Below are 57671 nucleotides of genomic sequence, written 5' to 3'. Positions count from 1 at the left end.
TGATGAGCATTATACCGCCACAGCAACAGTATTATACCACGGTTACATTGCCGGCGGAAGGCTCCGGAAAGATTCGTATAGGCCAGCAGGTTATCATTGACCTGGCCAATTATCCCAGCGCTGAATTTGGAAGCCTGACCGGTACCGTATTCTCCAATCCGCTGCCTGACGGGAAGAATAGCGCTACAGTAGCTGTACGCCTGGACAGGGATGGAGCCACTACGTATAACAAAAAGCCGGAGATCTATAAGGGTCTGTCCGGTGAAGCAAAGATCGTAACAGCCAACAGGCGGCTTATACACCGTCTTTTCAGTTTCATACAGTAAAAATACCCCGGAGACGCTGCAGTGCAGGGCCCCGGGACTGAAAGTCCCTGCAGTCCCGTTTCGGTAATCTTTGGCGCCCTGTACTGCAACGTTTCCGGTTTTGTACTTCAAAAAGGAGGTTTGGTGTAGACAATACTGCACCAGACCTTCTGTTGTTCCGTTTTCGTACTTCAAAAATGGGGTTTGGTGTATTGTTTTTTACCCTGGATGGTGGAGAGATTAGTTTTACATCATCAAGGTTGCTGATACCGACGGCAACACAGGGACAAAAAACTCTAAAGCATTTTTCAACCACAAAACTCTATTTTATGAAAAAGATTACCACAAAACCCAGCAACAAATTAAATCTCCAGAAAACTGCTATTGTACTGTTAACCGCTGCAGATATGCACCATATTGTTGGTGGCGGTCTCGCAACTCCCCGCGGAGATCAATCTACAAGGCCCCAGTGCGACACTTTTCCTACAGGCGTATTTGCCAACCCCAGCCCGGCGGCCTGAACCTTTTACCCCGGAATAACTGTTATATTCGATGAGCAATAACCCGATCACGATCGATTAAACCTGTAAAGCAAATAAACGAGAAGCATTTCACTAAACACATTGTCAACCACATTAACCTTGTAACGTATGAAAAAGACTATTGTAAAATCCAACGAACCCAAACTGAAACTGCAAAAGATTGTTATTGCGATGCTGACCCCTGAGGATATGCGCAAAATTGTAGGTGGAAATCAGCGAATGGAGCCGAATAGCGGTAGTCCTTCCACCCGGCCGGAATGCGATACGGTGACATCAAATCAACATAATGATGCAGTTGCCATGCCCTGAGCACTTTTCATCTTAATATATTTACTATATTTTGTTTGAAATCCATATGTTTTACCTGTTACCGAAGAAGGCGACAAAACCAATTAAATTCAAAAGCAGAGATATGAAATACCTGATGTTACTTTTCTTATGTGGCTTGTGGCTTACCGGAAATTGCCAACACTGTGCCTGTGCAGACAATTTTCAGTCGATGGTGGCTAAGGTAGAGCAGAACTACGTAGGTTATGGAGACAAAGTAACTCCCTCAAATAAGGTCGCCTTTACACACTTTACTGATAGCCTGCGACAGGTGGCTGCCCGCGCCGAATGGCAGGATTGCTTTTTCGTGCTCAGAGCGTGGCTGCGGTTTTTCAAAGACCTGCACATGTCTCTGAGCATAGACAAAAGCAACGACTATAGCCACGATAGTATCAGAACTATTTTCTCCCGTGTGGAAAGATCCCCTATTAATAAGATGCAGGGCTTCCTGGAATACCTGGAGAAGAACCGGGAGAAACTGGATTCTGTAGAAGGATTGTGGGAAGATGAATCACAGAGTACTACCCTTGGGGTAATGAGAGACCCCCGTAAAAGGGACGAGTTCACCGGCATTGTGCTGAAGGCGGATAGTGTGCTGTGGATGCCGGGCCAGATAAAACTGCGTATCAAAAAGAACGGTGGCAAATACGAGCTGATGTACTTTTTCAATAACCGCGACCACGACCGGAGCGAATATGCTACGCTGGCACTTAACAAGCGTATGCTGAACCTGGGTATTGGCGGAATATGGAATAAAATGCAGATGAATGGCCAGGTATGGGAAGAGATGACACCGCATTTTATCCCCACTTTCAGAGTGCTTGATAACAATACGTGTGTGCTTGCTATTCCAAGTTTCAGGTTGCAGGCCAAGCCTATTATCGACAGTCTTGTGGAAACCAATATGGATGTTATCAAAAAATCCCGCAACTTCATCATTGATCTTCGTAACAACCTGGGAGGGTCTGTTCTTAGCTTTGAAGCGCTGCTCCCTATCATCTATACAGGGCCTGTCATCACCAAGGGCGCATCCGTGTTGGCTACGGAAGCGAATATACGGGAATACTATTCCATTACTGATTATCCCAATATTTCGGACAGTATGAAAGCCGTGTTCAGGAATGAACTGAAAGAGCTGAAAGCCCATCAGGGTGGTATGTACAACCTCTGGCGCGATGATACCCTGGTGATGAAGGAGGTGATGCCTTCTCCTGCACGCGTATCTGTTATCGTCAATGAGAACTGTGCCAGCAGTGCAGAATTGTTCCTGCTGAAAGCCAGACAGAGCAGTAAGGTAAAGATATATGGCAGCCACAGTATGGGTGCAGTGGACTATGCAGATGTAACAACCACTTCCATGGATTGTGATTTTTACAAGCTGAGGTATCCTACTTCACGAACTAACCGGTTGCCGGAGGAACCTATTGACAACATCGGCATACAACCGAATATTAAAATACCCGGCAATATTGTAGATTGGGTGGAATTTGTAAGAACTGCCGCTGTTACAGATTATAACAACAACCAGAAGCGCTCCCTCAGCAAATAAAAGCAGGAGAAGCTATGCAATTATTCGTAAAATGGCTTTGATCAGTTTTTTTAAAAAGTATAAGGTTGTCCTGCTGCACATTGGTGCATGGATGATTTACATGGGCATTAGTGCGTTGAACAGGTTCCTGGTAAACGGTGAACCCATTAACCCGCTGGACAGACTGCTGACGCAATTGCCCGGCATATTTGTGTTTTATGCCAGTAGTTTTGTCTTCTTTAAATTCATCTCTCCCAAAAAATACCTGCAGTTTTTCTTTGCGGAAATCGGTCTTTATATTGTGCTGTTGCTGTTGTATCACCTTTCCGGCGATATACTGGCACCGTGGCTGATACCGCATGTGACGGTTCCGCATTTCAGGTTGTATCCTTTTCTGGTGGGGGCGTTGTATACTTTCCTGGTATACACCTTCTTTGCCTTTGGGTATTACTTCGCGCGCCGTTCACTACTCAATGAAAAGGAGCTGAACCACATGGCCATCGACAAGCTGGCAGCAGAGCAGGGGAAGCTCGCTGCGGAGTATGCGTTTCTTCGCGCGCAGATCAATCCGCATTTCCTGCACAATACCCTCAATTTCTTTTATGCTAAGTCGCTGGGTTGTTCCAAAGAGTTGTCTGACGGCATCCTTACGCTTTGCGATATTATGCGTTACTCGCTGGAAGGCGGAGAAGACAGCAGCGGTACTGTTTTATTGGGCCGGGAAGTAGAGCATTTGCAGAATGTAATCCGGATCAACCAACTGCGGTTCAGTCACAGGCTGAATGTGCATTTTGATATACGCGGCGATGTGGAAGCTGTACGTATCTTACCACTGGTGTTGATCACGCTGGCGGAGAATGCCTTCAAGCATGGAGAACTTACCAAAAAAGAGCACCCGCTGGTGTTTGAGCTGGAAGTAGGGGAAGATAAAAGTTATATTTATTTTTCCACCCGGAATAAGAAGAAAACGGGTCCTAAGGAATTGTCGCACGGTATCGGTATCAACAATATCATTCAGCGGCTTTCGTCCACTTATAAGGAACATTACAGCCTGGAAATAAAGGATGAAGAAGAGTTTTATTCCATTGCACTCAGGATCGACTGTAAATCGTATTCTTACAGACATTTAAACTGATTACCCGTAATATTTAAAGCTACCACTTATGATCAATTGCCTTGTAGTAGACGACGAGCAGCATGCAATAGATGTATTGACCCACTATATTGCCCAGATCCCCTTCCTGAACCTGGTGAAAACCACTACCAACCCTGTAGAAGCATTACAGATCGTGAACATGCAGAAGATTGACCTGGTATTCCTGGATATACAGATGCCGGAGATGTCAGGCATGGATGTAGCCAAAACCATCAATGGGAAATGCAAGGTGATTATGACCACCGCCTACAGCGAGTTTGCAGCTGAAGGTTTTGAAATGGAAGTAGTGGATTACCTGCTGAAACCTATTCCCATGCCTCGTTTCTTCAAAGCCATACAGCGCGTGATGAACCTGACTGCACAGGCGGTACCTGCTGCGCCTACGGCACAGCAGGATTCTATCGATGATGATTACATTTTCGTAAAAACAGAGTCTAAAGGGAAAATGCTGAAGATCAACCTGAAGGAAATTGACTACATCGAAGGCATGAAGAACTATGTGGCTATCAATCATGCCGGGCAGCGAACAATGGCTTTGCTGAACATGAAAGACCTGGAGGAAAGGTTACCTAAGAAACATTTTTTCCGTGTACATAAATCTTTTATTGTGGCAGTGAACAAGATTATAGCCGTAGAGGGCAATGTGATTACGCTTAAGAACATAAAGGCGGATATTATGTTGGGAGAAACCTACAAGAGCGGGTTTATGGACCTGATGAAGAATAAGCTGATGGGCTGATAAAAATAGTGACGGCGCAGGGAACTGCGCCGTTGATGGTTGGTTGCGTTGTAATACGCAAAAGTGTTGAGGTTGGTTTTTGCTTATGATTATTATTCTAATACCAGCAGGTTTACATCTTTATTTTTCAACCAACCGGCTTCTTTGAGTTTTTCCAGGTTAATAGTTCCTACCACATAGCGCCATACAGCCGATTCATATTTTTCAGTGATGCTGAAGAACTCTGTAAGATCTACCTGGTCGGGCGTTCTATAGCGGAGATATACTTTCAGTTTAACATCATTGGTGAATGATGGTTGATTATTCTGCTTGATCTTTTTGTACTCATAGCGGTAGTTATAGAGCAGCGCAGAGATGTCTGACAATACGGCGCTGCCGGTAGCGGTGCCACCTGCACCTTTGCCCACAAAGAATTGTTTGTCTGTGAAGGCACTTTCCAGCAGGATGCCATTGTATTCATTGTATACATCGTAGAGCAGGTTATGCTCTTTAATCAGGTGTGGTAATACGTAGGAGAAGACGTTTCCGTTCTGCCTGCGGCATTGTGCAATGAGTTTGATAGTAGAGTTACGTTGTTTGGCGAACTGTATATCGAAATCATTGAGGTGATGGATACCGAAGTTAAAGATCTCTTCGGGTTTCACGAAGGTGCCGAATGCGTGGAGCAGCAGGATTACGATCTTGAATTTGGGATCATATCCTTCGATGTCGAGCGTAGGGTCGGTTTCTGCGAAGCCCAGTTCCTGTGCCTGTTCGAGGGCAGTTTCGAAGCTGAGATTCTCTTCAAATATTTTGGTGAGGATATAGTTGGTGGAACCATTGCAGATGCCTTCTACGGCATTGAGCAGGTCATTGTCGTAGTATTCCTCGAGGTTGCGGATGATGGGAATGCTGGCGCAGCTGGATGCTTCGTAGAGGAACGGCACTTTATTGGCTGCCTGCAGCTGGTAGAGGGCGGGCAGGTTTTCTGCGATCATGCGTTTGCTGGCGCTCACTACGGCTTTTCCATTGCGGAGCGCGGTGCTTACAATTTCAAAAGCTGCCTCTGTATCGTTGATCAGCTCCACAACCACATCAATTGTAGGATCTTCGAGGATCTCATTTTTATCAGTAGTGAAGTAGCTGCTGTCAATGGGTCTTGTCTTGTTGGGGTCTTTAATACATATCTTTTTGATACGTGCATTAATACCTTTTGTTCTGTTCAAAACTTCGTACAGTCCTTGTCCAACGACGCCGAATCCGAAGATGCCTAAATTGATGATCTTATTTTCCATATTGCTTTAATAGATGTCAGCTATCGGCTGACCGCTTTTATTGTAATACTGTAATCTGTTTCCCTGCGGGATGATTGAGTTTATCCAGCGCCTGTTTCAGATCGTTGATGAGGTCGTCTGCATCTTCGATACCTACAGAGAGGCGGATGCAGGAGTCCTGCAGGCCTGTTTTTCGCCGGAAGTCTTCTGGTATGGTGCGGTGTGTCATAGTGGCCGGGTGGGCCAGCATGCTTTTCACGCCGCCGAAGCTTTCCGCGAGCTTAAATAACTTGGTGGCATTTACGATGCGGATAGCGTTTTTGATATTATCGCTTTTGAGGGAAAAGCTTACGAGTGCGCCGTAATTCTTTTGTTGTTTACGGGCGATGTGATGATTTTTATGTGTAGCCAGACCAGGATAGAAGACCTTGTCCACCGCTGGATGCGCGGCGAGCCAGGTAGCGATGGCGCCGGCATTGCTGCATTGCTTTTCCAGCCGTAGATACAGTGTTTCTATACCGCGGATGGTGAGCCATGCGTCAAACGGGCTGAGGATGCTGCCAGAGATGTTCTGGTTATAGCGTATCTGATCTGCGAGTGGCTTGGAATTCACTACTACCAGGCCGGCGATCACATCACAATGGCCGGAGAGATATTTGGATGCGCTGTGGATCACAATATCTGCGCCTAGTGTGAGTGGCTGTTGCAGCAGGGGGGTGCTGAAAGTATTGTCTACTGCCAGCAGGATATTATGTTGTTTGGCGATCTTGCTGATAGATTTGATATCAGAGATGCGCAATGTAGGATTGGTGGGAGATTCCAGCCAGATGATCTTTGTGTTGGGCGTGATGGCAGCCAGCACTTTATCGGTGTTACTGGTATCAACAAAATTCACTTTGATGCCGAAACGCTCAAACATGTGGTTGAAGATCTGGAAGATGCCGCCATAGGTATCTTCCACGGCCATGATTTCGTCGCCGCTTTTCAACAGCTTCAATACCGCATCAATAGCAGACATGCCACTGGCAAAGGCGAACCCTGCGTAACCCTCTTCCAGGCTGCAGATCAGCTCTTCCAGCACTTTCCGCGTGGGATTGTTGGCCCGCGAAAATTCAAATCCTTTATTGATGCCCGGCGATTCCTGCACGAAGGTGGATGTCTGATAGATAGGTACGGAAATGGCGCCTGTCAGTTCATCTACCGGAATGCTGTGAATCAGTTGTGTAGCTGTCTTCATGTTATTAAATTATTTTTTAATGATATGGAAAGTGCGGTTTATCCCTGCAACTTTATCATTAAAAATTTACTTAAACAACCAAAAATCCAGGAAGTAGAATGGGAGCGGGCATAAAAAAAGCTCCTCCTTGTTGGAAGAGCTCTCTCAAATATTGTACAGGTAAGAATTATCTCTGCCAACTTATCTTTCCCACGCTAAGCGTGGGCAGGAATTAGCACCTTTTTCCTGATCTGCTGATCTGGAAAGGTTGCTAAGGCATCGCAGGGCCAAGTCCCTCCGCCTTTCTGGATAAGTGATGTGTAAGAACTGGGTGCAAAGGTAACGGAGGTTCAGGCAAATTTCCAAATCGGAAGGAAATTTTTTTTGGTTTTGGTTCTTTTGAGATGAAATATTCTGAGGAAGACGCTGGCGGGGGATGTTTTTATTGCGATGAAATTTTTAAATTACAGATTACGCAATTCAGCAATCCCAAAATCCCAACATATCATATGTTTGTTAACCCACAGCTCTCAGAAGAGCTATTCCAGCAAATCTGGAAATGTCGCCTGTTCCGGCAGGATCATCTCTTTACAACCACCGGTGAGCCGGTACAGATCATTTATCCGGGAATACTTAATCATCATGGCGGGCCGGATTTCGGCGGTGCGAAGATCAGGATCGGCGCCACGTTGTGGGCCGGGCAGGTGGAGTTGCACCTCCGTACGTCTGATTGGTTCCGGCATGGGCATCACAGCAATGCCCAATATGACCGGATCATTCTGCATGTAGTGTTTGTTCATGACATGCCAGGACGGGACGTGGCGGGCGTGCCGTGTCTTGAGTTGCAGTCGCATATCCCGAAGATATTGTTGCATCGCTATGAGGCGTTGCGTCAGTCGGCTGATTTTGTGCCTTGTTCCGGCAGTGCGGCAGCAGTTCCGCATCTTACCTGGCTTGCCTGGAAGGAAAGGCTGCTGGCGGAACGCTGGGAGCGCAAGATGGGCGGGCTGCAGGCCTGGCTTATCTGTAACCGCTACAACTGGGAAGAGGTGTGTTACTGGGCGGTAGCACAGAGCTACGGCATGCCCGTGAATGGATCGCCGATGTTGCAGCTGGCGCAGGTATTGCCTTACCATGTGCTGCTGCGGTACCGGCACGAGCCACTGGTGCTGGAGGCGTTGTTGTTTGGCCAGGCGGGCTTTCTGGAGGATCCTGGAAGCGACGTATATGCGTTACAGTTACAGCAGGAATATGTTTACCTGAAACGCAAATACCAGCTGCTACCTTTAGCGCCGCATGCCTGGAACTGGCTGCGGGTACGTCCCTCCGCATTCCCTTCTATGCGGATTGCTGCCTTTGCCGCCCTGATGGGACAACCATCGCGGTTGTTTTCCTGTATCCTTGAAGCGAAAGACCTGGTGGCCCTGGAGCAACTGTTTTTCATACAACCATCACCGTATTGGCGCACTCATTACCGTTTCGGGCAGCCGGTACAGCGGACCAGCCGCCCTGGCAAACAGGCCGTACACAGCATACTGATCAACACGGTATTGCCATTACTCTTCCTCTACGGACGGGAAAAGCAGTCGCGGTATTATCAGCAACAGGCGCTTCACTTCCTGGAGCAATTACCTCCGGAAAACAATACCATCATAAAAGCATGGGAAAACGCCGGGATAAAACAGGAAAACGCTTTGGAGTCGCAGGCGATGCTGCAATTAAAACAATACTACTGTGATGCCAGAAGATGCCTGCATTGCGCGGTGGGATTGAAGATATTGAGCATGTAGTTATTTATTTATGTGGTTATGTAGTTATTTAAAATGCAGCGGAGATTATGTTTGTTTTGTTTTATCCAGGATAGATAATAAATGATGATCCCGGCTGCATTTTAAATAACTACATAACCACATAAATAAATACATAAGCTCACCAGTTAAACGTCACATCCTGTACGATATCCGGGTGAATGCTTTTTGCAACGGGGCAGGCATGTGCGGCTCTTTCGAGAATAGTTTTTGCTTTTTCATCCAGGTTGTGGCCTGCAGGAAAATCGAATACCACGTTTATTCCGGTGATACGGCGGGGTTCTGTGCCCATGATCTTCAGGATGCTTACTTTGGTACCATCGATGTTCCAGTTGTTGTCTCTTGCCTTGATGCCCATGATAGTGAGCATGCAGCTGCCAAGAGCGGAAGCTACGAGGTCGGTGGGAGAGAAGCGTTCGCCTTTACCGTTGTTATCAACAGGCGCATCGGTTTCTATCACGGTGCCGGATTTAACGTGTGTGGCTGTAGTTCTGAGTTCGCCGTTGTAAATGATTTCTGCTGTTTGCATGATATATTATTTTTAATGTCTTTGTAATTGTTAAGCGGGACTAACAAACCGTAAAATAAATGTATTTTTAGTATAAGTTGACATGTGCGGTGAAAGCGCTGGCAAACTCAAAAAAAATTAGGTACGTTTGTAATATTAACATAACAATACCTTTATTCAAGCGTTTATTTATTATAATAATAGCCCATCACTGTGAAAAAAATATACTTAGTCCTGTTTCTGGTTACCATCTCCAGCGGTTTGTACGCGCAAACGGCCAATACTTCCACTACTTCCACTAAGCAATCTAAAAGAGCAGAGAAAGAGCAGCGTAAGCTGAAAAAGATCGCTATCCTGCGTGAACAGGAAGAGGGTGAGAATGTGTTTGAGCGTGAATTTTCTGCCGGCGCCCGCCTGAATACAGACGGCTGGACAGGCTTTGCGGAACTGGGCTACCGCAAGAACAGGAAGATAGTGAACTATTTCCAGCTGGAAGTTTCTGAGAAAAGGAACCATAAGGAAGACAAACGCCCTGGTGGCGGTACTGGCTACTCTTTTACTGAGCGCCCGTACATCTTTGGGAAACAGAATAACTTTTACCCGGTGAAACTAGGTATCGGCCAGCGTTACCTGATCGGGGGCAAGGCCAATAAGAATGGGGTGGAGGTGTCTGCTATCTATTACGGAGGTGTGTCTATCGGGCTGTTAAAGCCTTATTACCTTACTGTTCGCAGCAAAACCGGCGACCAGGTGGAAACCATTAAGTATAATCCCAATGATGAAGGTAATTTCCTGCAGGCAGACCGTATTTATGGCGCCGGAGGCTTCGGTAAAGGCTGGAGTGAGCTGAGTGTGATCCCCGGCCTGCACGCCAAACTTGGTATGCGTTTCGACTGGGCTCACTTCAATGAAGTGGTAAGCGCGCTGGAAATTGGTGTGAATGCGGAAATGTACACTAAAAAAGTGCCTATTATGGTCACAGAAAACAATAAACAGTTGTTTTTTAATGCATATGTCGGCATCCAATTCGGGAAGCGATGGAATAGAAGATAAACCTTAACTTTGTTCCTTTAAAGAAAGGAGTAAGCGATGCAAGAATTACCCGTAATAGCGGCCGAACCAGCCACCACAAGAGTTAAGAAGCCTGACTGGCTGCGCGTTAAACTGCCGATAGGAGAGAACTACAAACAGGTTAGGAACCTCGTAGATACCCATAAATTACATACCATCTGTGAAAGCGGTAACTGCCCCAATATGGGAGAGTGCTGGGGAGCTGGAACGGCCACCTTCATGATCCTGGGGAATATCTGTACCCGCAGTTGCGGCTTTTGTGCTGTAGCTACCGGCCGTCCGGAACCAGTAGATCACGATGAGCCACAGCGCGTGGCGGAGGCGATCTACCTCATGAAAGTGAAGCATGCCGTTATCACTTCCGTTGACAGGGACGAGCTGAAAGATGGCGGTTCCATCATCTGGGCCAATACCATCAATGCCGTAAGGGCGCTGAACCCAGGTACGACGATGGAAACGCTGATCCCCGATTTCCGTGGCCAGTGGGAAAACCTCCAGCGCATCATCGATGTAGCACCGGAAATTGTTTCCCATAACCTTGAAACCGTAGAGCGTTTAACCAAGCAGGTGAGGATACAGGCTAAATATCACCGCAGCCTGGAAGTGATCCGCCGGCTCAAAGAAGGTGGCATGCGCACTAAAAGCGGTATTATGCTGGGCCTCGGCGAAACCAAGGAAGAAGTGATCCAGGCTATGCAGGATCTGTATGACAATGGCTGTGATGTGGTAACACTGGGCCAGTATCTGCAGCCTACCCCCAAGCATCTGCCGGTAGTGCGCTTTGTACATCCTGATGAATTTGCAGAGCTGCGCGAAATAGGATACAACATGGGGCTCGACTACGTAGAGGCGGGTCCGTTAGTGAGATCTTCCTATCACGCAGAGAAACATATTTTCAGCGGTCGTAATAAAGGATGACCGGATTCATTTTCCAAGTATTTGTTAAAATCCACCCATATGGGTGGATTTTTGTTTTGATAAATATTATCTTAGCGCCTCGTTATTTTTACCTAAGTAACAGAGAAGACTGTTACTGCTACCTACTTCTAAATTGTTGGAAACGCTTATGTTCAAAAGGAAGCAAACCGCCTGTGTGACCAGCTTCCGTGTGTAACCGCCGCCTGTTGAATAAGAATAAGCAACGCTATCAACCTACCTGTTTTACTGCAAAAGCAGCAATCTTGTATGGCTATACGAAATGTCTGGCTGTGCATTGAGAATGATTTTACATATGGAGCATACTAACTGTCATTATACAGCATAATAGCTGTGTTAATGATGTTGTGTTCTTTTGATTGGTACAAAGATGAATTGAATGTCAAAAGCCTTTTATGAAAAGAGCATTTTACCTGTTAGCTGTGTCGTGTGGGATGTTATTTTCCCCACAGCTATTTGCACAGCAAGCCACAGATTCCGTGTTAACCAGTGCTACCCTGGAGGATTGCGTCCGGTATGCATTAACCCATCAGCCGTTACTGAAGCAGTCGGGTATCGATGAAGCCATTACAGACAGAACAGTGAAGAGTAAGCTGGCCGACTGGTATCCGCAGATAGGGCTGGACTATAACCTGCAGCACTATTTCGAGTTGCCAACTTCAGTTTTCGGTGGTAATCCTACCAAAGTAGGTGTGAAAAATACCTCTGCAGCCACTTTCGGGCTTAACCAGAACATCTTTACCAGAGACCTGCTACTCGCTTCCAACACATCAAAGGATGTACGAAAACAGAGCCATCAGAACACCATGCGTAATCAGGTAGATGTGGTAGCCGATGTAAGCAAGGCATTCTATGATGTGCTGCTCACCAAACAACAGATTGATGTGCTGGATGAAGATATCATCCGCACGGAGCGCAGTCTGAAAGACGCCTACAATCAGTACCAGAGCGGTGTAGTAGACAAGATTGACTACAAGCGGGCCACCATTTCGCTCAACAATGCGAAGGCACAGCAGAAATCGGCACGCGAACTGCTCGCGGCCAAGCAGGCCTATCTCAAGCAGCTGATGGGATACCCCACCAGCGTGGGCGATGTACCGATTGCATACGACACGGCAAAGATGGCCAGCCAGGCAAACAGTGCAGACACCACGCTGGCAGCCGATTACAAGAACAGGATCGAGTACCAGTTGCTCGAGACCCAACAGCGGTTACTCAAAGCAGATCTGCAATACAATAAGTGGAGTTATCTGCCTACTGTATCTGCATTTGCGAACTATTCCTTCGCCTGGCAGAACAATGAGTTCTCCAAGCTGTATAATGCGGATTACCCTAACTCGTTAATGGGGCTGAAGCTATCAATCCCTATTTTTCAGGGAGGCAAGCGGGTGCACAACATCAAAATGGCGCAGTTACGGCTGGACCGTTCCCAGTGGGACTTTGCGGCGCTCAGAAACCAGATCAGCGCACAGTATAGCCAGGCTATGGCTGCCTATAAAAGTAACCTGAACGACTACTATACCTTAAAGGATAACGTACAGATGGCGCAGGATGTATATAACATGCTGCAGCTGCAGTATAAGGAAGGGATAAAGACATACCTCGATGTGCTCATCTCCGAAACGGAGCTGCGCACCGCACAGCTGAGCTATTACAACGCCATGTACCAGGTATTGTCCAGCAGGATTGATCTGCAAAAAGCATTAGGAACCTTAACAGCTAATTATTAAATGGTAACCGGATCGGATATGAAAAAAATGAACCACATTGTCTTAATCAGCGCTGCCGGAATGCTCGGCTTTACTGCCTGCAAGGGGCCAGGCCCCAAAGGCGCGCCTGTGATGCCCCCAACACCGGTAAATGTTACGGAAGCTGCGGTTGCATCTGCCGTTTATTACGACAAGTATCCGGCTACAGTGACGGCGCTGAACAACGTAGAGCTTCGCTCACAGGTGCCCGGATTTATTACCGCTATTTTCTTTAAGGAAGGTGAGGTAGTACAGAAAGGCAAGCCCCTGTATGAAATAGACCGCCGCAAATACGAAGCGGCCTATCGCCAGGCAGAAGCTAATATTGCCAGCGCGCGCGCCAATTACAACAAGGCCAGAAAAGATGATGACCGTTATCGCCGTCTTGCGGAACAGGATGCGGTAGCACGTCAGATACTCGATAATGCAGAAGCGGCGCTGGAAACTACCCGCAGCCAGCTTGCAGCAGCAGAAGCCACACTGGCCTCTGTACGCACAGACCTCGATTATTCTCTTATCAAAGCGCCATTCACCGGCCGTATTGGTATCTCACAGGTAAGGCTGGGCGCGCAGGTAAGTCCTGGTACTACACTGCTGAACACCATTTCCAGCGAAAACCCCATTGCTGTGGATTTTGTGGTGAATGAATCAGACATCTCCCGCTTTGCGGAGTTGCAGGATAAAGCACCTGGTGCTGCTGATTCCACATTCCGCCTGCTGTTGCCCAATGGTATTGCTTATCCACATCCTGGTAAGCTACTGGCTATAGACCGTGGTGTGGATAACCAGACCGGTACCATTAAAGTAAGGATCGAATTTACCAACCCTGACGATAAACTGAAAGATGGTATGAGCTGCGTGTTACAGGTGCTGAACCAGCAATCCGGCGACAGGCTGATCATCCCGTACAAAGCCATTACTGAACAGATGGGTGAGTTCTTTGTGTTTGTTGCAAAGGATACTGTTGCCAACCAGGTTAAAGTGCACCTGGGTCCCAAGCTGGGCGACAGGATTGTGATCATGGACGGCATACAGGCCGGTGATAAAGTGATCACAGAAGGCTTGCAGCGTCTGCGCGATGGTGGTAAGATCCAGCTCGGCATGCCGCCTGCCGCAGGAGATGCAAAAGCCGGAGCGGGGAAGAAATAGTTTATTAGTAAGAATCAACAGCAGAAAATCATGATTGCAGATACTTTTATACGGAGGCCCGTAACCGCAATAGTGATATCTATTGTGCTGGTATTGGTGGGCATTTTGGCTATGATGAACCTGCCGGTAGGGCAGTATCCTGAAATATCCCCGCCCACTGTACAAGTTACCGGTAACTATACAGGCGCCGATGCACAAACCGTTGAACAAACGGTGGCCACACCTGTGGAAGTGCAGGTAAACGGTACGCCCGGTATGACCTATATCAACACCAACAATACCAGCAGTGGCCAGATGAGTATGACGGTGAATTTTGAAGTGGGCACCGATATCAACATTGCAGCACTGGATGTGCAGAACCGCGTTGGTATTGCGCAACCCACACTGCCGCAGGAAGTACAGCGTCTGGGCCTCACTGTCAGGAAACGTAACCCGAGTATTCTTATGCTCGTAGCGTTATACTCACCAAAGGGTACACATGATATTACATTCCTCGACAACTACACCAACGTATATGTGAAAGATGCGCTGTTGCGCGCCAAAGGCGTGGGTGATATTTTTACCCGTGCGGATGATTTCAGTATGCGTATCTGGCTGAAGCCGGATAAGCTTGCAGAAATGGGTGTTACCGCCGAAGATATCCGTGCTGCGCTCGCAGAGCAGAACGCCCAGATCACGGCGGGTTCTGTAGGTGCGCCACCGCAACCAACCGGACAAACATTTGAATACAACATCTTCACCAAAGGACGTCTTACCACTCCGGAGGAGTTTGGCAATATCATTGTGAAAACACGTCCGGCAGATGGTTCGCTGGTATACCTGAAAGATGTGGCCCGCATACAGTTGGGTAAATTCAACTACGCAGGTAACAACTATGTGGATGGTAAACGCGCTGCCTATCTCCTGATCTATCAGGCGCCAGGCAGCAACGCACTGGAAACAGCAGCCAACGTTACGGCCGCCATGGAGCAGCTGAAAAAACAGTTCCCCAACGATGTGGATTACGTAGTGCCATTTGAGTCAGTATCTGTTGTGAAGGTATCCATTGAAGAAGTGGTGCACACGCTCGTAGAAGCCCTGATACTGGTGGTGATCGTAGTGTTCCTCTTCCTCCAGAGCTGGCGTGCTACTATCATTCCTATCCTCGCTATCCCGGTATCTATCATTGCTACCTTTATCTTCTTCATACCACTGGGTTTCACCATCAATACCCTTACACTGTTCGGTTTCGTGCTGGCTATCGGTATTGTGGTGGACGATGCCATTGTGGTGGTGGAAGCAGTGCAGCATAATATAGACCATGAGAAGATGTCGCCGAAAGAGGCTACTATACAGGCTATGAAGGAGATCTCCGGACCTGTGATCGCGATTGCGCTGATTCTCGCTGCGGTGTTTGTTCCGGTAGGATTCATTCCTGGTATCGTAGGCCGCCTGTATCAGCAGTTTGCGATCACCATCGCTATCTCTGCGATGATCTCCGCATTTGTGGCGTTGTCGCTCACACCGGCGCTGTGTATCCTTCTGCTGAAACCTATGCACCTGGATAAGGATTCAAAAGGGCTCAATAAATTCTTCTACAAATTCAACCGCTGGTTCGGGCATACTACTTCCCGTTATACTATTGGGGTGAAGAAGAGCATCCGCTTCGGGCGTTATGCCATTATCCTGCTGCTCTGCATTTTCGTAGGTACGGTGATGTTATTCAAGGCTAAGCCTACGGGCTTTATTCCTACGGAGGATGAAGGCCGTCTGATCATCACCTTCGACCTGGCAGAATCTGCATCCACAGAGCGTACAGTGGCGGTGATGCAGCGTATGATGAAGGACCTCGACAGCCTGCCTGGTATCAGGCACTATGCGGCACTGGGTGGTTTGAATGCGGTGAACTTTTCTACAAAATCCAACAGCGCTACCATCTTCTGTTCACTTGATCCGTGGGATGAGCGCAAGCCGGATTCCCTCCAGATCTTCGGCATGGTGGCCGCTGTGCAGAAGAAGCTGAGCAAGTATAAGGAAGCCAATGTGGTGGTAATTCCGCCGCCGGCCATTCCTGGTCTTGGTCAGACGGCTGGTTTCTCCTTTGTATTGCAACAGCGTGGAAGCGGCGAGATTAAAGCCTTTGAAGGTGTATTACAGAAATTCCTGGGCGAGGTCAATAAACGCCCTGAAATAGGTAAGGCATTCTCCTTCTTTACGGCACGTACTCCCGGCTATCAGCTGGATATAGACCGCGAGAAAGCGAAGAAGATGGGTGTGAAGATCTCTGATATTGCCACAGCCCTGCAAACATACATGGGTAGCGCTTATATCAACGACTTCACCATCTACGGCCGTAACTTCCGTGTGGTGACGCAGGCGGATTCCTCCTATCGTGGGGATATCAAAAACCTGAGCCAGATATTTGTGCGTAACTCGGTTGGTAATATGGTGCCGGTGAGCGCGCTTACTTCATACAAGGTGATAGAGAATGCGCCGGTGATTTCTCACTATAACCTGTTCCGCTCTGCGGAAATCAATGGTAACCCTGCACCGGGTTACAGTAGCGGCGATGCCATCAATGCACTGAAAGAAGTAGCGGCGCAGGTGCTGCCGGAAGGTTATGGATATGAGTTCTCCGGTCTCAGCCGCGAAGAGATCCTGTCCGGTTCCAAAACCGTGTATATATTCACGTTATCCATCATTTTCGTGTTCCTGTTCCTGGCGGCATTGTACGAGAGCTGGTCTGTACCATTCTCCGTACTGCTGGCAGTTCCCATCGGCGCATTTGGCGCTATTACGGTACTCACCTTCCTGCCTAAACTGAGCAACAACGTATATGCGCAGATCGGTCTGATTACGTTGATTGGTCTGTCGGCCAAGAACGCCATCCTGATTGTGGAATTTGCGAAAGAGCGTGTAGACCGGGGAATGGATCTTGTGACTGCCGCTGTGGAAGCAGCCAAGCTGCGTCTGCGTCCTATTATCATGACATCGCTGGCCTTCCTGTTGGGTATCATGCCGCTGGTGCTGTCATCCGGCGCCGGTGCGGAAGCCCGTAAAACGATGGGCTGGACTGTCCTTGGAGGGATGTTCACTGCTACCTTCCTGGCGATATTCATTGTGCCGGTATTGTATGTGGTGATCACCAGGCTGGCTTATGGCAAAGAGAAATTGCGGAAGATGAAGGAGAACTACCAGGCTATTCCTGAACATGATGTGCAGGGTAAACTGTGACTGTGATTTTTGTGATTGTTCTGATGATGGTGATGTGGGGAGATGAGGATTTGATTTTTGTTTGACTAGAGAGTGATTGTTTAGTTTTAATCGGAGGCGTTGCGAAAGCGGCGCCTCTTAGTTTTTGGGGGAGATGCGGTTGCCGTTATCATCAAAGTGTTGCGACAGCTGCCATTCTGTATGCCCTACCATATACATGGCACCGGTTACTACTGCGCCTACGGTGATATAGAAAAACCAATCTGTTTGCCGGTCAAATACCAGTGCGCAGATGATGCCGGTGAGTATCAGTATAACCCCGATGCGCCTTGAGATATAAGCTGCTTCCTGGTTGGCGGTATGCCACATCTCAAGGTTGCGGGTAGACAGGAAGCTGCGGTATCCGTACCATGATTTAGTGGTTTTCGGGGGATAGAGCCGGATCAGGTTACCCATAATGAAGAAGAGGACTCCGGCGAAAAGTGCCGCGTTACAGTAAGTGGAGTGCAGGAAGTTTATCAGCATAACAATGGTTTTAACAATGATTCTATGTGATTTGTTGATTTTCTGATGGGGTATTGTGGGGTTTGCAGCAAAAAGCCAGCCAGATAGAAAGAGGTACGCCTTTAGCCTTAGTATGATGCTAAAGCTGAAGGCGTACTATTATCAGTATGGGATTATTATTGATTTCCCGTGCTGTCTGTTGCTTTCTTTTTCTTGCCGAAGAGGCCGTTGAGTGTGTTTTTCACGGATTCCCCGGCTTGTTTGCCGATATTATCCAATGGTTTTCCACTCTGCTGGGTGGAATCCTTCTTGCCACTCAACTGATTTTTCAGTTCATTTTTCAGCGCATTTACGGCGTTGTTTTTGATCTGGTTCACGCTGTCGCGTACCGTGTTTTTAACGGTATCAATTTTATTTTTTACGAGCGTGGCGGCCTGTGATTTCAGGTTGTTGACACTTTCCTTCAAGTCCGTTTTGAGCGATGGCTTGAGGATATTTCCCGCCATCAGTACCTGCAGATGCACGCTGTCGCCGATGTTGATGGGAATCCCTTTCTGCTGTGCCTGGGACGCGAGATTATTGACGAGGCTATTACCGGCAGATCCCATGAGACTACGTGGCAGGGCAAGCTGTAGGGTATAGTCGAGCGACTGGTCAAAACCATGTGAGCCGGCAATATCCATTTTTACGCCATTCACCACCACTTTGAAAGGGTTCACTTTCACACGGCCATTTTCAAAGGCGAAATAGTTTTTAATATCGCGCAGTGAGAGATCCTTCAGCGGGGTAATATTCAGGGTACTAGCCAGCTGGTCTACAGGTGCAAACTGTTTCAGGAAGCCTTGTATCAGCAGCAGGTTACCATCGCCGGTGAGGGTGCTCAGATCCGGGCTCATGTCTTTGCCCAGCTTGCCGTGCATGGTGAGCTGTGAGTTGATCTTACCAGAGAGGAACTTCCCGATGGGCATCAGTTTCTGTACCGTGTTGAAGGTATTGAAGGTCTGCTGTACATCGAGGTTTTGAACATTATAAGCGATGTTGATGTCCGGATTTACTTTGCTTTGCCTGGTGCTGTAGTTACCATTGATTTCAATGGTTCCCTGGAGAGCATTGGCTTTCAGCTGCTGCATGGTTACGGTTTCATCTTTTACGAGGAGCGTGCCATTTACATTGTTAAGCTCTGCTTTGTCGTAGAGCACTTTGTCGACAGCGGCTTGCAGGCTGATGTTGAGATTGGCCGGAACGGCAAAGGGTTTTGCGGCGGCGGTATCCTGTTTGGCGGCAGCAGGCGCAGTGCTGGAAGTGGTGCCCATCCATTTGTTGAGGTTCACCTGGTCAGCCTTGAAGTGCAGGCTACCGTCCAGTGGCGCATTTTTGAACGTATAGGCGAGGAGGTTATTCACTTCTCCATTAGCCTGGAAGTTGGTGCCCAGGTACTGCCCGTTCAGGTCTTTCACGGTTACGTTTTTAGGATTGAACTGGAGGGAGAGGTTATTCACCTTTACGCCATCCGGATAATCCTTGCTTTTATAGAGCAGGTTACTGACCTGTAAGGTGCCAGCGGCGTAGAAGCGGTCGTACTGCTGCTTTTCGATGGCGCTCATGTTACCTTTGGCTGCTATGTCAGCATCGAGGAGGCCGGTGAGGGCGGTGCCATTCTCCAGTTTTACGAACTGGGTAATCTTAGAGAGGTCCAGCTTACCTTTGGCGGCGCCGTCTATGTAAAGATCAGAGATCGGTGTTTTAACAAGGAGGCGGAGGTCCAGCGGTGTGTTATCCATTTCGAGGTGACCGGTGGGCATATCCACTGTGGTATGATCAGGCACACCGTCAGGATTGCTGACCTTCATGGCGATCTGGATATTTTTTACCGGCTTCGGAAGATCGGGATACTGGAAGAAGCCATTCTTTACAGTAAGATCAAGGCCGAAGGCAGGCATCTGTACGGGAGAGTATCTGCCTTTTACGTATCCGCTGAAGGCCGCATTGCCACTGGTTTTTATCTTGTTGAAATCGGCCTTGTAAATCACCGGTATCAATGACAATATATCTTTGAAATCAGTGGAAGGCGCTTTGAAACTCAGGTCCATACCATAGGTGGAATCGTTTACGATTTTGAAGAATCCTTGCAGGGCCAGTTCCAGGTTATTGATCGCAGCCTTGCTGTTTTTGAGCGTATAGGTGCTGGTGGTATTGTCGATCTGGATGTCGGCATCCAGCATGGTCTTTACATTGGACAGATAGGGGATGAGACCGTAGCGGAAGGTAATACCGTCTGCACTGGTGCTGGTTTCCAGGGTGAACTGATCCTGGGTGAAGTCGCCTTTCCCTTTATGGGTGAGACCATCGACAATGAGTTGCATGTTGCCCTGGCGGTCATCGTAGCTGACGTAGGCGTCTGTGATACTATACTGGCGCAGGCTTAGTGCAAATTTGGTTTTGGAGGTATCGGTGGACGTGGTGGCGGAGGTATCTGGTTTCATGATGTCCCAGTTAGGTTTGCCGTCTTTATTCACAATTGCGTGTATACGTGGCCGTGAGAGTGCGATATTATATATATCCATCTTGCCTCCCTTAATCACGCTCATAAGATCGAGGGCTACATCGATCTGTTTTACAGCCAGCAGTGTGTCACCTGCAAATGCGCCGGAACCGGTGACCTGGAGATCTTCGAGTCCTACGGCCAGTCTGGGAAAGTGTCTGAAAAGGCTGATGTCCACGTCTTTGAAGTCTACCTGTGCGGTAAGGCGTTTGTTCAGTTCTGTTTTTACCTTCGCGATGATTTTATCTTTAAAGAAATACGGGACGGCAATTGCTGCCAATACTAAGACCACTATTGTGATCAACACAATTTTGAGGATCTTTTTGAGCATAGGTTCTGCTTATTTTTGATTAATTGGTGTGAAGGTAGGGAATAATTACTTTTGCTGTATTAAAGAAATCTATAATCATTATGACACCAGAAAGAACTGACAGGCTGATGTCGGCTTTAAACAAGCGACAATCCAACTTGACTGTGGTGCTGGAGGATGTGCAGGACCCGCATAATGTATCCGCCGTATTACGTACATGCGATGCCGTTGGTATCCAGGATGTATATGTTATTACCACAAAAGCGCCACGCCGCAAGAAGTGGGGACACCGGAGCAGCAGCAGCGCGGATAAATGGATTACCACCCACCAGTTTGAAGATGCAGCGGCCTGTATGAAGGTTGTACGTGAAAAGTATGATAAGATATACACTACTCACCTGGCTGCCGATTCTATCAGTCTCTATAACATCGACTTCTCCTGCTCCGTAGCGCTGGTATTCGGGAATGAACAGAATGGTGTAAGCGATGCCGTAAGGGCCATGGCAGACGGCAACTTCATTATTCCGCAACTGGGTATTATCCGTTCTCTAAATATATCTGTAGCCTGTGCAGTCAGTATTTATGAAGCTATGCGCCAGAAAACAATTGCGGGACATTATGATAAGCCGGGATTGCAGGAAGCACAGTATAATGCGCTGGCAGTGGAGTGGGGATTGTGATTTCTCTGATGATTATAAAGATGAATGATTTGCCTTCTATTATGAGACAGACCATTCATGTTTAAATCAACGCCTGGGTACTTCGCTTAATTTTTTATCCAGTACTTCAATTCTTTTATCCTGGGAGATAATGTATAATGTTGACTCTTCTATCTTCTTCAGGAGTTTGCTGTTGATAGATGTTCATATCCATTTTCAAATTGCTACTTCTTCTACTCCCTGGGCTAAAATTTTTATTTCGCTACCGGTTGAATTTGTCTTTATCACATAGCAATACAAGTTAACATTATCAAAAGCACCTTTCCAAAGCTTGTAAAAATGTAATAAATCCGGATCATCTGCAGGACCAATGTAAGCGGTGTCAATAGTTTCCTTTACATGGATACCTGAGTTCATAGCTGCCTTAAATAAGCAAACTCCTTTGAAGATTATTTTTGACTTTGGTCGCTCTTCATACCAGTCGATAATCATCTCTACGATATCATTTTCACCTAGTTCCCTTCTATCAAGGAATATGCTCGAGGATGGAATCATGCCAATAACAGTCATCAAAATAAAAGTTCATAACAATCGGTTTATATTTACTTTTTTACTTACCAATCTTTAACCACCATGCCCATCTATTTGGAACCTTAAAATCAGAAAAATGGTATAGCAGCCCGTTAAAATGAAATTGTCATGCAATGCCTCAAATTAAAAAATCCCCTCCGGTGTGGAGGGGACTTCCTATATTATACTTAATAACCCTGTTGTATTATGCGCTGCATGTTACGCAACCTTCTTCCATAGTGCAGACAGCCCCTTCAGGAATATCGTCGATGGATATATCGCTGCCGGAGGCCTGGGCCACAACAGGCTGTATCTGCTGACCGCCCTGTTTTTCCACAGTAAACTGTACAGCTTGTGCAGCTGCCTGTGTACGGAGGTAATACATACCGGTTTTGAGGCCTTTCTTCCAGGCGTAGAAGTGCATGGAAGTGAGCTTGGCGGTAGTAGGCGTATCAACGAACAGGTTGAGGGACTGCGACTGGCAAATGAATGCCCCGCGGTCTGCGGCCATATCGATGAGGTTACGTTGTTTGATTTCCCATACTGTCTTGTACAGTTCCTTGATATTGGCAGGGATCTCAGTTATATTCTGGATGGAACCATTGGAGGCAATGATCTTTGTTTTCATGTCATTGTCCCAGAGACCCAGTTCTACGAGGTCTTTCAGCAGGTGCTTGTTCACTACCACGAACTCACCGCTCAGTACGCGGCGGGTGTAGATGTTGGAAGTGTAAGGCTCAAAGCATTCGTTGTTGCCGAGGATCTGCGAAGTGGATGCTGTAGGCATTGGCGCCAGCAGCAGCGAGTTGCGGATACCGTCTTTAACGACGGATGCTTTCAGCGCTTCCCAGTTCCAGCGGGAAGATGGAGTTACGCCCCACATATCAAACTGCAGGATACCTTTTGAAGCAGGAGAGCCGGGGAATGTTTCGTAGGCGCCGTCTTTCTTCGCGAGGTCATTGGAAGCGGTGAGTGCAGCGAAGTAGATGGTCTCAAATATTTCGCTGTTCAGTTTCTTGGCTTCATCGCTTTCGAAAGGATAACGCATAAGGATAAACGCATCTGCCAGACCTTGTACACCGAGGCCGATAGGGCGGTGGCGCAGGTTACTGCGTTGTGCTTCCTCTACGGGGTAGTAGTTGTTGTCGATGATCTTGTTCAGGTTGATAGAAGCCTGGTAGGTCACCTCAAACAGTTTCTGATGATCGAACTGTCCGTCGATAACAAAGCGAGGCAGTGCCAGGGAAGCCAGGTTACATACGGCTACTTCGTTAGCGTCAGTATATTCAATGATCTCTGTGCAGAGATTGGAGCTTTTGATGGTGCCCAGGTTCTGCTGGTTGGATTTGCGGTTGGCCGCATCTTTATACAGCAGGTAAGGAGTACCGGTTTCGATTTGTGCGTCGAGGATAGCGAACCAGAGGTCTTGCGCCTTAACGGTTTTGCGTGCGCGGCCTTCCTGTTCGTATTTTTCGAACAGCTGTTCGAACTCTTCACCCCAGCATTCGTGCAGCCCGGGTGCTTCGTGCGGACAGAACAATGACCAGTTGCCGTTGGCTTCTACGCGTTTCATGAACAGATCTGGAACCCAGAGGGCATAGAACAGGTCACGGGCGCGCAGTTCTTCTTTACCGTGGTTTTTGCGCAGGTCGAGGAATTCGAATACGTCTGCATGCCATGGTTCAAGATAGATAGCGAAGGCGCCTTTACGTTTACCACCGCCCTGGTCTACATAGCGTGCGGTATCATTAAATACGCGCAGCATGGGAATGATCCCGTTGGAAGTACCGTTGGTACCGCTGATGTAGGAACCTGTAGCGCGGATATTGTGGATGCTCAGACCGATGCCGCCGGCGCTCTGGGAGATCTTGGCGGTTTGTTTCAGTGTATCATAGATACCTTCGATGCTGTCCCCCTGCATGGTGAGCAGGAAGCAGGACGACATCTGCGGTTTGGGCGTACCTGCGTTGAACAGGGTAGGAGTGGCGTGTGTGAACCAGCGCTCACTCATCAGGTTATACGTTTTGATGGCGGCGTCGATATCTTCTTTGTGGATACCTACAGCCACGCGCATGAACATATGTTGAGGGCGTTCCACTACTCTGCCTTCTGTTTTCAGAAGGTAAGAGCGTTCCAGTGTTTTGAAACCGAAGTAGTCAAAAGCAAAGTCACGGTCGTAGATGATAGTGGAGTCCAGTATTTCGGCATTGTCCCTGATGATGTCATATACTTCGTCAGATAACAGGGCGGCAGATTTGCCGGTTTTCGGATCGATGTATTCATACAGTTTGGTCATTGTTTTGGAGAATGACTTTTCTGTATTCTTATGGAGGTTGCTCACTGCAATGCGGGAAGCCAGCAGGGCATAGTCAGGGTGTTTGGTAGTCAGGGATGCAGCTGTTTCGGCGGCCAGGTTATCCAGTTCGGAAGTGGTAACACCGTCGTATAGTCCCTGGATCACTTTCTTCGCAACGTCTATCGCATCAACATATTCGGTATTAAAACCATAACAGAGTTTCTCAATACGGGCGGTAATTTTATCGAATTTTACCGCTTCTTTTCTGCCATCTCTTTTGATTACGAACATGGGTCAGTGAATTTTGCTATAGGCTGTTGGCATTTAGCCAGCAGCGTTAGCGGTTAGTAAATAGTTTTTCAGTCTCTTCCCGTCAGGCGGGAGAGTTGTTTTTAGAAATCTTCTTCCAGGCTGAATGTCTGCGATTCCTTGCTGCCACCCATTACACCTGACTTCTGATAATCGCCCACACGTTTTTCAAAGAAGTTGGTCTTACCCTGTAAGGAGATCATTTCCATGAAATCAAAGGGATTAGACGCATTGAATATTTTCGAATAGCCGAGCTCGCTCACCCATCTGTCGGCCACAAACTCAATGTATTGGGCCATCAGGCGGCTGTTCATACCGATAAGGTCTACCGGCAGCGCTTCGGTGATAAATTCTTTTTCAAAAGCTACGGCTTCGGTGATGATCTGATGTACCTGTTGTTCACTCAGTTGGTTTTCCAGCATGCTGTAGAGGAGGCAGGCAAATTCGCAATGGAGACCTTCGTCACGGCTGATCAGTTCATTGGAGAAGGTCAGGCCGGGCATCAGTCCTCTTTTCTTCAGCCAGAAGATAGAGCAGAAGCTGCCGCTGAAGAAGATGCCTTCTACTGCTGCGAAAGCCACGAGACGTTCTGCAAAAGTGCCGTTCTCAATCCAGCGCAGCGCCCAGTTGGCTTTTTTCTGTACAGCCGGAACAGTATCGATTGCATGGAACAGGCGGTCTTTTTCCACCGGGTCTTTAATATAAGTATCGATCAGCAGGGCGTATGTTTCAGAGTGGATATTTTCCATCATGATCTGGAAACCGTAGAAACAACGGGCTTCCGGGATCTGTACTTCGCTCATGAAGTTCACTGCCAGGTTTTCATTTACGATGCCATCGCTTGCGGCAAAGAAAGCCAGTACGTGAGATATAAAGTGGCGCTCACCATCGTTAAGGCCGGCCCAGTCTTTCAGGTCACTGCTCAGATCTATTTCTTCTGCTGTCCAGAAACTCGCTTCATGCTTTTTATATTGCTCCCAAACTTTAGGGTACTTGATCGGCAATAACACAAAGCGGTCCTTGTTCTCTTTTAAAAGAATTTCATTCTCGTTACTCATATTAATATTTTTATCTGGTACTGTCGGAGGTTCTCGGTCTTTCTGGTGGGGGTTAGCATGCTGAAATCTTTAAGGCTTGCATTTACTACCTATCTGTCATTCTCAGCTGTGCATCATCCTAAAATCCATACGTCCAGGATTACAAATGTAAGCAACCAGTTATGGCAGGAGGAATCAAGTTTTCAACAGGTGTGGAAAAAGAACGTGAACATTGTTGGAATATAGTGACGGCGCATGTTTCACGCTATCCACCTTCTGTGTGTATGTAATATGTTTTTTATGTGAAGAAAATTATCCGGATAAGATATTTATATGGATATTTTTTGTACTGAATAATCTAACATGATGATCATCAGCATAAAAAATGCAGTTAAGAAATTTTTGTTAAAATGAGGGCGGGAGCACCCTATATATGTGTTAATTTTTCATATTTACAACCTTAATTATTTGCGTATGCCCGGACCAGTTATTGCCCTTCATGCGGTAAAAAAGAGTTACCAGGATGTACCGGTACTGGATGTACCCCACCTCGAGCTGCCGGAAGGCATCTGGTGGCTGCAGGGCGAGAACGGCGCCGGCAAAACCACGTGTATGAAGGTGATGGCGGGCCTCATTCCCTTCAAAGGTGAAATAGTGCTCCAGGGCGATGTCAGCAGCCGTAACCACCCGGTGCGCTTCCGCCGGCTGATCAACTATGCAGAGGCGGAGCCGTTGTACCCCTCTTTCCTCACGGGCCGCGATCTCCTGGAGCTCTACCTGGGCACCAAAGGGGGCGACCGTAAACAGATCATGGAAATGGGGGAAGAGATGGGCGTTCATCTTTTTATGAACAACCCGGTGAGCAGCTATTCCAGTGGAATGCTCAAGAAACTTTCCCTGCTGCTGGCTTTTACCGGAGACCCTGCCCTCATTCTTCTCGATGAGCCGCTCATCACTATTGATACCCGTACGCTGGGCATCATGTATGAGCTGATCCGCTCTCACAGCGCCAGGGGCGTTTCCTTCTGCATTACCTCCCATCAACCGCTCGATCCCGAAATGATCACACTGACAGGGACACTCCGCGTAGAAAATAAAGGAATTCAGCTTTCAACAGTTAGTATTTAGTGATCTGGCCGAAAGCTGATCGTCAACCAAAACAGGCATGCACACTACCACCGCCATATTGCACAAGATTTTCACACGCCAGTTCTATATCCAGAACATTGGCTTCTTTTTCCTGATCTTTTATTTATTGTTCGGCGTTGTGGACAGCAGCAACCTGGCTTCTTATCACCTGGGGCTGGTGCGCGGCTTCCTGGGCAGTTACGGCTTCTTCGGACTGGTACTGCTCCTGTGGGCCTTGTATGCATTGAAATGTACCGGTTTCGTGCTGAAGGTGCTGCAACAACAGGGCTATGAATTCCTGTATTCCACCATGGGCAGTATGAACCGCGAACGGCGTATCCGGGAGTGGATCGGCATTCAGGTTTCTATCTACCTGCCATTGCTGGTGTATGCCGCTTTTGCTACTATTGTTGCCTGTTGGTTCCGGGAATATTTTAAGGGGATTATCATCATCGTGTTCAACCTACTGATGTGCGTGTGGCCGTTGACGTTATATGAAAGGAAGTTATCACAGCCCGATGTGTTGTTCTTCACCGGCAGCCTGCGACGCTGGATCAACCGGCATTTTACCAGACCGCCGCTGTTGTTTTTTATAAGCGAACTGACGATCAATTATCCGAGGCGGTTGTTCAGTACCAAACTGTTTTCAGTGGGCGTACTCTGGATCACCTTCTTCCTTATGATGCAGGGAGACTATTTCGATCTGCGCGGATTGCAGATAGGCGTGATGCTTTGCGTACTGCTGCACATGCAACTGATGGTACACCACCGTGCATTCGATGATACTTATCTCAGTTTCATGGATAACCTGCCTGTGCCGCTGCTGCGGATTTATATAAGGCAGATAACTATCTACCTGCTGTTATTTCTTCCGGAGATTATCATGATTACTGCTAATGCTTACGCGAAAACAACGGTTTACGGTCTGCTCACCGTTTTTGCAACGGCATTGTCGCTCCTGATACTGTTCCGCTGCATACTGTACTTCCCGAAAGTCTCGCCGGAGAAGCATATACGCTATGCGTTACTGACCTCTTTCATTGTGCTGTTCCTGGTGCTGGACAGTAAGCAATGGCTGGCAGTGGCCCTGATGCAAGCCCTCGCCGCACTGATCTTCTTCCGGAAGTACCGCACATACGAACCATATGTAGATCCGGATCTGTAGCTTATAGAGATGTTAAAAGTGACGTTTGGATTTGCAGATTTCCCCGCTGTAATGTAAACTGCATACAGAAAATATTACCCATGGCAAACGACAGCAAATCGCCGCATATTTTAAACACCTCCACCAACCTGCTGGGTTTCTGCCTTATTGTGCTCACCTCTATCAAAGTAGCGCATTTCAGTAATGTCACTATCATCGACGACATTACAGGGGTTGCCGCCATATTGCTGATGGCCAGCTGTCTGCTCTCTTTTCTTTCTATGAGGAGCACACGGCCAGCCCGGAGTGAGCGACTGGAAATGGTGGCTGATTATACTTTCCTCGTGGCGTTGATATGCGTGAGCATCACCATTGTGGTGGTGTCGTTTAACCTGTTGTCGTAGTGGAAAAGTAAGCAATCCTGATTAAATCCTCTTTTCCTTGTTTACAAATTTTCTGTGTATCACTTCCTGTACAGGGATCATTTCAATTTTGCTTTCCAGCCATGAGATAATATCCAGGTAGAGGAATGACCTGCGTTCGTAAGGATCTTCAGAAATATGCACCAGCCTGTCCTTTAGGTCCACAAAGGCATTGCGCAGCTCTTTGGGATTAGCGTAAATGTATTTGCGCAGGAACTTCATGATCTCTTCCATCACCAGCCCAAGATCTTTGTGTTTGGAGATGAAGTGATAGACTGATTTGATGAGATATTCTACCAGGCTATAGTTTTCCAGCTCATAATGCGCTATCAGGTGGAGAATGCGGGCAAAGCACTGTATATCTGCCCGGAGGTTACCGATTTTCAGGTTGATGATCTTGTTGAGGTAGATGATGGCTTTGCTGTTGTCGCCGCTACCAAAGTAAAGACAGGCGATCTTATAATAGAACACCAGTACACGGTGTTGGTCTATCTTCAGGGTATGATTACTGATTTCTGTTTCCAGTTCAGGCACCATAGCCAGACCCTCTGTGAACGTGCCCTCCAGGAAGTAGCGGTTTATCTTGGCTGTGTATAGGTATACAAATGCCGATGTGCGCGTATTTTCATGGAAGTTCTCCTGGTTGGTTCTGATAAAGAGTTCCAGGTCACAGAGCGCTGATTTGAACTTTTCGAAGTTGGATGTATAGAAATGTGCGGTCAGCAGGTTATGCTGTGCTTTGATATACAGGTCCATATCCGTTTGTTGCAGGGAGGGGTATTTTTTGAAGAGATCCACCCATTTCTGCGTATAGCGGTAGTACATCAGGAAATCCTGCAGGATGTAGTAATACCAGCAGGAGGCCTGGAACATGTAGGCTTTCTCATAAAAGCTCATTTCTGCATGGGTAAGTTCCGGCAGCTGGCTTTCAAAGAATGACTTTACCATCTCGGCATCGCGTTCGTTGCGTGCGTGGCCCATTTTGAGGTACAGGCCATACATGCGGAGCGATAAGGTAGAGAGACGGCTGATGTTGGTGAGCTGTTGCTCTATCTGCCTGGACTCTGTACTGAGGGCTTCTGCACGGTTTTCCAGGCTGCGGGTGATATGTCTTGACTCTATCAGCTTCTCAAACTCCACGATCTCATATCCCAGCATCACTTCCGCCTGCGCCAGCGCAGCGATTTTGGCTCTGGCCAGTATTTTCAGGCTCTGGTTATACAATCCTTTATTATATAACACGCGGGCATGATCCAGCTGCTCGCGGAGATCTATCAGCGGATCGCGCTGCTTGTGCAATTGCCGCAGGCTGGAGAGGAGGTGTTTATACAGATGAGCTTTTACATTGGAAAGCTGCTGTTTCTTCAGGTCAGGAACTTTCTTCAGGATCTGCTCTTCATTATAATCCTTCATTTTGTCCAGCGTAGTGAAAAGCTGGATAAATAATACGTCTTCTTTCGTATTGTTTTTGTTGAATGCCAGCTGAAAATTGCGTTTTTCAGCTTTGGTGAGGGTTTTTATTAATATGAATAAAGCATCACTTTGACTGTTGGGCATCGTTAATAAAATCTTGTAAGTTGTTGATAGACAAATAATTGATGTTTATCAACGTAGTTTAAAAGTTGTAATTAAAGCAAATTTAGCGATATGGCAATTAATTATTGACCATTAGATTTGAAGGTATAAAACATTTTAAAAAGGAAGCATAAAGGATGGGAAAAACGTTATTTGATAAGATATGGGACAGTCACATCGTGATGAGCAAGCCGGGACATCCGGATGCAGTGTATATTAACACGCATTTTATTCATGAAGTAACGAGCCCTCAGGCGTTTGACGGTTTGCGCAAACGCAGCATACCAGTTTTTCGTCCGGCGAAGACCAGGGCGACAGCGGATCACAACGTACCGACGATGGATCAGCACCTGCCTATTAAAGAAGCGCTCAGCCGTCACCAGGTGGAGATGCTCACCAAGAATACCGCAGAATTTGGAGTAGAGCTATATGGCCTGGGTCATCCGTTCCAGGGCATTGTCCACGTAATCGGGCCTGAGCTGGGCATCACGCTGCCGGGCATGACCATCGTATGCGGAGACAGCCACACCAGCACGCATGGTGCATTCGGCGCAGTTGCCTTTGGTATCGGTACTTCCGAAGTGGAACAGGTACTTGCAACACAATGCATCCTGCAATACAAGCCTAAACGCATGAAGATAGAGGTGAATGGTCAACTGAAGCCAGGTGTGGTTTCGAAAGACATCATCCTCTATATCATCTCTAAAATATCAGCATCCGGCGCTACCGGTTATTTCGTGGAGTATGCAGGAGACGCTATCCGCGGTCTCAGCATGGAAGCGCGTATGACCATCTGCAACATGAGCATCGAAATGGGTGCGCGTGGTGGCCTCATCGCACCGGATGAAACTACCTTCAGCTATATCGAAGGCCGTCAGTTTGCGCCACAGGGCGCTGAGTGGGATAAAGCCCTGGAATACTGGCAAACACTGTATTCCGACGCGGATGCACAATTCGATAAAGTGCTCACTTTTGACGCTGCGGACATTGAACCTCAGATTACCTATGGCACCAATCCAGGTATGGGTATGGGCGTTACCCAGCATATTCCGGTACTGGAGCAGCTGGAAGAAAAAGAAAGACCTTCTTTCCGTAAATCCCTCGAATATATGGATCTCCAGCCAGGCAGTGGTTTGCTCGGCAAGAAAGTGGATTATGTATTTATTGGCAGCTGTACCAACTCACGTATTGAAGATCTCAGGCTCGTGGCTGATTTCGTGAAAGGCCGCCACAAAGCAGACGATGTAGTGGTATGGATTGTGCCGGGATCAAAACAGGTAGAAGCGCAGGCAAAAGCAGAAGGTATCGATAAGATCTTTGCTGAAGCTGGCTTTCAGCTGCGTGAGCCGGGATGTTCAGCGTGCCTCGGTATGAACGAAGATAAAGTGCCCGCAGGTATGTACTGTATCTCTACTTCCAACCGCAACTTTGAAGGCCGCCAGGGCCCCAATGCCCGCACCTTCCTCGCCAGCCCGCTCACAGCTGCGGCTGCCGCGATCACCGGCAAGGTTACCGACGTAAGGGAAATGATGAGTTAATAATAAGGTTAGCCTTTAGTGAGGCTAAGCCTGAAACCTGAATATCCATGTGGAACGCAGTATTATATAAGGAAAAGCACAGCTTTGTTTTTGAATACGGAAATAGTTTGATCGACTGGCTGAAACCGCAGACCGGAGAGGTGATCCTCGACCTGGGTTGTGGCACGGGAGAACTGACTGCGCAGCTGGCAGAAAGCGGTGCACAGGTAACCGGCGTGGATGCTTCCGCTGAAATGGTGGCCAGTGCAACGGAGCACTATCCACAGGTATCTTTCGAAGTGGCGGACGCAACTACGTTTGCACTGCCACAGCAATATGACGCCATCTTTTCCAATGCTACCCTGCATTGGGTGCGTGAGAAAGAGAAAGCTATTGAGCGTATGCATGTGCACCTGAAACCCGGAGGCAGGCTGGTAGCCGAATTCGGTGGTAAAGGCAATGTGCAGCACATTACGTCAGCCGTAAAAAGAGCTATGCAGCAGCGGGGATATGACTGTCCTGATGTATGGTATTTCCCTTCTCCCGCAGAATATGCTACCCTACTGGAAAAAGCAGGATTCAGGATAGACCGCATTCATTTCTTTGACCGGCCTACAAAACTGGAAGATCCCACTACAGGTATCAGCACCTGGCTGAATATGTTCGGTCATCTGTTCTTTATCAACATACCGGAAAACGACCGCACCTCCATTATCGAACAGGTACAGCAGGAGCTGACGCCGGTTCTCACGAAGGAAGATGGTAACCTGTATGCTGATTATGTCCGTTTACGTGTATCAGCTGTAAAAAATTAAACTGTAAAAATTATTATGAGCAAAATATTCCAACATCTTGTTTCTGCTGCGGTACCTGTACCCATAGAAAATATCGATACAGACCAGATCATCCCGGCGCGCTTCCTGAAAGCGACTACCAGGGATGGTTTCGGTGAGAACCTTTTCCGTGACTGGCGTTTTGATACCAATAACCAACCTAAGGCAGATTTCATTCTTAACAATCCTACCTACAGCGGTAAGATATTAGTGGCCGGCAAAAACTTCGGTTGTGGTTCATCCCGCGAGCACGCTGCCTGGGCGATTGCTGACTATGGCTTTAAAGTAGTGGTGAGCAGCTTCTTTGCCGACATCTTCAAGAACAATGCACTCAACAACTTCATTCTTCCGGTGCAGGTGAGCGAAGACTTCCTGGATAGTATCTTCAAAGCGATTGAGACTGATCCGAAAGCGGAGATAGAAGTGGATCTGGAGAGCCAGTTGATCAGGATTGTGGCTACCGGTGAACAGGAGAGCTTCGACATCAATCCCTATAAAAAAACATGTCTGCTCAATGGTTATGATGATATTGACTACCTGCTGAGCTTACGCAGCGAAATCGAAAAATACGAGACAACAAGACCTTTCAATTTCTAATCTTAAAAGCTAATCTACTAAAGCTAAAAGCGAACTATGGGCGTTGAGAAGAAAATCTTAGTAATACCCGGCGATGGGATAGGACAGGAAGTAACGGCATGGGGACAGAAGGTACTGTCGGCAATTGCTGAAAACTATCACCACACCTTCATTTTTGAGGAAGGCATTATGGGACATGTGGCTATTGAAGCTACCGGCGAGCCGTTGCCCGATGAAACACTACAGAAAGCAAAGAACAGCGATGCTATCCTGTTTGGCGCTATCGGACATGCCAAATACGATAATGATCCTACGCTTAAAGTAAGACCGGAGCAGGGTTTGCTCAAGATCAGGAAAGAGCTGGGACTATATGCTAACCTACGCCCGATAAAGCTGTTCGACGAGCTGCTGGAGGCCTCCAGCATCAAGCCGGAGATACTGCGCGGCGCAGATATTCTCTTCTTCCGTGAACTGACAGGTGATGTTTATTTCGGAGAGAAGAAAAGAACAGAAGACAGAAACACTGCTTCTGACCTGATGATCTATCATCGTTATGAAGTAGAACGCATAGCCCGCAAGGCTTATGAAGCTGCCCGCACCCGCCGCAGCAAGCTTTGCTCAGTAGATAAAGCGAATGTGCTGGAAGCAAGCCGCCTCTGGAGAGAAGTGGTACAGGAAATAGCGAAGGAATATCCTGATGTGGAAACAGAACATATGTTCATTGACAACGCTGCCATGCAGCTGATCAAAGATCCTAAACGTTTCGATGTAGTACTCACGGGTAACCTGTTTGGCGATATCCTCACGGACGAAGCCTCTCAGATTGCAGGCTCTATGGGCATGCTGGCCTCCGCCTCCGTAGGAGACCAAGTGGGTTTCTATGAGCCTATTCATGGTTCTGCACACGACATTGCAGGTAAAGGAATTGCCAACCCACTGGCCTCTATTCTCTCTGCAGCCCTCATGCTGGATATTTCTTTCGGACTGAAGACCGAATCACAACGGGTTATCAAAGCAGTGGAAGCTACACTCAGACAAGGTTTCAGGACTATGGACATCGCCAATAAACATACCGTTAATGATTTCATCATGGGTACCGACGCGATGGGAGCTAAAGTATTAGAGAACCTCAATTAATCATTACACTAAAAACATTATTTATCATGGATAAAAATCGTGTATACGTTTTCGATACAACCCTGCGTGATGGTGAACAGGTGCCTGGTTGCCAGCTGACTACTGTGGAGAAGATAGAGATTGCCAAAAAGCTGGAGGCGCTTGGTGTTGACATTATCGAAGCGGGTTTCCCTATCTCCAGTCCGGGTGATTTTCAGAGTGTGGTGGAAATCTCCAAGGTGATCAAAGAGTCTGTGATCTGCGCGCTCACCCGTGCCAACACTACTGATATTGATGCTGCCGCAGACGCCCTGCGCTTTGCTAAACGCGGTCGTATCCATACTGGTATTGGTTCTTCCGACATACATATCAAACATAAATTCAACAGCACCCGCGAACAGATTGTTGAGCGTGCGGTAGCTGCTGTGAAATATGCCCGTAAGTTCACTGACGATGTGGAGTTTTTTGCGGAAGATGCAGGCCGTGCTGATGTGGAATTCCTCGCCCGTATGATTGAAGCAGTGATTGCTGCCGGCGCCACTACAGTGAATATTCCGGATACGAACGGTTACTGTTTGCCTGATCAGTACGGCGCTAAGATCAAGTACCTCGCGGATCACGTGCCTAATATAGACAAGGCTATTATTTCTGTGCACTGTCATAATGACCTTGGTATGGCTACTGCCAACAGTATTGCAGGTATTATAAACGGCGCCCGCCAGGTAGAATGTACAATCAATGGTATTGGTGAACGTGCAGGTAACACTTCACTTGAGGAAGTGGCGATGATCCTGAAAACGCACCACAGCCTGGGATACCATACCAACATCCATTCCAAAGGTATCTATGAGCTGAGCAATATGGTAGAAACCATGATGCGCATGCCGGTGCAGGCTAATAAGGCCATCGTGGGCCGCAACGCCTTTGCACACAGTTCCGGTATCCACCAGGATGGCGTACTGAAACACCGTGAGAACTACGAGATCCTCAATCCCGAAGATGTAGGCATCAACTCCAATGCGATCATCCTGACGGCCCGCAGTGGCCGCCATGCGCTGAAGCATCACCTGGAGCGCCTGGGTTACAAGTTGGATAAGATCAATCTCGATGAGGTATATCAGCGCTTCCTGGAGATGGCTGACAAGAAAAAAGAAATCAACGATTCCGATCTGCTGCAACTGATGGGTAGCGGCGACGCCAAAAACTACGATGATAAAGCCATTAAAGTGACTTTACTCCAGGTTGTATGCGGCGATCCGCTGCGTCCGATGGCTACGGTGAAGCTGAAGATCAACGGTGAAGAGAAGGAAGCCAGCGCGGCAGGCAACGGCCCGGTAAATGCTACTATCAACGCTATCCATGCCATCATTAAAGATGACATTGATCTCGATGAATTCAGCATCCAGGCTATGCATGGCGGTAGTGAAGACGTGAGCAAGGTAAATATGCGCGTGAAACACAACGGGCAGTCATTTTATGGCTACGGTTACTCCACCGACATCGTGAACGCCTCCGTGAATGCATATGTAGATGCGCTGAACAAGATCTATTAGTATTAATACTCCTATTCAACACTCATCCCCACCTGAGAGGTCTTTCGTAACCGGCTTCTCAGGTGGGGATGATCCGTTATACGCTTTTAATACCTATGAGAATCGAATGACGCCTGAAGAGCTCCCTTACTGGCAAACGAGTGAAGAAAGACCCCGCCTTCCGCATTTCGGGCAACAGGGTTGTACGTAACTGTAACTTTCATTTTGAGATTCCGATATATTCTACACTTCATCCACCTAATCCTACAGTTCAGCTGAAATTTGCTCGCTGTCTGTCTGCAATAAAGCATTTTTGAAGCAGAAAAATTATTGCAGCCATGACCGCACGGAAGGTCCGTAATAAAGGCCAGGCCAGGCTTTTCGAGAGCCGTTACCTGGAAATGCTGACTAAAACACACCCGCTTGTTATATGGGGTATGTATATCCCGCTTATTTCCTATATGCTGTATTACAGCTACAGCAGCCTGCATTTCCGGCTGCCAGTGATGGCGCTTGTTTTTGCAGGTGCTTTGTTTGCCTGGACATTCTTTGAATATATCATGCATCGCTTTGTATTTCACATTGTCAGTGAAAAGCCTGCGTTGCAGCGGATTTCTTACCTGTTGCACGGTACGCATCACGAGTTTCCGCGCGATAAGCAGCGTCTCTTCATGCCGCCGGTGCCCAGCCTGATCATTGCTTCCCTGCTGTTTGGCATGATGCACATCGTTATGCACAATGCAGCTTTTATCTTCTTTCCGGGATTTCTGCTTGGCTACCTGTTGTACGGTTCCCTGCACTATGCCATTCATGCCTGGAATCCGCCCTTCCCGTTTATGAAGCCTTTATGGCGTAATCATCATCTTCATCATTACAAGAGTGAAGAGAGAGGGTTTGGGGTGAGTACATCGCTGTGGGACAGGGTGTTTGATACCTTTTTTGATTAACTGCATTTACATCTCCATATCCATGATCGGATACTTCTTATAATCCGGCAGGTAGTAATGCCACCATTCTGTGCGTGATCCTTTGAAGCCGTATTGCTTCATGGTATCGCGCAGTAATTTACGATTAGCCGTTACTATTGGGTCGCCGGGTTGGTATTGTTCATGCGCTTTGAAAGTGAAGTCGTCGAAGTCCGTGGGCATAGCCACGGGCTTTCCTGTTTTCAGGTGTACCATGCTGAGATCCACGGCTACGCCGCGGTTGTGGCCAGAGCCTTTACGCGGGTCAGCGGCGTAGAGATCATTGGGTTTTATTTTAAACATAGCCTCTGTGACGTGGTAGGGGCGGTAAGCGTCATAGATGAGGAGGCCATATCCTTTTCGCTGCAATGCTTCCTGTATCTTCCTGAGGGCTTTGGCAGCGGGCAGCCGGAGGTATATGCCGGCGCCGTTATAGAGCCGCTGCCGGGTGAAATTATTTGTTGTAGCGTACCGTACATCTTTTCTGATGCCGGGTATAAATGTTTCCAGATTTATGAGTTGTTGGTTGCTGTCGGCTTTCACGAGCTGGCTATACTGCTGGCGTGTAGTGATCACTGTTAGACCGTATTTATTGGGCTTGATTTGCTGGGCAGCCGAGGGCAGTGCGAAGGTGCAGAGCAACGGCAGTAACGACAGTAATTTCATGTGCTGAAAAATGGTAAAATGCATGCAATCTTTCCGGAAATTATTGAATTTTAGTAAAATTAGGCAAGAAAGTATAAAATAGAGTGAAAATACAATTGCAAAACCCATGTATAAATAGGTATTTTAGAACCCTTAAATTTTTTTAATATGGAGCTGTTCAGATTAGATCACAAAGTGGCGGTTATCACGGGTGGTGGTAGCGGCATAGGACAGGCAATAGCCAGATGCTTCGGTGCACAGGGTGCACAGGTACATATTATAGAGCTGAATGAGGAAGGCGGGAAAAGTACAGCGGAAGAGATCAAGGCAGCCGGCGGCCAGGCCACCGTACATGCCTGCAACGTAGCCGACCAGGCAGCAGTGATCAGTGTGATGGACAACATCGTAAAAACAGCCGGTAAGGTGGACATCCTGGTGAACTGCGCGGGCATCGCTCACGTAGGCAACCTGGAGAACACAGCAGAACAGGATTTCGACAGGGTATACCAGGTGAATGTGAAAGGCACCTACAATTGCATGTATGCCGTAATAAAACAGATGAAAGAGCAGGGTGGTGGTGTGATCCTCAATATAGCGTCTATCGCATCCAGTGTGGGTATACCAGACAGGCTGGCTTACTCTATGAGCAAGGGAGCTGTACTGACCATGACCTTATCCGTGGCTAAAGATTACCTGGGCAGCAATATCCGCTGTAACTGTGTGTCTCCGGCGAGGGTGCATACGCCTTTCGTGGATGGCTTCATTGCCAAGAACTATCCGGGCAAAGAAGCGGAGATGTTTGAAAAGCTCAGTAAGACCCAGCCGATTGGCCGTATGGCTAAACCTGTGGAAGTGGGCAACCTGGCACTCTATCTCTGCTCTGATGAAGCAGGGTTTATTACTGGCTGTGATTATCCGATTGACGGCGGTTTTATCCGATTGAATAATTAGTTTTTAGCCTTCAGGACTAAAAGCTAATGCCTTAAAAATGAATGAAAGTATTTATCTTTCGACTATTCATTCATCTTTACTAGTACTTACTATCATGCAACATTTTCGCGTATGGCTTATCCTGGCAGTATTCGGACTGGCTGCCTGCAATTCAGGTAACAGCGCTGCCGACAAAACTGCGGACCAAAGCAAAACGGAAGAGCTGAAACCCGCTACACCAGCAGGCTCTGTGTCAGTCTCCATTTCCAAAAAGGATAAGGATACTTCAGAGATCACCATTAATTTTCAGATAAAAGATCTGAAAAAGGAAAAATCATTCGAACAGGCTATTCTGAAAGATGCTGCAGATGCCGACCTGTACCGTGTTCTGTGGGATGAGCCCAACAGTGCCTACATTGGCGTGTTGAAGCCTAACCACACTGTAAGGTATTACCATGCCAGCCAGGAAGCCAGCGGAGATCTCAAGATTCTCTGGGCTACTTCGCCGCCGGAGCGTATCTGGAAGTACATGGAAAACACCATGGGATTAGGCAAGGTATCTTCTGCAGGCAAGCCTGTAAACAAGTACAGCAAAGGTATCCAGTCAGGCAAGATTCTGGCGGACTTCATTGCGGAAATCAGGCCGAATGCAGCAGCAGACAGCGTAGAGCTTTATGTGGAATTTGGGGGTGTCCGTAAAAGTATGTTCATGCCGGTTCCTAAAGGATATGCACCTACTATCCAGCAGACAGCACAGGATGATCATGTGTTCTTCTCCCTTATCAAGGATGGCAAAGCGGAGCCTTTCATTGATATGAAAGTAGAGAACGGAAGATTGCAGGTGCATACGCTGAAAGAGATCAAAAAAGATTAAAGAACACTATTAAAAATAATTAAATGAAACTGATCAGGTTTGGTTTACCGGGAGAAGAAAAGCCGGGTGTGGTTACTGCCAATGGGATGTTTGATGTGAGCGCCTTCGGCGAAGATTACGGAGAGAAATTTTTTGAGACCAATGGCCTGGAACGCCTCTCCCGGTGGTGGGCGCAGAACGGTGCACAATGCCCGCAGGTACCTGTCGGTGTGCGACTGGGAGCACCACTGCAACGTCCTTCAAAGATCATCTGCATTGGCCTTAATTATGCAGATCATGCCCGCGAAACCGGTGCGCAGATCCCTGCTGAACCGATCGTATTTTTCAAAAGCACTTCTGCTCTGGCAGGGCCCAATGATAACCTGGTTATTCCCCGCAACAGTGAAAAAACAGACTGGGAAGTGGAGCTTGCCGTGGTGATTGGTAAGAAGGCCAGCTATGTGGAAGAAAAAGACGCGCTGGACTACGTGGCCGGTTACTGCCTGCACAACGACTACAGCGAAAGAGCCTTCCAGATAGAAAGAGGCGGACAATGGGTGAAAGGCAAAAGCTGCGACACCTTTGCCCCGCTTGGTCCCTGGATTGCTACTAAAGATGAGATCAGCAACATAGACAACCTTCGGCTGTGGCTTACTGTTAATGGCAAAACCATGCAGGACGGCAACACCTCCAACTTCATTTTCCGTGTGCCTTTCCTGGTATCTTACCTCAGTCAGTTTATGACCCTGCTCCCGGGCGACGTAATTTCTACAGGTACGCCTGCCGGTGTGGGCCTTGGCATGAACCCGCAGGTATATATCAAAGAAGGCGACGTGATTGAGCTGGGCATCGATGGCCTCGGTACTTCCAAACAAACAGCAGTAGCTTATAAATAATCATTATGAAGAGATATTGCCTGGCACTGGACCTCGTGGACGATCCGCAGCTGATAAGCGAATATGAAGCTTATCATCGCGATGTATGGCCTGAGATAAAGAAAAGCATCACAGACGGCGGCATTACCGGCATGGAAATATATCGCGCCGGCAACCGCTTGTTTATGATCATGGAAGTGAACGACACCTTCTCTTTTGAGCGCAAAGGCGCTATGGATGCCACCAATCCTAAAGTACAGGAATGGGAGCAGCTGATGTGGAAATACCAGCAGGCATTGCCCGTAGCCAAACCAGGAGAGAAGTGGATCATTATGGATAAAATATTCGCATTGTAAAGTGGGATTTTGGTATTTATTGATTTTGGTATTTAGGAATTTTTGAATGCAGCAGAGATTTTTTTGATATAATTATTTTAAACAACAATTATTAATCTCCGCTGCATTCAAAAAATCCTAAATACCAAAAATCCTAAATACCAAAATCCCACATATAAACAACCACCAGGTTATGATAATTGATTCCCATCAGCATTTCTGGAAATACGATCCCGTGCGCGATGCATGGATAGATGATACCATGCAGGTGATACAGGGCGACTTCTTCCCGGAACACCTGGAGCCTGTACTGAAGGCCAATGGAGTGGATGGATGTGTGGCCGTGCAGGCGGATCAGTCGCCGGCGGAAACAGCCTTTCTGCTCTCACTGGCGGACAAGTACGATTTCATTAAAGGCGTGGTGGGATGGGTAGATCTTCGTGCCGACGATATAGAAGCGCAGTTGTTGGCCTATGCGGGTACTTCCAGGCTGAAAGGGTTCAGACATATTGTGCAAGGCGAACGCGATGAGCGTTTCCTGTTGGGTGAAGCCTTCTGCCGCGGTATCGGGGCATTGGCGAAACATGGCTTCACCTACGATCTTCTTGTATTTCCGAAACAGTTAGACGCCACGGTAACATTTGTAAAACAGTTCCCGGAACAACGGCTGGTGGTAGATCACCTGGCCAAGCCGTATTTCAAAACAGGAGATATTGACGAATGGGCTGCGCAGATGCGTAGTATCGCTCAATCTCCGAATGTGTACTGCAAGTTGAGCGGACTGGTTACAGAGGCCGACTGGCAGCACTGGGAGCCGGCGCACTTCATACCTTACCTGGATGTAGCACTGGAAGCATTTGGCGCCAACAGGCTGATGTTCGGTTCAGACTGGCCGGTATGCCTGCTCGCAGCGGAATACCAGGAAGTAAAGCATCTCGTAACGGATTACATCAGCAGATTATCGGCTGCAGAGCAGCAACAAATTATGGGTGGCAATGCCATCGCATTCTATCAATTGTAAAAATTAAAATACCATATGGATTTAGGATTACAGGGAAAAGTGATTATTGTTACCGGCGGTGCTAAAGGTATAGGCGGAGCCATTTCCAAACTGATAGCAGCAGAAGGCGGTATTGTGGTGATTGCAGGAAGAAGCCAGGCCGATAATGAGAAGGCTGTTAGTGAAATTGAAGCTACCGGCGGAAAAGCGCTGGCGATAACAGCTGAGCTGGGAAATGTGGAAGACTGTAAGAAAGTGATAACAGCCACCGTGGAGAAATATGGTAAGATAGACGGGCTGGTGAACAATGCAGGTGCTAATGACGGCGTGGGCCTCGAAAGCGGCAACCCGGAGAAATTTATGCAATCGCTGCAGCATAACCTGTCGCACTACTACAACCTGGCGCATTATGCGCTGCCTCACCTGAAGGCCACCAAAGGCAATATTGTGAACATCGGTTCTAAAGTAGCTACTACCGGACAGGGTAATACTTCCGGCTATGCAGCCTCCAAAGGCGCTATCAATGCGCTCACCAGGGAATGGGCTGTGGAGCTGCTGCCGTATTCCGTTCGCGTGAATACGGTGATCCCCGCTGAAGTGTGGACGCCGCTGTACGAAACATGGATCAACACCCTGCCCAATCCGCAGGAGAAACTGGCGTCGATCACATCAAAGATTCCATTCGAAAAAAGGATGACTACATCTGAGGAAATAGCTAATACTACTGTATTCCTGTTGTCTTCAAGGTCTTCACATACAACCGGACAAATTTTATTCGTTGACGGAGGCTACACACACCTCGACAGATCCATTAGTTAGGAATTGCCTGTACACTGATACGTTTTATTCATTTGAAAAATTAAAATCCTCGTTATGGCCGGAGGCGCAGTAAGCAATTCTACCTATGCCAGCACCAAAGCAGATAACAGCTCTGGCAGTTACCTGTTTCCGTTTATCCTGGTAACCAGTCTTTTCTTTTTATGGGGCCTTGCCTATGGGCTGCTGGATGTACTGAACAAACATTTCCAGGTTGTACTGAACATTACACCCAAGCGTTCCACTTTATTACAGGGGGCTTATTTCGGGGCATATTTCATCATGGCACTACCGGCGGGGATGTTCATGAAAAAGTTTGGATACAAGAAAGGGATCATCCTGGGGCTGCTATTGTATGCAGCGGGCGCATTCCTTTTCTATCCGTCAGCACGCGCGCTGAGTTTTGATTTCTTCCTGGTATCGCTGTTCATACTTGCATGTGGGCTGGCTTGTCTGGAAACCGCAGCCAATCCGTATGTAACGGTATTGGGTGCGCGGGAAACATCTGAGCAGCGTCTCAACTTGTCGCAATGTTTCAACGGGCTTGGTTCATTCCTCGGTCCTGTGATTGGTGGTGCTCTCTTCTTCGGACAGGGCAGCGAAGATCTGTCGTCGGTGCAGGTTACCTACCTTGTTATTGGTTGTGTGGTACTGTTGATAGCGGCATTCTTCTATAAAACGAAACTACCGGAGATACAGGAAGCGGAAGAAGTAATCGCAGATGAAACAGATCTGCTGGGAAGCATCACGATAAAAGAAGACAAGCCGCTGTTTGCACACAGGCACTTTGTGCTGGGCGTGGTAGCGCAGTTCTTTTATGTGGCCGCACAAGTAGGTGTGGGCGCGTTGTTCATCAACTATGTAACGGAATACTGGCAAGGTACTTCCAATGCAAAGGCCGCTTATCTCTTGTCTGCGGCAATGGTGTTGTTCCTTGTGGGCCGTTTTGTGGGCACTGCGCTGATGCGCACGATAGCGCCCAATAAGCTGCTGGCTGTTTATGCACTGATCAATGTGGTGCTGTGTGCCTTTGTGATGATGGGTAGTGGCGCGCCGTCCGTATATGCGCTGATAGCGGTTTTCTTTTTTATGTCGATCATGTTTCCGACCATTTTTGCACTGGGTGTGAAAGGGTTGGGTAAGCATACCAAAGAAGGAGCTTCGTTCCAGATTATGTCTATAGTGGGTGGCGCCTGTGTGCCCTACCTGATGGGTGTTCTGACAGAATGGAAATCCGTTGCCGCCGCCTACAGCATTCCGCTGTTCTGTTTCATGATCGTATTCTATTACGGCTGGAAAGGCTATCGCAGGTGATTTTTTTATTCAGATATGTAGTTATTTAGCTATTTTTAAATGCAGCGGAGACTCATGTAATGTTAAACAACAAATATCAATCTCCGCCACATTTGAAAATAGCTAAATAACTACATCTCTGAATAAAAAAATCCTTTTGTGTTGCCTGCTGATGTGTTGCAGCAGCCTGCTGCCAGCTACAGCGGGAGATCCGCCGCATACTGCTCTCCGGTTATCGGTCAGGCACCTTGTGGACGGTAAGCCGCTGGTACGCCGGGATTCCGTGTATACCAATGCTTCCGGCGAAACATTTACGATTACACGTTTCCGTTATTATCTCAGTAATTTCTCCCTTCTCACAACTGACGGCAAAGAGCTCCGGTTACCACCCAACTACTTCCTGGTAGATGATTCCATTCCGTCTTCCAAAGAAATCGTTCTCAATAATATCCCGGCAGGTAATTACAGCGGGATACGTTTCCTGATAGGCGTAGACAGTATCCGCAACGCCAGCGGTGTACAGGCAGGCGTGCTGGCGCCTGAGAACGGGCTTTTCTGGACCTGGAACAGTGGTTATATCATGGCGCAGCTGGAAGGCGTGTCTCCGGCTGTAAAAGCGCCTTCGCATCAGTTTCTCTTTCACATCGGCGGATACCGGAAGCCTTACAGTGTATTGCAGCCGCTCACACTTTCATTTCCGAAGCCATTGGTTGTTGCCGCAGGGAAGGAATCACAGATAAAAGTTGTAGCGGATGCGGGTAAGTGGTTTCATGCAGCTGGCAACGTTAGTTTCCAGGATGTGGCGGTTATCATGGCGCCCGGCCCGAATGCCCTGAAGATTGCAGCCAATTATTTTCATATGTTTGAGGTGGAAGAGATCGTCCGATAAAACCCGTTCATGAACCGCAAAGCATGGTATATAGCCAGTGCTTTCTGTCTGCTGCTATTGCTTGTGCAGGCGGGAAGAAAGGAGAGCAGGGGCTATAGCGCCCATGCTGCCCCCGATCCTTACGTATTGCAGCTTCCGCCGGGTTTTCCACCGCCCGTATACAACTTCTCACAAAATCCGCTTACGAAACAGGGGGTTGCACTGGGGCGGTTTATGTTTTACGATTACCGCCTTTCCAGAGACAGCACGGTTTCCTGTGGCTTCTGCCATCAGCAGTTTGCGGCCTTTGGTCATTTTGATCATGCGCTTAGTCATGGTGTAGGCGGACAACAAGGAATCCGCTCCGTGCCCGTTATCTTTAACATGATCTGGCAAAAGGAGTTTATGTGGGACGGTGGTGTGAATAACCTGGAGATGCAGCCATTGACACCGCTTACCGATCATGCTGAGATGGCGGTGGATTTGCGTGAGCTGCTAAAAAAAACGCAGCGCGATGCGCGCTACCGTAAGATGTTCAAGGAGGCTTTCGGTTCTGAAGAAGTGACCAGTGAACGGATGTTTAAAGCCATCACGCAGTTTGTTGCGACAATGATCTCTGCCGGCTCTAAGTATGATAGTGTGATGAGGAAGATCCCAGGCGTATATTTTTCTGCAGAGGAATCGGCCGGTTATACCATCTTTCAGCAGAAATGCGCATCCTGCCATAAAGAACCACTTTTTACGGACCTGAGCTATCGCGGTAACGGACTGCCTTACTTTGCCCCGCTGAATGATGCTGGCCGTATGAGGATCACCAGCGATAGCACAGACTACCTGAAGTTCAAAGTGCCTACTTTACGTAATATTCTCAAGAGTGCGCCTTATATGCATGATGGCCGCTTCTTTGATATTTTCCAGGTGTTTGCATTTTACGATCATGGGGTGGAACCATTACCAGGAACTGATCCACAGGTGAAGAAAGGAATTCCTTTATCGGCAACGGAACAACGGCAACTATATCATTTTCTGAATACGCTCACAGATTATTCGCTGATAAAGAATGAAGAACTGAGCGAGGTGATCATTGAGTAACTGTCTGAACTGTGATTTATGTGATACTGTTGATTTTCCTGATGAGCGAAGATTGTAGAGATGATTGATCTTTTATAAAAAGCTTCTTCCTGTACTTCGCTCATCAGGAAAATCAACAGTATCACACAAATCACAGTTCAGACAATATTACTTTTTCCGTTTCCAGCAATCGGTAATATGATCATTTACCATGCCGGTAGCCTGCATATAGGCGTAACAGATAGTAGAGCCTACGAACTTGAATCCGCGTTTCAGGAGATCCTTGCTCATGGCGTCTGATATGGCTGTTTTGGCCGGTACTTCCGACATGCTTTTGAAGTGATTGATGAGTGGTTTATGTTGTACGAACGACCAGATATATTTGTCGAATGTGCCGAACTCTTTCTGTACGGAGAGGAAGGCTTTTGCGTTGGTGATGGTGGCATTGATCTTCAGGCGGTTTCTGATGATACCTTCATTTTGCATGAGCGCTTCCACTTTCTTTTCATCGTATCTGGCTATCTTCTTCGCATCCCAGTTATCAAATGCCTTGCGGTAATTTTCTCTTTTGGTGAGCACCGTATACCAGCTGAGGCCAGCCTGTGCGCCTTCGAGGTTGAGCATTTCAAAGAGATGGCGGTCATCATGATTGGGAGTGCCCCATTCATGATCATGATAGTCCATGTACAATTTGTCCTTTAAACTCCAGCCACACCTGTTTTTTTCTTTAGTTTCCATCCGTCATTGATTTGTTTTACACTGGCCTTGTATGCCGCCAGATCGCTGACCGTTTGTGTGATGAAGCTGTTATCTTCGAGGCTGCCTACTACCAGGTTCATTTCCTTTTCATTTTCATATGCCAGTTGGCGGAAAGGATTCTTGTAGTCTTTTTCGCGGGAGCGGCGGATATTTTCCGTGATCCACTCCATAGTGCGGATGCTGTCGTCCATCCAGCCGGAGAGTAGTTCGGGAGTGAGATCCATTGGGGACACTTCCTTTATTTCCAGGAGGCTGGCAATAGCATGACGCAGTTTGTCGGCAGGATATGCATGGCCAGTTTCCACGTATGCTTCGTGCAGCTGCGGCCATCCGGAGATTTTGTTTTCGCGGATGTCGGCTTTCAGCCGGGCCACGGTTTCAGCTTTCATCAATTGTCCGCCCACATTAATCCATTCGCCGCGCTGTGCATGTTGTGCGACGTTTTGCAATGTGGCGTAGTCTGCGATGTTGGCATCAAGTATGTTCTTAATGCCATACAATATAATCAATTCCCGGAATAATGGCCAGGCTTTATGGACTTTCAGTAGTTGCACTTCGCGGGAGCTGTTTTCCATTCCGCTGGCGAGTATGGTGAGCTTAGCCACTTCTTCCGGATGGTTGAGCAGGAGTTCCCTGCCTTTGTTACGTATATCCTTTTCCGTTAGTTCTTTTCCGTTAACAATGCCGGGCACTGCGTACCAGGCTTTACCCACAGCGGTTTCCATGATGGCGAGTGCAGTAGTCATTTCTTCCACAGAATCCGGTGCGAGGTAATCGTATTCGATCAGTTGTGTTTTATCGGTGCGTTTATCTCTGTCAACATACTTCCAGGAGTTGCGTGCAATGGCGTACATGTTGTGCATGAACCAGTATCCTGGCATCACTTTCAGGCGGTTATCGTGTTCATCATTGAGTACGAGGCTGAAAGGGATATTGATATTCAGTTCGGACATGTAGTTGCCTTTGGAGATAAGCGTGAAGGAGGCAAATTTTGAGTTGTGTTTGAGGCTTACGCAGAGGCCGGGCCAGAACCCTCTGCCGGCGATGATTTCGCCATCGGCGCCGCGGGAGTTGTGGTTAGATCCGATGGTGGCGCCGGCGGCCATGTTGCTTTGTCCCATGACGAGCGCTGCGCAGAGGAATGAGTTGTTGTGGTGCTGTTCATGCGCCGGGAATATCAATGAGTTCAATACTTCGCAGCAGGAGATAGTGGCGTTGTTACCGAGGTATGAGTTGATCAGCCTGGCGCCATATTTCAGCTGTGAGTGTGAAGCCATTACAAAACGCACGGCTTTTACACCGTAGAATACGCGGCAGCCGTATCCGATGATGCCATTCACCAGTTCGCATCCTTCACCGATCTGGGAGGCGGCGTTGCCGTTGCTGTTGATGGTGAGGTTCTTTAATTTATTGGCGCCTTTCAGGTAGGCATCCGTACCAATGGTTACATCTTTGATGATCTTACAATTCTTGATCACGGTGCGATCGCCTACCATGCCGTAGTAGCCGCGTCTTTTGTCGAATTGTTTTTCTGTGAATGCTTTGAACTGATCCTGCAGTTTTTCATCATCGCGGTAGCGAGTCCAGAGATAGGCATCTCCGGGAAGCATGCCGTCAAAGGGGAGTACACTTCTGCCGCCGTTTTCGTTGCAGAGTTCCAGTCTGATTCTGCCGCTTTCGGATTCGGCTTCTTTCAGAATACCGTTGCCGAATTTGGCATAGTCGGTGGTGGCCATTTCGTTGACGTTGGCGACTATCACTTCATTGCCGAGGATGTAGTGGGAGAGGTAGTTGACGTTATGTACCACTACGTTATCGCCGAAATCGCAGGCGCAGATGGTGCTGTTATAGAGCCCTACGGGCAGGCGCAGGTTATGGAATTCGAGGTAATATGGTTCGAGCTTGCCGATGCGCACCATGCCGTAGAAATGACAGTGCTGCACCAGTTGCGGGTTGAATTCATGTGAAACGAAGATATTGTTCCAGTCATCTGAAGTATTGTCGTTACGTACCAGTGCTTCTACTTCGTGCGCCTGTAATCTTCTGTACTGGTCGTGTTTGTTCCACTGCTCATTACGCAGGTAATATTCGTCCTTACCCTCGGGTAAGGCTTTCTCAATGAAGTTATACCCCAGTGCAGACAGGGGTCTTTTCTGTATGTTATTCATGGAAGCAGATTTGTATTTGGGGATTTTTTATGTAGTTATTTTTCTATTTGATTTTCGGATTTTCGAAAGCCAAATAGAAGAATGACTACATAAAAAAATCCTCAATAGTTATTTATTCAACTGTCACAGACTTAGCAAGGTTCCTTGGCTTATCTACGTCAAATCCTTTCAATACGCCGATATGATACGCGAGCAGCTGTAGTGGTATCACTGAAATGATGGGGGCTACCAGTTCGTCGGCAGATGGAACTACGATTACATCATCTGCCATTGGTGGAATAGTTTGGTCTCCTTCCGTTACGATTGCGATTACTTTGCCTTTGCGTGCTTTGATTTCCTGTATGTTGGACACTATTTTCTCGTAGTAGCTGTCCCTGGTTGCCACGATCACAACGGGCAGTTTGTCGTCTACCAGTGCGATGGGGCCGTGTTTCATTTCTGCTGCGGGGTATCCTTCAGCATGTATATAAGATATTTCTTTCAGTTTTAGTGCACCTTCCAGGGCTACCGGGAAGTTGTAACCACGGCCGAGGTAAAGGAAGTCGCGGGCATCTTTGTATTTGTCGGCCACTTTTTTGATTTGTTCATCGAGTTGCAGTGCGGTGGCTACTTTTTCCGGTGCTTCATCGAGTTCATCGAGGAGGTGCTGGAATCGCTGTTGTGTGATGGTGCCTTTTTCTGCGGCTATTTTCAGGCCTACGAGGCAGAGTACGGCGAGTTGTGCGGTGAAGGCTTTGGTGCTGGCTACGCCTATTTCGGGGCCTGCGTGTGTGTAGGCACCGGCGTGGGAGAGGCGTGCAATAGAAGAACCGACTACGTTGCAGACACCGAGGATGATGGCGCCTTTTTCCTTGGCGCTTTCGATGGCTACGAGGGTATCCGCTGTTTCGCCGGATTGAGAGATTGCGATGATGACATCGCCGGGGCCTACTACCGGGTTGCGGTAACGGAATTCTGATGCGTATTCCACTTCCACTGGTATGCGGCACAATTCTTCAATCATGTATTCGGCTACGAGGCCTGCATGCCAGGAGGTGCCGCAGGCGACAATGATGATGCGGTTGGCATTCTTGAGTAGATCTGCATACTCACGGATACCGCCAAGGGTGAGGGTCCCGCTTTTAGCATCGAGACGGCCGCGGAGGCTGTCCTGGATGGTTTGCGGCTGTTCGAATATCTCTTTCAACATAAAGTGATCGTAACCGCCTTTCTCGATGGCAGCCAGTTCGATGTCGAGCTTCTGGATGTAAGGCGTTTGTCTTTCGTTGGAGATATTTTTCAGTATCAGTTCATCTGCTTTGATGATGGCGATCTCATAGTCATTTACATACACTACTTCTTTGGTGTATTCTACGATAGGAGAGGCATCGGAAGCGAGGAAGTGTTCACCCTTTCCTACACCGATTACGAGCGGGCTGCCTTTGCGTGCTGCGATGAGTGTATCTGGATTTTCTTCATCGATGAGTACGATCACATAGGCGCCGACCACACGTTTGAGTGCAATACGGAGTGCTTCTTCGAGCGGGCATTGGTTGCTGCGTTTGATCTCTTCAATGAAATGCAGCAGGACTTCGGTGTCGGTATCACTTTGAAAGATGTGTCCTTTGTTAATGAGTTCCTGTTTCAGTTGTACATAGTTCTCGATGATACCATTGTGTACCATTGATAATTTACCGTCACCAGATACGTGGGGGTGAGCATTACGGTCGCATGGTTCTCCGTGTGTGGCCCAGCGTGTGTGGCCGATGGCGATACGGCTGCGCATATCTTCGCTGGCAACATGTTCTTCCAGTGCGGCCACTTTGTCTTTTTTCTTGTAAACCCGTAGTCCGCCGTTGATAATGGCTACGCCTGCACTGTCGTAACCGCGGTATTCCAGTCTTTTAAGGCCTTTCAATACTACCGGGTAGGCTTCTCTCTGCCCGATATAAGCTACAATTCCACACATTTGCTAATAAGGTTTTGGTTAGGTTTATATTGCAATATCGCATAAAATGATAAAATCGCACCAGTAAGTGCGAAAAAACGTTCAATATGTAGTTAAGATATGGTTATATATCAACGTGCATTCAAACTTAAATGAAAAAAGGGAATACGGTGGTAAACTTTGTGAAAATTAAGATTACTTAACATTCACATCATTTATTCACTGTATTCCCTTTTCTATTTTTTTATTTGGTTATTTAGGCATTTTGTTATTTGATTTTGAAAATTGGAGATTTTCAAATGTAGCAATTTTACATGCAGCGGAGATTGCGGTTTGTTGTAATTATTTATTTAAACAATAAATATCAGCCTTCGCTGCATGTAAAATTCCGAAATCAAATACCTAAATACCTAAATCACAATAGCGTGCGCTCAAAAAGCAAAAGTATTCGTTTATACTCATCTGTCCAACTGCTAGGTGTTGTGAAACCGTGATCTTCTACGGGGAACACAGCCAGCTCCCAGTTATTTTTTCCTAACTCTATCAATCGTTGTGACAAACGCACGATGTCCTGGAAATGCACATTGACGTCTACCATGCCGTGGCACATGAGCAGGTGGCCTTTCAGTCCTTCCGCGAAATAGATGGGGGAGGAGCGGCGATAGGCTATGCTGTCTGTGAACGGCTCATTCAGTATATTACTGGTATAACCGTGATTATAGTGCGCCCAGTCTGTAACAGAGCGTAATGCTGCACCGGATGCAAATACGTCAGGAGTGGTGAACATGGCCATCAGTGTCATGAAGCCACCATAACTGCCGCCATAGATACCGATGCGACGGGCATCCACCTGCAATTTGTCTGCCAGATATTTTGCGCCGTCCACTTCATCGTCCAAATCCTTGCCGCCCATGTGCCTGTAGATGCCTGTGCGCCAGTTGCGGCCATAGCCTGCGCTGCCGCGGTAGTCTATGTCCAGCACGGTGAAGCCTTTGTCTGTAAGAAGGTTGTGGAACATATATTCACGGAAATAGCTACTCCACCATTTATGTGCATTCTGGAGGTATCCTGCGCCATGTACAAAGATCACAGCTGCCCCGTTCTTTTTAGCGGGGTCGGGTTGGTACAGCCGTGCATATACGGGTTGGTTGTCTCTGGCGGTGAAGGTGATTACTTCCGGATCGCGCCAGGGGTAGGAACGGAACTCCTCTGACTGCGCCAGTGTGGTTACCTGCACTGGTTTGGCGCCGGGTGTGTTGGGTTGCAGATACAGTTCCCAGGGTTTGTTGGAATAAGAGTAGCGGTAGGCGATCCATTTTTCATCCGGGGAGAGGCTTACTTCATGTGCTCCCTGCATAGTGGTGAGTCTTTCTGCCTTGCCACCGTTGACGCCTATACGATAGAACTGTTTCTCCCCGGGATGTACTTCATTGGTGATGATGTAGAAGTACTTTTTATCGTTGGATAACTGTACCTGCTGTACTTCATAGTTGCCGCCGGTGAGCTGTTTGGTTTCACCGCTGCCGGTATTGGTGGTATAGAGGTGTGAATAACCACTGGCTTCCGACTGGTACCAGCAGGTGTTTTCATCTATCCAGCCCATGGCAGTGCCTCCTCCGCTCCAACCGATACCGGGACCGGCCACCCATGCTTCATCGCGCTGGCGGTTCAGTGATTTCACTTTGCCGGTGGCTGCGTCCAGCAATCCGATCCAGCGGTCTTTATTATCCTGGGAGCGGATGTCTACGATGGCATGAGTACCCTGATCAGACCAGTAGGGGCCGCTGACGATTACATCACGTGTGACAGCACTATCTTTTTTCGTATAGTCTTTAACGTAATCGGGGCGATCTTTGATTCCTGGCAGGTCGCTGGTAACGATAGGCAGTATGGTATCACGTTCCCGGTCAAACACAAAGCTTTCAAAGGCGCCTTGGGGAGAGCCTACTTTATCACGTGCGGGAATATCAGTGGTATAACCGGAGGATGTGATGAAGTCCGGTACGATGGTATTGCGGGCATCGGCGGATTTAAATAAGCGGTAGGTTACGAAGCGGCCATCGGGGCTTACTTCTGTTTCCTGCAGCCGCTTATCGCTGAGGTACAGGCTGCGCAGTGGTTTAGGTTCATGTGCTTTATTGAAGGCGGTGGCGGCATCGCTCTTAGCTTTTCTGTCGCGCACTACCTGCAGGAGTTCCTGCTGCTGTGCCTTCAGGAATTTTTCTTCTGTATTACCGCGGTCTTTGTCTGCTTTCTCTGCCGGTGGCTGGCTGCCGGTGATGAAGCTGGTGAGTTGGGTGATGAGTCCAGTGCTTCTATCCCATGCATACAGATCGCGGTTCTGTTGATACACGATCTGCTTTCCTCCGAAACTGAATACCGGTCTGGATTCTATGGCAGCTGTCTGCGTAAGGCGGGTTACTTTACCGGTTTTGATTTCCAGTAAAAATATATCGCCCTGGTAGCTATAGGTGAGGAGCGTTTTGTCGAGGTTATAGGAACCATTGCCGCGGGCTTCTATCAGGCTGCGGTCAGCGGCATTGGTCTTTGCCGGGACTTTATTACGGACATTTACATAATAAAGGGAGTCAGTTAGTTGCTTTTCAGGATTCCAGCTGAAATAGATGGTCTGGTTGTCTGTGCCCCAGAATACGTTATCGGGGGAGGTGCCTATCCATCTGGTGTCGCGCATGATCTTTTCTACCGTGAGTGGCCCTGATTGCTGGGCATATATACTGTTGGCTGATAGAAGAAAAATGGCGGGTATTACCCATTTTCTCATAGTGGTTCATTATTTTGTTGGGTGTTAAATGTAATGGTTTAATCATAAATTGCTGTATTTTTTGGATAGACGCCTGTCTTCTCATGATCAATCATTGCGCTATGCGAATTGTGCCAGCCATATTATTTTCCCTCCTGACGATAACCGCCTGCAAGCCTAAGCCGCCGGTGCGTACGCAGATACCGGTATCTGAGGATACTACTTTCCTTACGGGTATTTTCTATGTGGTGCGGCATGCAGAGCAGCATCCGGGTGGGGATTCCACCCTAACAGAAACGGGATTACAGCGGGCTGGGGAGTTGTCGCGGTTGCTGAGAGATTCCGGGATCAATAAGATTTACCTAACTCCCTTTAAGAGGAGCATCCAGACGGCGGATAGTGTAAGGATTCAGCTGCATGTGGATACGTGCTTTTATAAGGCGGATACCACGGGAGAGTCGCTGATCTATGAGATCACGCGGCATGGCGACTGGGGCAAGCATCTGCTGATAATAGGGCATTCGAATACACTGGTGCCCGTGTTGCATAGCCTGAAGGCTACACCGCATATGAAAACGGTTGGGGAGAATGAATACGGCTGGTTGTTTGTGGTGAGGAAGACGACAAAGGGGACTACTTTGAAAGAGGATTGTTATTAGAAGATTTCCCTCAAAATCACAGAGGGAGCAAAGACCGTAGAGGATATTGCTCCCTTTGTGATTTTGCGGAAAATGAAAGCAGTTATAGAAGTATACCACGCATAAGGGTGTACGCGACAGTAAAGTATATCAGCAAGCCGGTTACATCCACCAGTGTGGCTACAAACGGGGCAGAGGAGGTGGCGGGGTCCGCGCCGCATTTTTTCAGTACCAGTGGGAGCATGGAGCCTGACAGGGTTCCCCACAGTACCACGCCCACGAGCGATATACCTACAGTGGCGCCTATCAGGATGGTGTGGGCGCCGTAAGTATGGAAGAAGGTATTCCAGAGGAGGATGCGTATGAAGCCGATGATCCCCAGTACGCTGCCGAGCAGCAGGCCGGATATAATCTCACGGCGCATAACACGCCACCAGTCGGTTACAGTGATTTCACCCAGTGCCATTGCCTGGATGATAAGGGTGGAAGCCTGGGATCCGCTGTTACCACCACTGGAAATGATAAGTGGTACAAACAGGGCCAGTACAACGGCTTTCGCTATTTCGTCTTCAAAAAACCCCATAGCCGTGGCTGTTAACATCTCACCGATGAACAGCACAACCAGCCAGCCTACGCGCTTCTTTACGAGTTTCAGGAGGGGCATATCGAGATATGGCTCGTCCAGGGCTTCGGTACCACCGATCTTCTGGATATCTTCCGTATGTTCTTCGTTGGCAATCCACAGCATATCATCGATGGTTACGATGCCGAGCAGTATTCCGTTATCGTCTACAACGGGAAGGGCTACACGATTTTCCATCCGGAATACCTGTATGGCTTCTTCCTGGTCGTCGTTGGCATGCAGGGATACAAAGCGGTCATCCATCAGGGTATGTACGATTGTGTCCTGGGCAACCAGCAGGAATTCCCGGATACGGAAGTCGTCCAGCAGATGGCCTTTTTCATCAATGACATATATCACGTCGATGGTTTCACTGTCTCTTCCATGTTCCCTGATATAGTTCAGCACTTCTTTGACCGTCCATTGTTCCCGTACGGCAATGTAATCGGGTGTCATGATGCGGCCTACACTGTTTTCAGGGTAGCCAAGCAGAGAGAGGGTGATTCGTCGTTCCTCGGGGTCCAGTAGCTTTATCAGTTCCTTTACCGCTTCGCTGGGTAGTTCTTCCAGGAAGGCAGTACGGTCATCCGCCGGCAGTTCATTCATCAGTTCTGCTACTTTGGCGGGGGCCAGCTCCCTGATCAGATCCTCCTGCTGGGGAAAGTCAAGGATACGGAAAGCCGCTGCCGCTCTTCCGATCGACAGGTTACTTATGATAACGCCGACTTCTTCAGGCGTTTCATAAATCAACTCGGCTATGTCCGTAATCAGCTGGTCGTCCAGGTATACTGACAGTTCGCGGTAGTTCTTTTCCTTTGTCAGCATGCTGAATTTTTCCAGTAAAGCTTCGTTTTCCATGTACAATTGACTCTATGCGCGAAAATAAGTTAAAATAGGACGTTAACAGGACGTTACAGGATTGTTGTTATAATAATTCTCCTACATGTAGCCGGATATTGTTACAGATAGTATCCAGCGGGAGGTCATTGGCGTCTTTACCGAAGGGATCTTCGATTTCTTCAGCGATCAGCTCCAGGCTGGCCAGTACGAAGAAGATGAATACTACCATTGGTATGATCAGGTAGCCGAGGCTGAATACAAAGCCGAAGGGCATGGTCATAATATAGAAGAAGATGAACTTCTTGATGAAAACGCTGTAGGAGAAAGGAATGGGCGTGTTTTTAATCCTTTCGCAGGCGCCGCATATTTCTGTGAAGGACTGCAATTCATTGTTGAGAATAATGAGCTGATCGCCGGTAAGTTGTCCTTCCCGGAACAGTTCATTGGTTTTATTCATCAGTTGCAGTGCCAGCTGGTTGGGAACATGCCTGGAGATATCCGGGGCAAGGGGCTCGCCAGCAGTGTCTTCCATCTCTTCTGGGAGATAGGTTTTGCGGAGATGGTTTTTAAGACCGAAGGCATAATTGGGGATCATTGCCCTGAAATAGGCTCTGGCGGCCTTATTTTCGACAGGCAGCATGGATTGCAGCTTCATGGCGAGGTTGCGGCTGCTGTTCACCAGTGTTCCCCACTGGCGCCTGCCTTCCCACCACCGGTCATAGGCTGTATTGGTACGGAACACCAGCAGCAGTGATATCACGAAGCCCAGCAGCTGGTGCATCATGGATATATTTTTTAATTCGCTGGAGTCAGAGAGTTTCCATACGGAGAGCTCCAGCCAGGCTATCAGCGCGGAGTAGACAGACAGGGTAATAAACATGGGAAACAGCTTCCGTACGGTATCCGCTTTATGTATGCGGAATATAAACGTAAACCATTCCTTTGGGTTGTAATTGATCATTCGCGGTTTGGATTATTAACACAAAAAAAATATTTCCCAGGCCGCAAACCTAAATTTTTTACACATGATTTTGATAACTTCCTTCTTTAACTTTACTTTACGCCTTCTTTCATTTGAATAAGTGCTATGATAAAGCCGTACTTGTATATTGATAAGTCGAAGGGCAAGGGCAGGGGAGTCTATACTAAAGAAAGGATTCCCGCTGGTACCCGTATTGAAACCTCCCCGGTGCTGGTGCTCTCTTACGACGACACTGAAATAGTGGACAAGACAAAACTCCACAATTACATTTTCCTCTGGGGTGTCAGAGAAACCCGCTCCTGCGTGGCACTGGGCTTCTGTTCTATCTACAATCACGATTACAACCCTAATTGTGAATATGAGATGGACTTTGAGGCAGAGACCATGAGTATTATTACCCGCCGGGAAATCAAGAGGGGGGAAGAGCTCTTTATCAACTACAACGGTGAAGTTGAAGATACCTCTCCCGTGTGGTTCGATATGAAAAAGAATAAGCAATCCAAATAGGACTGTGATTAATTGTGATTTTTTTGATTTTCCTGATTTGTTGAGATGATGTTTTGATCATTATTGTTAATAAATCGGGAAAATCAAGAAAATGATAATTTATCACAGTTTGTTTTTGTAATATTGTATAAGTGCTTATATAATATTGTATAAGTGCTTATGTAATATGTGTTGATGATGGGCTGGATGTTTGTAAATCAGCATGGCATTATATCCCGTCATCAGGGAAATCAAGAAAATCATAAAAGAATCACAGTTGAGTTTTTATCAGTCATTAGGTTATCTCGTTTTCGGCAGCCGTCTGCGCAGGTTGAGTGAATACTTTCTTATGGAGGTGAACAGGGTATATGAACAAGCCGGTATTTCTTTTGATGCCAGCTGGTTCCCGGTATTTTATCTTTTATCAGAGCAGCAGCCTATGCCTATTATTGATATAGCGGAGAAGCTAGAAATATCTCATTCTGCTGTCAGCCAGATGGTCACCAATCTGAAGAAGAAAGGCTTGTTGAAGACGACGCCGTGTCCGGAGGATGGCCGCAGGCAGCTGGTAGCCTTCTCCAAAAAGGGGGAGGAGATGCTGCAGCGCATACAGCCTATATGGGATGCGATTACCGTTGCGATGAACGACCTGGTAGCCGAAAGTCCGCAGAGCAAGCAGGTGTTGGCAGCTATTGCGCAGATAGAACAGGCAGTACAGCAGCAACCTTTATCAGAACGTATTACCAGACAATTATAATCATACACCAAAACAAACCTGAGCCATGAGCGATATTTTCAAATACGGAACAGACCATCTCACGGTTGGCAAAGTGTTGGACATTGCGTCCGGCAAGACCAGAGGGGTGCTGACACCGGAAGTTGTTTCCCGCATACAGACCAGCCACGGACATGTACAGGCTATCGTTTCACAGCATACCACCGTTTACGGTATCAATACCGGTTTCGGTCCGCTGTGCGATACCAAGATCTCTGAAGAAGATACCCGTGCGCTGCAATACAACATTCTGCAGAGCCATAGTGTAGGCGTTGGCGATAGTATTCCGGAGGAGATTGCCCGTATCATGCTGATCACCAAAGTGCATGCGTTGGCACAGGGATACTCCGGCGCTGCGCTGGCTACAATGGAACGCATCATCTGGCATATTGAGAACAGGGTGACGCCACTGGTGCCTGAAAAGGGGTCTGTAGGCGCCTCCGGTGACCTTGCGCCGTTATCGCATCTCTTCCTGCCATTGATAGGACTGGGTGAAGTGTGGTACAAAGGGCAG

The 57671-nt window shown here is 47.8% G+C and carries 51 protein-coding genes and 1 riboswitch (1 of these 52 running past the window's edge); of the genes, 35 read left to right on the top strand and 16 right to left on the bottom strand.

What is annotated here, in order from left to right; genetic code table 11:
* From VM802_RS14105 to VM802_RS14080, 6 genes are all read left to right on the top strand, one after another.
* Window positions 1-326 carry the end of an HlyD family secretion protein gene (locus VM802_RS14105; RefSeq protein WP_325531522.1) on the top strand. It extends 394 nt beyond the left edge of the window, so only the last 326 of its 720 coding nucleotides appear in the window; its start codon lies beyond the left edge, outside the window; its stop codon occupies window positions 324-326.
* Window positions 327-634: 308 nt separating this feature from the next.
* A complete protein-coding gene (locus VM802_RS14100) occupies window positions 635-826 on the top strand; it encodes a class I lanthipeptide (protein ID WP_325531520.1) in 192 nt (63 codons plus the stop codon).
* Between the two features lie 129 nt (window positions 827-955).
* Window positions 956-1156 carry a class I lanthipeptide gene (locus VM802_RS14095; protein ID WP_325531518.1) on the top strand — a complete coding sequence of 67 codons (201 nt, stop codon included), beginning with the start codon at window positions 956-958 and terminating at the stop codon, window positions 1154-1156.
* A gap of 103 nt (window positions 1157-1259) precedes the next feature.
* The gene (locus tag VM802_RS14090) at window positions 1260-2723 is read left to right on the top strand and encodes a S41 family peptidase (protein WP_325531516.1); all 1464 of its coding nucleotides are present in this window, start codon (window positions 1260-1262) and stop codon (window positions 2721-2723) included.
* Window positions 2724-2754: 31 nt separating this feature from the next.
* Window positions 2755-3837, top strand: a complete 1083-nt coding sequence (locus tag VM802_RS14085; RefSeq protein WP_325531514.1) for a sensor histidine kinase — start codon at window positions 2755-2757, stop codon at window positions 3835-3837.
* A 28-nt stretch (window positions 3838-3865) separates the two neighbouring features.
* Window positions 3866-4597, top strand: coding sequence for a LytR/AlgR family response regulator transcription factor (locus VM802_RS14080; protein WP_325531512.1), 732 nt, complete (start codon window positions 3866-3868; stop codon window positions 4595-4597).
* 92 nt (window positions 4598-4689) lie between these two features.
* Here the strand turns inward: VM802_RS14080 and VM802_RS14075 are convergent, their stop codons facing one another.
* Together VM802_RS14075 and VM802_RS14070 are read right to left on the bottom strand one after the other, a co-directional pair.
* Window positions 4690-5871, bottom strand: coding sequence for a homoserine dehydrogenase (locus VM802_RS14075; protein WP_325531510.1), 1182 nt, complete (start codon window positions 5869-5871; stop codon window positions 4690-4692).
* 37 nt (window positions 5872-5908) lie between these two features.
* Window positions 5909-7087, bottom strand: coding sequence for a trans-sulfuration enzyme family protein (locus VM802_RS14070; protein WP_325531508.1), 1179 nt, complete (start codon window positions 7085-7087; stop codon window positions 5909-5911).
* Between the two features lie 177 nt (window positions 7088-7264).
* Window positions 7265-7382: riboswitch (SAM riboswitch) on the bottom strand.
* A gap of 193 nt (window positions 7383-7575) precedes the next feature.
* On the opposite strand from VM802_RS14070, the gene VM802_RS14065 reads away from it, so the two are divergent.
* On the top strand, window positions 7576-8856 hold the full coding sequence (locus tag VM802_RS14065; protein ID WP_325531506.1) for a DUF2851 family protein: 1281 nt from the start codon (window positions 7576-7578) through the stop codon (window positions 8854-8856).
* Between the two features lie 139 nt (window positions 8857-8995).
* Here the strand turns inward: VM802_RS14065 and VM802_RS14060 are convergent, their stop codons facing one another.
* Complete coding sequence (locus VM802_RS14060; protein ID WP_325531504.1) at window positions 8996-9403, bottom strand: OsmC family protein; 408 nt, start codon at window positions 9401-9403, stop codon at window positions 8996-8998.
* Window positions 9404-9595: 192 nt separating this feature from the next.
* On the opposite strand from VM802_RS14060, the gene VM802_RS14055 reads away from it, so the two are divergent.
* The 5 genes from VM802_RS14055 to VM802_RS14035 all read left to right on the top strand — a co-directional run bounded on the left by VM802_RS14055 (window position 9596) and on the right by VM802_RS14035 (window position 17499).
* The gene (locus VM802_RS14055) at window positions 9596-10435 is read left to right on the top strand and encodes a hypothetical protein (RefSeq protein ID WP_325531502.1); all 840 of its coding nucleotides are present in this window, start codon (window positions 9596-9598) and stop codon (window positions 10433-10435) included.
* A gap of 36 nt (window positions 10436-10471) precedes the next feature.
* Window positions 10472-11371 carry a lipoyl synthase gene (gene lipA / locus VM802_RS14050; protein WP_325531500.1) on the top strand — a complete coding sequence of 300 codons (900 nt, stop codon included), beginning with the start codon at window positions 10472-10474 and terminating at the stop codon, window positions 11369-11371.
* Between the two features lie 413 nt (window positions 11372-11784).
* A complete protein-coding gene (locus VM802_RS14045) occupies window positions 11785-13119 on the top strand; it encodes a TolC family protein (RefSeq protein ID WP_325531498.1) in 1335 nt (444 codons plus the stop codon).
* A gap of 18 nt (window positions 13120-13137) precedes the next feature.
* A complete protein-coding gene (locus VM802_RS14040; protein ID WP_325531496.1) occupies window positions 13138-14286 on the top strand; it encodes an efflux RND transporter periplasmic adaptor subunit in 1149 nt (382 codons plus the stop codon).
* Between the two features lie 30 nt (window positions 14287-14316).
* The gene (locus tag VM802_RS14035) at window positions 14317-17499 is read left to right on the top strand and encodes an efflux RND transporter permease subunit (protein WP_325531494.1); all 3183 of its coding nucleotides are present in this window, start codon (window positions 14317-14319) and stop codon (window positions 17497-17499) included.
* Window positions 17500-17616: 117 nt separating this feature from the next.
* On the opposite strand, the gene VM802_RS14030 is transcribed toward VM802_RS14035, so the two are convergent.
* Together VM802_RS14030 and VM802_RS14025 are read right to left on the bottom strand one after the other, a co-directional pair.
* Window positions 17617-18003: an SdpI family protein gene (locus VM802_RS14030; protein WP_325531492.1), complete on the bottom strand. Its 387-nt coding sequence runs from the start codon at window positions 18001-18003 to the stop codon at window positions 17617-17619.
* A 155-nt stretch (window positions 18004-18158) separates the two neighbouring features.
* The gene (locus VM802_RS14025; protein WP_325531490.1) at window positions 18159-20855 is read right to left on the bottom strand and encodes an AsmA-like C-terminal region-containing protein; all 2697 of its coding nucleotides are present in this window, start codon (window positions 20853-20855) and stop codon (window positions 18159-18161) included.
* Window positions 20856-20935: 80 nt separating this feature from the next.
* Between VM802_RS14025 and VM802_RS14020 the strand changes: the two genes are divergently transcribed.
* Complete coding sequence (locus tag VM802_RS14020) at window positions 20936-21514, top strand: TrmH family RNA methyltransferase (RefSeq protein WP_325531488.1); 579 nt, start codon at window positions 20936-20938, stop codon at window positions 21512-21514.
* Between the two features lie 195 nt (window positions 21515-21709).
* On the opposite strand, the gene VM802_RS14015 is transcribed toward VM802_RS14020, so the two are convergent.
* From VM802_RS14015 to VM802_RS14005, 3 genes are all read right to left on the bottom strand, one after another.
* Window positions 21710-22063, bottom strand: a complete 354-nt coding sequence (locus tag VM802_RS14015; RefSeq protein WP_325531486.1) for a hypothetical protein — start codon at window positions 22061-22063, stop codon at window positions 21710-21712.
* A 205-nt stretch (window positions 22064-22268) separates the two neighbouring features.
* Window positions 22269-24650, bottom strand: a complete 2382-nt coding sequence (locus VM802_RS14010) for a ribonucleoside-diphosphate reductase subunit alpha (RefSeq protein ID WP_325531484.1) — start codon at window positions 24648-24650, stop codon at window positions 22269-22271.
* A 101-nt stretch (window positions 24651-24751) separates the two neighbouring features.
* Window positions 24752-25726: a ribonucleoside-diphosphate reductase small subunit gene (locus VM802_RS14005; protein WP_325531482.1), complete on the bottom strand. Its 975-nt coding sequence runs from the start codon at window positions 25724-25726 to the stop codon at window positions 24752-24754.
* A gap of 453 nt (window positions 25727-26179) precedes the next feature.
* Here VM802_RS14005 and VM802_RS14000 point away from each other — a divergent pair, with 453 nt between their 5' ends.
* The 3 genes from VM802_RS14000 (at window position 26180) to VM802_RS13990 (ending at window position 28381) form a co-directional block, all read left to right on the top strand.
* The gene (locus VM802_RS14000; protein ID WP_325531480.1) at window positions 26180-26833 is read left to right on the top strand and encodes an ABC transporter ATP-binding protein; all 654 of its coding nucleotides are present in this window, start codon (window positions 26180-26182) and stop codon (window positions 26831-26833) included.
* Window positions 26834-26870: 37 nt separating this feature from the next.
* Complete coding sequence (locus VM802_RS13995; protein ID WP_325531479.1) at window positions 26871-27998, top strand: hypothetical protein; 1128 nt, start codon at window positions 26871-26873, stop codon at window positions 27996-27998.
* An 80-nt stretch (window positions 27999-28078) separates the two neighbouring features.
* Complete coding sequence (locus VM802_RS13990; RefSeq protein ID WP_325531477.1) at window positions 28079-28381, top strand: hypothetical protein; 303 nt, start codon at window positions 28079-28081, stop codon at window positions 28379-28381.
* A gap of 21 nt (window positions 28382-28402) precedes the next feature.
* Here VM802_RS13990 and VM802_RS13985 read toward each other — a convergent pair whose 3' ends face one another.
* The gene (locus tag VM802_RS13985) at window positions 28403-29956 is read right to left on the bottom strand and encodes a hypothetical protein (RefSeq protein WP_325531475.1); all 1554 of its coding nucleotides are present in this window, start codon (window positions 29954-29956) and stop codon (window positions 28403-28405) included.
* Window positions 29957-30111: 155 nt separating this feature from the next.
* Here VM802_RS13985 and leuC point away from each other — a divergent pair, with 155 nt between their 5' ends.
* From leuC to VM802_RS13955, 6 genes are all read left to right on the top strand, one after another.
* The gene (gene leuC, locus VM802_RS13980; protein WP_325531473.1) at window positions 30112-31512 is read left to right on the top strand and encodes a 3-isopropylmalate dehydratase large subunit; all 1401 of its coding nucleotides are present in this window, start codon (window positions 30112-30114) and stop codon (window positions 31510-31512) included.
* 47 nt (window positions 31513-31559) lie between these two features.
* Window positions 31560-32306, top strand: a complete 747-nt coding sequence (locus tag VM802_RS13975) for a class I SAM-dependent methyltransferase (RefSeq protein WP_325531471.1) — start codon at window positions 31560-31562, stop codon at window positions 32304-32306.
* 15 nt (window positions 32307-32321) lie between these two features.
* Window positions 32322-32921: a 3-isopropylmalate dehydratase small subunit gene (gene leuD / locus VM802_RS13970; RefSeq protein WP_325531469.1), complete on the top strand. Its 600-nt coding sequence runs from the start codon at window positions 32322-32324 to the stop codon at window positions 32919-32921.
* 36 nt (window positions 32922-32957) lie between these two features.
* Complete coding sequence (leuB, locus tag VM802_RS13965) at window positions 32958-34037, top strand: 3-isopropylmalate dehydrogenase (RefSeq protein WP_325531467.1); 1080 nt, start codon at window positions 32958-32960, stop codon at window positions 34035-34037.
* Between the two features lie 26 nt (window positions 34038-34063).
* Complete coding sequence (locus tag VM802_RS13960; RefSeq protein ID WP_325531465.1) at window positions 34064-35569, top strand: 2-isopropylmalate synthase; 1506 nt, start codon at window positions 34064-34066, stop codon at window positions 35567-35569.
* A 317-nt stretch (window positions 35570-35886) separates the two neighbouring features.
* Window positions 35887-36495, top strand: a complete 609-nt coding sequence (locus VM802_RS13955) for a sterol desaturase family protein (RefSeq protein ID WP_325531463.1) — start codon at window positions 35887-35889, stop codon at window positions 36493-36495.
* Window positions 36496-36501: 6 nt separating this feature from the next.
* On the opposite strand, the gene VM802_RS13950 is transcribed toward VM802_RS13955, so the two are convergent.
* Entirely contained in the window at window positions 36502-37179 is a 678-nt protein-coding gene (locus VM802_RS13950) for a M15 family metallopeptidase (RefSeq protein WP_325531461.1), read from the bottom strand.
* A 147-nt stretch (window positions 37180-37326) separates the two neighbouring features.
* Here VM802_RS13950 and VM802_RS13945 point away from each other — a divergent pair, with 147 nt between their 5' ends.
* From VM802_RS13945 to VM802_RS13905, 9 genes are all read left to right on the top strand, one after another.
* Window positions 37327-38109 (top strand): SDR family NAD(P)-dependent oxidoreductase, encoded by a 783-nt coding sequence (locus VM802_RS13945; protein ID WP_325531459.1) that lies wholly within the window; start codon window positions 37327-37329, stop codon window positions 38107-38109.
* Between the two features lie 37 nt (window positions 38110-38146).
* Window positions 38147-38962 (top strand): hypothetical protein, encoded by an 816-nt coding sequence (locus VM802_RS13940; protein WP_325531457.1) that lies wholly within the window; start codon window positions 38147-38149, stop codon window positions 38960-38962.
* A 23-nt stretch (window positions 38963-38985) separates the two neighbouring features.
* Entirely contained in the window at window positions 38986-39837 is an 852-nt protein-coding gene (locus VM802_RS13935; protein ID WP_325531455.1) for a fumarylacetoacetate hydrolase family protein, read from the top strand.
* 5 nt (window positions 39838-39842) lie between these two features.
* Window positions 39843-40172 (top strand): L-rhamnose mutarotase, encoded by a 330-nt coding sequence (locus tag VM802_RS13930; protein WP_325531453.1) that lies wholly within the window; start codon window positions 39843-39845, stop codon window positions 40170-40172.
* Window positions 40173-40344: 172 nt separating this feature from the next.
* Complete coding sequence (locus VM802_RS13925; RefSeq protein WP_325531451.1) at window positions 40345-41172, top strand: amidohydrolase family protein; 828 nt, start codon at window positions 40345-40347, stop codon at window positions 41170-41172.
* A 15-nt stretch (window positions 41173-41187) separates the two neighbouring features.
* Window positions 41188-41970 carry an L-fucose dehydrogenase gene (locus VM802_RS13920; RefSeq protein WP_325531449.1) on the top strand — a complete coding sequence of 261 codons (783 nt, stop codon included), beginning with the start codon at window positions 41188-41190 and terminating at the stop codon, window positions 41968-41970.
* Window positions 41971-42024: 54 nt separating this feature from the next.
* Entirely contained in the window at window positions 42025-43281 is a 1257-nt protein-coding gene (locus tag VM802_RS13915) for a sugar MFS transporter (RefSeq protein WP_325531447.1), read from the top strand.
* A 136-nt stretch (window positions 43282-43417) separates the two neighbouring features.
* Complete coding sequence (locus VM802_RS13910) at window positions 43418-44149, top strand: MbnP family protein (RefSeq protein WP_325531445.1); 732 nt, start codon at window positions 43418-43420, stop codon at window positions 44147-44149.
* Window positions 44150-44158: 9 nt separating this feature from the next.
* Window positions 44159-45220: a cytochrome-c peroxidase gene (locus VM802_RS13905; RefSeq protein ID WP_325531443.1), complete on the top strand. Its 1062-nt coding sequence runs from the start codon at window positions 44159-44161 to the stop codon at window positions 45218-45220.
* 147 nt (window positions 45221-45367) lie between these two features.
* Here VM802_RS13905 and VM802_RS13900 read toward each other — a convergent pair whose 3' ends face one another.
* From VM802_RS13900 to VM802_RS13885, 4 genes are all read right to left on the bottom strand, one after another.
* Window positions 45368-45937 carry a DNA-3-methyladenine glycosylase I gene (locus VM802_RS13900; RefSeq protein ID WP_325531441.1) on the bottom strand — a complete coding sequence of 190 codons (570 nt, stop codon included), beginning with the start codon at window positions 45935-45937 and terminating at the stop codon, window positions 45368-45370.
* Entirely contained in the window at window positions 45898-48126 is a 2229-nt protein-coding gene (locus VM802_RS13895) for a DUF4954 family protein (protein WP_325531439.1), read from the bottom strand. Before VM802_RS13895 ends, VM802_RS13900 begins: the two co-directional genes overlap by 40 nt.
* 112 nt (window positions 48127-48238) lie before the next feature.
* On the bottom strand, window positions 48239-50074 hold the full coding sequence (gene glmS, locus VM802_RS13890) for a glutamine--fructose-6-phosphate transaminase (isomerizing) (RefSeq protein WP_325531437.1): 1836 nt from the start codon (window positions 50072-50074) through the stop codon (window positions 48239-48241).
* Between the two features lie 394 nt (window positions 50075-50468).
* Window positions 50469-52835: a S9 family peptidase gene (locus tag VM802_RS13885; protein ID WP_325531435.1), complete on the bottom strand. Its 2367-nt coding sequence runs from the start codon at window positions 52833-52835 to the stop codon at window positions 50469-50471.
* Between the two features lie 101 nt (window positions 52836-52936).
* Here VM802_RS13885 and VM802_RS13880 point away from each other — a divergent pair, with 101 nt between their 5' ends.
* Window positions 52937-53473: a histidine phosphatase family protein gene (locus tag VM802_RS13880; protein WP_325531434.1), complete on the top strand. Its 537-nt coding sequence runs from the start codon at window positions 52937-52939 to the stop codon at window positions 53471-53473.
* A gap of 82 nt (window positions 53474-53555) precedes the next feature.
* On the opposite strand, the gene mgtE is transcribed toward VM802_RS13880, so the two are convergent.
* Both mgtE and VM802_RS13870 read right to left on the bottom strand, forming a co-directional pair.
* A complete protein-coding gene (gene mgtE, locus VM802_RS13875; RefSeq protein WP_325531432.1) occupies window positions 53556-54932 on the bottom strand; it encodes a magnesium transporter in 1377 nt (458 codons plus the stop codon).
* A gap of 67 nt (window positions 54933-54999) precedes the next feature.
* A complete protein-coding gene (locus VM802_RS13870; protein WP_325531430.1) occupies window positions 55000-55875 on the bottom strand; it encodes a bestrophin family protein in 876 nt (291 codons plus the stop codon).
* A 126-nt stretch (window positions 55876-56001) separates the two neighbouring features.
* Between VM802_RS13870 and VM802_RS13865 the strand changes: the two genes are divergently transcribed.
* The 3 genes from VM802_RS13865 to VM802_RS13855 form a co-directional block, all read left to right on the top strand.
* Complete coding sequence (locus VM802_RS13865; protein WP_325531428.1) at window positions 56002-56403, top strand: SET domain-containing protein; 402 nt, start codon at window positions 56002-56004, stop codon at window positions 56401-56403.
* Window positions 56404-56605: 202 nt separating this feature from the next.
* Window positions 56606-57139, top strand: coding sequence for a MarR family winged helix-turn-helix transcriptional regulator (locus VM802_RS13860; protein WP_325531426.1), 534 nt, complete (start codon window positions 56606-56608; stop codon window positions 57137-57139).
* A gap of 25 nt (window positions 57140-57164) precedes the next feature.
* A partial coding sequence (locus tag VM802_RS13855) for an aromatic amino acid lyase (RefSeq protein WP_325531424.1) occupies window positions 57165-57671 on the top strand: 507 nt, incomplete at its 3' end.

The sequence above is a fragment of the Chitinophaga sp. genome (assembly GCF_035538455.1).
Taxonomy (GTDB): domain Bacteria; phylum Bacteroidota; class Bacteroidia; order Chitinophagales; family Chitinophagaceae; genus Chitinophaga.
The sequence above is the reverse complement of the archived record's forward strand: the minus strand, read 5'-3'. Positions and strand labels throughout refer to the sequence as shown.

Excerpts from the sequence above, each read along its gene's own strand:
- VM802_RS14100 (WP_325531520.1), top strand. The coding sequence starts at position 635 with ATGAAAAAGATTACCACAAAACCCAGCAACAAATTAAATCTCCAGAAA.
- VM802_RS14095 (WP_325531518.1), top strand. The coding sequence starts at position 956 with ATGAAAAAGACTATTGTAAAATCCAACGAACCCAAACTGAAACTGCAA.
- VM802_RS14090 (WP_325531516.1), top strand. The coding sequence starts at position 1,260 with ATGAAATACCTGATGTTACTTTTCTTATGTGGCTTGTGGCTTACCGGA.
- VM802_RS14085 (WP_325531514.1), top strand. The coding sequence starts at position 2,755 with ATGGCTTTGATCAGTTTTTTTAAAAAGTATAAGGTTGTCCTGCTGCAC.
- VM802_RS14080 (WP_325531512.1), top strand. The coding sequence starts at position 3,866 with ATGATCAATTGCCTTGTAGTAGACGACGAGCAGCATGCAATAGATGTA.
- VM802_RS14075 (WP_325531510.1), bottom strand. The coding sequence starts at position 5,871 with ATGGAAAATAAGATCATCAATTTAGGCATCTTCGGATTCGGCGTCGTT.
- VM802_RS14070 (WP_325531508.1), bottom strand. The coding sequence starts at position 7,087 with ATGAAGACAGCTACACAACTGATTCACAGCATTCCGGTAGATGAACTG.
- VM802_RS14065 (WP_325531506.1), top strand. The coding sequence starts at position 7,576 with ATGTTTGTTAACCCACAGCTCTCAGAAGAGCTATTCCAGCAAATCTGG.
- VM802_RS14060 (WP_325531504.1), bottom strand. The coding sequence starts at position 9,403 with ATGCAAACAGCAGAAATCATTTACAACGGCGAACTCAGAACTACAGCC.
- lipA (WP_325531500.1), top strand. The coding sequence starts at position 10,472 with ATGCAAGAATTACCCGTAATAGCGGCCGAACCAGCCACCACAAGAGTT.
- VM802_RS14045 (WP_325531498.1), top strand. The coding sequence starts at position 11,785 with ATGAAAAGAGCATTTTACCTGTTAGCTGTGTCGTGTGGGATGTTATTT.
- VM802_RS14040 (WP_325531496.1), top strand. The coding sequence starts at position 13,138 with ATGAAAAAAATGAACCACATTGTCTTAATCAGCGCTGCCGGAATGCTC.
- VM802_RS14035 (WP_325531494.1), top strand. The coding sequence starts at position 14,317 with ATGATTGCAGATACTTTTATACGGAGGCCCGTAACCGCAATAGTGATA.
- VM802_RS14030 (WP_325531492.1), bottom strand. The coding sequence starts at position 18,003 with ATGCTGATAAACTTCCTGCACTCCACTTACTGTAACGCGGCACTTTTC.
- VM802_RS14025 (WP_325531490.1), bottom strand. The coding sequence starts at position 20,855 with ATGCTCAAAAAGATCCTCAAAATTGTGTTGATCACAATAGTGGTCTTA.
- VM802_RS14020 (WP_325531488.1), top strand. The coding sequence starts at position 20,936 with ATGACACCAGAAAGAACTGACAGGCTGATGTCGGCTTTAAACAAGCGA.
- VM802_RS14015 (WP_325531486.1), bottom strand. The coding sequence starts at position 22,063 with ATGACTGTTATTGGCATGATTCCATCCTCGAGCATATTCCTTGATAGA.
- VM802_RS14010 (WP_325531484.1), bottom strand. The coding sequence starts at position 24,650 with ATGTTCGTAATCAAAAGAGATGGCAGAAAAGAAGCGGTAAAATTCGAT.
- VM802_RS14005 (WP_325531482.1), bottom strand. The coding sequence starts at position 25,726 with ATGAGTAACGAGAATGAAATTCTTTTAAAAGAGAACAAGGACCGCTTT.
- VM802_RS14000 (WP_325531480.1), top strand. The coding sequence starts at position 26,180 with ATGCCCGGACCAGTTATTGCCCTTCATGCGGTAAAAAAGAGTTACCAG.
- VM802_RS13995 (WP_325531479.1), top strand. The coding sequence starts at position 26,871 with ATGCACACTACCACCGCCATATTGCACAAGATTTTCACACGCCAGTTC.
- VM802_RS13990 (WP_325531477.1), top strand. The coding sequence starts at position 28,079 with ATGGCAAACGACAGCAAATCGCCGCATATTTTAAACACCTCCACCAAC.
- VM802_RS13985 (WP_325531475.1), bottom strand. The coding sequence starts at position 29,956 with ATGCCCAACAGTCAAAGTGATGCTTTATTCATATTAATAAAAACCCTC.
- leuC (WP_325531473.1), top strand. The coding sequence starts at position 30,112 with ATGGGAAAAACGTTATTTGATAAGATATGGGACAGTCACATCGTGATG.
- VM802_RS13975 (WP_325531471.1), top strand. The coding sequence starts at position 31,560 with ATGTGGAACGCAGTATTATATAAGGAAAAGCACAGCTTTGTTTTTGAA.
- leuD (WP_325531469.1), top strand. The coding sequence starts at position 32,322 with ATGAGCAAAATATTCCAACATCTTGTTTCTGCTGCGGTACCTGTACCC.
- leuB (WP_325531467.1), top strand. The coding sequence starts at position 32,958 with ATGGGCGTTGAGAAGAAAATCTTAGTAATACCCGGCGATGGGATAGGA.
- VM802_RS13960 (WP_325531465.1), top strand. The coding sequence starts at position 34,064 with ATGGATAAAAATCGTGTATACGTTTTCGATACAACCCTGCGTGATGGT.
- VM802_RS13955 (WP_325531463.1), top strand. The coding sequence starts at position 35,887 with ATGACCGCACGGAAGGTCCGTAATAAAGGCCAGGCCAGGCTTTTCGAG.
- VM802_RS13950 (WP_325531461.1), bottom strand. The coding sequence starts at position 37,179 with ATGAAATTACTGTCGTTACTGCCGTTGCTCTGCACCTTCGCACTGCCC.
- VM802_RS13945 (WP_325531459.1), top strand. The coding sequence starts at position 37,327 with ATGGAGCTGTTCAGATTAGATCACAAAGTGGCGGTTATCACGGGTGGT.
- VM802_RS13940 (WP_325531457.1), top strand. The coding sequence starts at position 38,147 with ATGAATGAAAGTATTTATCTTTCGACTATTCATTCATCTTTACTAGTA.
- VM802_RS13935 (WP_325531455.1), top strand. The coding sequence starts at position 38,986 with ATGAAACTGATCAGGTTTGGTTTACCGGGAGAAGAAAAGCCGGGTGTG.
- VM802_RS13930 (WP_325531453.1), top strand. The coding sequence starts at position 39,843 with ATGAAGAGATATTGCCTGGCACTGGACCTCGTGGACGATCCGCAGCTG.
- VM802_RS13925 (WP_325531451.1), top strand. The coding sequence starts at position 40,345 with ATGATAATTGATTCCCATCAGCATTTCTGGAAATACGATCCCGTGCGC.
- VM802_RS13920 (WP_325531449.1), top strand. The coding sequence starts at position 41,188 with ATGGATTTAGGATTACAGGGAAAAGTGATTATTGTTACCGGCGGTGCT.
- VM802_RS13915 (WP_325531447.1), top strand. The coding sequence starts at position 42,025 with ATGGCCGGAGGCGCAGTAAGCAATTCTACCTATGCCAGCACCAAAGCA.
- VM802_RS13905 (WP_325531443.1), top strand. The coding sequence starts at position 44,159 with ATGAACCGCAAAGCATGGTATATAGCCAGTGCTTTCTGTCTGCTGCTA.
- VM802_RS13900 (WP_325531441.1), bottom strand. The coding sequence starts at position 45,937 with ATGGAAACTAAAGAAAAAAACAGGTGTGGCTGGAGTTTAAAGGACAAA.
- VM802_RS13895 (WP_325531439.1), bottom strand. The coding sequence starts at position 48,126 with ATGAATAACATACAGAAAAGACCCCTGTCTGCACTGGGGTATAACTTC.
- glmS (WP_325531437.1), bottom strand. The coding sequence starts at position 50,074 with ATGTGTGGAATTGTAGCTTATATCGGGCAGAGAGAAGCCTACCCGGTA.
- VM802_RS13885 (WP_325531435.1), bottom strand. The coding sequence starts at position 52,835 with ATGAGAAAATGGGTAATACCCGCCATTTTTCTTCTATCAGCCAACAGT.
- VM802_RS13880 (WP_325531434.1), top strand. The coding sequence starts at position 52,937 with ATGCGAATTGTGCCAGCCATATTATTTTCCCTCCTGACGATAACCGCC.
- mgtE (WP_325531432.1), bottom strand. The coding sequence starts at position 54,932 with ATGGAAAACGAAGCTTTACTGGAAAAATTCAGCATGCTGACAAAGGAA.
- VM802_RS13870 (WP_325531430.1), bottom strand. The coding sequence starts at position 55,875 with ATGATCAATTACAACCCAAAGGAATGGTTTACGTTTATATTCCGCATA.
- VM802_RS13865 (WP_325531428.1), top strand. The coding sequence starts at position 56,002 with ATGATAAAGCCGTACTTGTATATTGATAAGTCGAAGGGCAAGGGCAGG.
- VM802_RS13860 (WP_325531426.1), top strand. The coding sequence starts at position 56,606 with ATGGCATTATATCCCGTCATCAGGGAAATCAAGAAAATCATAAAAGAA.